This window comes from Catellatospora coxensis, from assembly GCF_016862635.1.
Lineage (GTDB): Bacteria > Actinomycetota > Actinomycetes > Mycobacteriales > Micromonosporaceae > Catellatospora > Catellatospora coxensis.
Window position 1 is genome coordinate 1 of sequence record NZ_BONI01000043.1, and the last position, 55,376, is coordinate 55,376.

A 55,376-nucleotide genomic window follows, 5' to 3' on the forward strand; every position below is an offset into this window, starting at 1 on the left:
CGGGCCGGGTGGGTGCCGCGGCTGCGGGAGCGATACGCCCGCCGCTACACCGACCCGGCGACGGTCGAGCGGGAGGTCGAGCGCTGTCTCGCCAACCAGCGCGACGACCCGGGCGGGCGGGTGTACGCGGTCGAGGCCGGCGGCGCGCCGGCCGGTTTCCTGGCCCTCGGCGGATCACGGCCGCGCCGCCCCGAGCAGCGCAGCCTGCACGACCTGTGGCTGGCGCCGGAGCACCGCGGCCGCGGCCTGGGCCGCGAGCTGGTCGCGTGGTCCCGCGAGCGGGCCGCGGCGGACGGGGGCAGCCGCCTGAGCGTGACGGTCGTGCCGGGTGACCCCGTCACCGACGCGCTCTTCGGCGCGTACCCCCTGCGGGCGCAGCAGATGGTCAAGACGGTGACCGCCCAGGTGTCCCTGCCGGACGGCCTCGCGGGCCGTGCGATGACGCCCGTCGACTTCGACCAGTGGCTGCAGGAGGCGATCCGGATGTACGCCGAGGAGATGACCGCCTCCGGCAGCCGCTCCCCCGCCGACGCCCTGGCCGCGTCCGTCGCCGAGCACGAGGAGTTGCTCCCGGAGGGCCTGCGCAGCCCAGGGCACGCCTTCTGGTGCGTGACCGCCGGCGACGAGGTCGTCGGCACGATCTGGCTGCGCCACGGCTTCCTGCCCGGCCTGAGCTTCGTGTTCGGCGTGGACGTGGACCCGGCGCACCGGGGTCGCGGGTACGGCCGCGCGGCGATGCTGGTCGGCGAGCAGGCGACCGCGGCGGCGGGCGACGCCCAGCTCGGGCTGAACGTCTTCGGCCACAACACGGTCGCCCGACGCCTCTATGACTCGCTCGGCTACCAGATCGTCGAGCAGTACCGCGCCGACGACCTGTAGCCGGCGGCATTCGCGCTCAGTCAGGTTCCGACACATTCATTGAGATCGTTAGATCCACATGTTTGCATGTATCGAGTTACCGTCCCGTCACGGAAAGGTATCGAACATGCCAAGACCGACTCGTGTGCTCTCCACCCTGGTGGGGATCGTCGCCATGCTCGGCACACTGCTGGTCGCCGGCACGCCCGCGCAGGCTGCCGTGCCGAACCGGTTCGGGTTCGTGCTGTGGAACGGCGCGGCCGTGGTGCCCGCGGGCACCACCCCGGCGGCCACCACCGTCGTGCCGCTGGCCGTCGGCCGCTACCAGGTCACGTTCCCAGGCCAGGCGGCCCCCGGGGGCGTCGTGCACGTCACCGCGATCTCCAACGGGCCGCGCTGGTGCCAGGCCGAGACCTGGTTCCCGTCCGGCGCCAACGAGATCGCCATCATCCGCTGCTACCGGGTCGGCGGGGTGCCCGACAACAGCGGCTTCAGCGCGTTCTTCACCATGGCCTCCGGCGTGGGGGCGTCCGGCCCGTACGGCTACGTGGACACCCAGCCCACCGGCGTGATCATCAGCCAGTACAACGCGGCCGGCGCGGCCAACCTGGTCACCCCGATGGGCGTGGGCCAGTGGAGCGTCAAGTTCCCGAACATCGGCTCCGGCGGGCCGATCGACGGCAGCGCGCAGGTGACCGCCGTCGGCACCGTGGGCACCCGTTGCAAGATCCGCAACTGGACCTCGATCCCGGCCCAGCAAGAGGTCATCGTGCTCTGCTTCAACTCGGCGGGCGCGCTGGTCAACAGCCGCTTCACGGTGACGTACCAGCAGAAGGCGTCGCTGTACGGCGCGGGCTTCCCGCCGCAGTACTTCGGCTACCTGTGGAACGCCCCGCCCGTGGGCCCGGCGTTCACCAACTTCAACTCGGTGCTCGGGTACGGCGCGAACACGCTGATCTCGGCGGGCCTCGGCCTGTCCCTGGTCACCTTCCGGCAGATCGGCTTCGCGCCGCTCACCGTGCAGGTCACCGCGGCCGGCTCGAACTCGAACTTCTGCGGCCTGAACTTCCCGTGGACGATCGCGGCCCCCGACCTGTACGTCCGTGACGTCAGCTGCTACACCAACGCCGGCGCCGCCGTGAACACCGGCTTCACCGTCAGCGCCAGCTCCCGCCTCTGACAGGCCCGCGGCCACGCCCGGCTCCCTACCGGGCGTGGCCGCTCCGTGTCCGCGGTCGGCCGCGGGCTGCGGTTTCGGGGAAACTGCGCCCATCCCGCACGGCATTCGCGCACTTTCCCCGAGACCGCAGGCCGTGAACGCGGGCGGGCCGCGGCGAGGAGGGTCAGGGGCGGGTGACGAGGCGGCGCAGGGCACGGCCCAGGAGGCGGGCGTACGTGTGCTGGAAGCCGACCGCCACCGGGCCGGCTGCCCGGGTGTACCAGCGGGCGGGGCGGCTGAACGCGATCACCGAGAACCACACCGCGCCGGCGGCCGACTCGACGAGGAAGGCCTCCTCGCCGGTTTCGGGGTGGCCGGCGAGTGTGCCGTACGCGAAGCCGGCCCGCTGGGGGCCGTCCTCGGCCCATACCACCTCGCAGGGGGCGGCGATGCGCAGCGGGCCGATGCCCAGGCCCGAGGTCACCGCGAGCCCTTCGACCGCGCGCGGACCGTCGGCGGTGATGCGCACCCCGATCGCGCGCTGCGGCGCGAACGTCAGCACCGCCTCCGCGGCTACCGCCATCACCGACGCGTCGCCGATGCGGGTGCGGTAGCGCAGGTGGTTGTAGCCGCGCGGCAGGACCTCGTCGCGCGTCGCACCGACCTCCGCGTAACTGAAGCGGCTCATCCCCGCACGTCCCCCATGGTTCAGCGTTAAGAAGGGCACCTTCCTCTACGGATAACGATAAGAAGGTGCCCTTCCTTCGCCTAGGGGCGGTAGACGGTGGTGGCGTCGGAGGTTACGCGGGTTTCGCGGAGGGGGCGGGTGGCGGGGCCGCCGGCGACGGAGCCGTCGGTGGCGCGGAAGCGGCTGCCGTGGCAGCCGCACTCGATGATGCCGTCGGCGACGCTGGTGACGGTGCAGCCCTGGTGGGTGCAGACGGCGGAGAACGCCTTGTAGACGCCCGCCTGCGGCTGGGTGACGACGAGGCGTTCGGCTTCGAGGATCACGCCGCCGCCGACCGGGACCTTGGCCGTTTCGACCAGCGGTTTACCCGCCGGTTTGGCGGGAGCGGTGCCGGGGGCCGACGCGGCTGGGTCGCCGGGGCCCGTCGTGCCCGGGGCGGGCTCGGCGGGGGCGGTCGTGGCGGGGGCGGCGTCGGCGGGCAGCGGCTCCGGGTCGGTGCTCTCGCCGTAGGCCTGGCAGCCCGCCAGCAGCGCGGCCGCCCCGGCCACGCCGGCCAGCACGGCCCGCCGCGAGGCGCAGCCGGCCGCGCAGCCGCTGCTGGTCGTGTGCTCGTGCGTCGCGGTCTCCCGGGTCATCAGAAACGCACCCCGATCGTGGTGAAGTACCAGAAGGACGAGGTCAGCCACAGTCCGATCAGGGCGGTGAAGACCGCCCCGCCCAGCAGCGGCAGGGTCCAGCCGGGCAGGCCGCGTTTGGGCAGGCTCAGCATCTTGACCGTGAACGCGCCGAAGAAGAAGCAGCCCAGCAGCGAGTGGGCCAGGGTACGGGTGTCGTAGGTGGCGAAACCCAGCGCGTACAGGCAGTGCACGGCCACCGGCACGGTCAGCAGGAACGCGAACCGTCCCGACCAGCGGTGCAGCGGCCCGATCCAGGACGGCGGGTTCGCCCCGAACCTGCCCCACATCGCGAACGCGCTGACCAGCTGCACCAGCGCGAGCAGCGCCGCCCCGCTGGCAAGCCACACCTTCACCGTCTGCGGGCCGGAGAACCCGGCCACGTTCACCGCGATGCCGGTCGGCGTGTGCACGCTGCCGTACACGCCCAGCGTCACCGTCACGATCGCGCCGAGCAGCAGCGGCACGTACAGCCCGGCCGCCGATGCCTTGACACGCCTGGTGCTCTGGTCGCTCATGCCTTCTCCTCGCTGCGCTCGTCGGCGGCTTGGCCAAGCCTGCCGATTCGCTCGCTGCGCTCGCTCATGACCTGTTCCTTCCTCTGCCAGACAACCGATTCATGGCGTGCCCTCAGTTCTCGGCGAGTACGCCGGTGACGGGCGCGGCGGTCAGCGCGGCGCCGTCGACGGTGACCGCGCCCGTGGCCGGGTCGATCGCGGGCGCGGGCTGCGGCACGTCGTCGACGGTGACGACGCCGACCTGGCTGCCGTCGGGCAGCACGATCCAGCCGCCGACGACCTTGGCATTGCGTACGGTCGCGGTGGCGCGGTACAGGCCGGACGGCTTGGCGACCGCCTTCACGGTGAAGGTCCACTTGCGGCCGTTCGCGGTGACCGTGCCGGTGGCCTTCCCGCCGCCGAAGGTCCCGGTGAGGGTCGCGCCCTTCTTGCCGGTCAGCGCCAGCTTGCCGTCCGCGGCGGTGCCCTGCAGCCACACCTCGGCCTTCTTCCCGTCACACAGGTACGCGACCGCGACGCCGTCGGTGACCGCGATCGCGATCGTCGCGCCGCCGCCGTCCACGGTGCCCGCCCAGGTGGCGTTCACCTTCTCGGCGGGCGCGTCGGGCGCGGCGGCGGAGGCGGAGGCGGCCACCGTCGGCGAGGGCGGCGTGGACGCCGCGGGCGCGGCCGAGGCCACCGCCGCGCCCAGCCCGGCCGGGTCCGGCTCGCCGCCGCCCTTGGTGAGCGACAGGTTCACCGTGATCAGCACGGCCGCGAGCGCGAGGCCGGCCAGCAACGTGATGATGGGCCCGTTGCGCTTCATCGTCAGCTCCTAACGCCGCCGGACACAGCACCGGCGACGAGTCCAGCCAACCCCTGACCCGGGCGGTGCGTCTGCGTACTAGTCCACACAGCGGATTCGCGACAGTGCTGCGGCGCCGCCGTGGGGCGTAAGGTGTCGGCGTGTCGCGCCCCTTCCTCCCGCCTGCCGTCCAGCCGGTGCGCGCCCTGGTCTGGCTGCTGCATCTGGCGCTGCCGATGGCGGGGCTGTGGCTGCTGCTGGCCGTGCCGGGCACGGACATCGCCTGGCACGACTCGCACAGCCACTTCTGGCTGGTGCTGGTGGTCGCCGCGGTGAACGTCGTGCTGGGCATCCGGATCTCGGCCGTGGCACGCAAGCGGGCCGACGCGCGGCTGCTGCTGGTGTCGCTGGCGTTCCTGGCCAGCGCCGGCTTCCTGCTGCTGCACGCGCTGGCCACACCCGGGGTGCTGGTGCACCACCCGTCCGTCGGTTTCGACCTGTCACAGCCGGTCGGGCTCGCCGTCGCGGCGGTGTTCGCGCTGGTCTCGTCACTGCCGCTGGAGGGCGCGCGGGGTGCGGCGGTGCTGCGGGCCCGGCCCTGGCTGCAGGGCGGGCTGTGGGCGCTGATCCTGGCCTGGGGCGTCGTCGAGCTGCTGGACCTGCCGCCGCTGAGCGCCCCGCCCGGCCCACGCGACGTGCAGGGCGCGATGGCCTGGGTCACCGCCGCCACGGTCGTGCTGTACCTGGTCGCCGCGCTGCGCTACTTCGCCATGCACCGGCGCAAGCCCGCCGCCATGCTGATCAGCATCGTCACCGCGTTCACGCTGCTGGCCGAGTCGAGCGTGGCGGTGCTGCTGGCCTACAAGTGGCAGCTGTCCTGGTGGGAGTGGCATCTGCTGCTGGCGTTCGCGTTCGGCTTCGTCGCGTACAGCGCCTACGTGCAGTACGGCCGCGAGGGCGGCAGCGCCGGCCTGTTCGACGCGATCACCCTGGACCAGACCGCCCGCGCGATCCGCGCCGAGTACGGCGCCGCGCTGGAGGAGCTGGTCACCGCGCTGCAGGAGCGCGAGCGCACCGGGGCCGCCACCGGGCCGGTCGCCGCCCGGCTGGCCGAGCGCTTCGGGCTCACCGAGGGCCAGACCGCGGTGCTCGACCGGGCCGCCGCGGCGCTGTCGGCCGAGCGGGAGCTGTCGCGCACGCTGGGCACCCTGTTCCGGCACTACCTGTCGCCGGACGTGGCCGCCGCGCTGCTGGCCGACCCCGACCAGGCCGCGCTCGGCGGCGAGGTGGTCGAGGTGACCGCGCTCTTCGCCGACCTGCGCGGCTTCACGACGTTCTCCGAGGGCGTCGAACCGGCCGAGATCGTGCGGATGCTCAACCGCTACCACGGCGTCGCCGTGCCGGCCATCCTCGACAACGGCGGCACCGTGGTGCAGTTCGTCGGCGACGCCCTGCTGGCCCTGTTCAACGCCCCGGCCCGGCAGCCCGACCACGCGCTGCGGGCGGTCCGCGCCGCGCTGGCGATGCAGCAGGGCGTCGACCGGATCGCCGCCGGGCACCCCGACTGGCCGCGGTTCCGGGTCGGCGCGAACACCGGCCCGGCGCTGGTCGGCAACATCGGCAGCGAGCAGCTGCGCGGCTTCAACGCGATGGGCGACGCGGTCAACGTCGCCGCCCGCCTGCAGACCCTCGCCGAGCCCGGCCAGGTCGTCATCGGCGAGGCGACCCGGCTGGCCGCCGGGGACGCGGTCACCGCCGCGCCGCTGGGCGATCTGCCGGTCAAGGGCCGGATCGCCACGGTACGCGCGTACGCCGTCACCGGGATGCGACCGTGAGCCAGCGAATCAGCGGGGATTTCTGGAGCCTGCTCACGCCTGCGGAGCAGGAGCAGTTCACCCGGCGCAGCGCCCTGCGGCGGTGGAGCCGCGGCGAGGTGCTGTGCCGGGAGGCCGACCGCTCGGACTGGGTCGCCATGCTGCGCGCGGGCCGGGTCAAGGCTTCCTCGCACACCGCCGCGGGCGGCGAGGTCGTGCTCGCGGTACGCGGACCCGGCGCGCTGCTCGGCGAGCTGTCCGCGGTGGACCGCGCGCCGCGTTCGGCGACGCTCACCGCGCTGGAGCCGGTGACGGCGCTGGTCATGCCACTGGCCGAGTTCGAGGCGTACCTGCAGGCGCACGGCCGGGTGGCGTTCCTGCTGATGCGGCTGCTCACCGAGCGGCTGCGCGACGCCGACCGCAAGCGCGTCGAGTTCGGCGCGCAGGACAGCACCGGCCGGGTCGCCGCGCGCCTGGTCGAGCTGGCCGAGCGCTTCGGCCGCCCGGACGGCGACGCCATCGCGATCGCGCTGCCGCTGTCCCAGGACGAGCTGGCGGGCTGGGTGGGCGCGTCCCGGGAGGCGGTCAGCAAGGCGCTGGGCGTGCTGCGCGGCGCGGGCTGGATCCGTACCAGCCGCATGTCCGTGACCGTGCTGGACCTCGCCTCTCTGCGGGCTCGCGCCGGCCTGCCCGGCTGAACCGGCCCGCCCTGGTCGGCCGACCCGGGTGCATAGACTGGCGCTCATGGCTGAAACCTCGCCGGCAGGCAACCGGTCCGCGATCCGGGCCGTCCCAGCACGTATGACCTTCCTGCGCACCATCGTCCGGCATGCCGCCGCCGTCGGGGCGCTCGCGCTGCTCATCGCGGCCTGCGCACCCGCGGACGGCGTCGACCCGGCAGGCTCGCCGAGCTCCGGCGGACGGGTCTCGCCGAGCCCCGGCGGATCGGTCTCGCCCCGGCCTGCCTCGGTCAGCGTGTACCGGACCGGCGGCTTCGCCGGTGTGAACGACCAGATAACGGTCGACCCGGCCGGAGCCTGGACCCTCACGGACCGTGCCGGAAACACCAAATCGGGCAAACTGACCACTTCGGAGCGCGCGGAGCTCCAGACGCTGGCCGCCGATCCGCGGCTGGACACCGAGGCCGCCCGCCCCACCGCCCCGACCACGTGCGCCGACGCCTTCCAGTACACCGTCTCCGTCTACCGGACGGGCGGCGCCGGAAAGGTCACCGTCATGTACACCGACTGCCCAAGTGACGAAAATCTGCCGGAGGCCGCCCGCGCGATAACGGCCCTGGTCGGCAACGCTACCCGGATCTGATCTTCATCCATACGCGTCTACGGATGGCATCCCGGTGACGTTTGTGTGTCGGCGGAACTGGTTAGAGTCGCGGCGATGATGTTCTTATTCCGCTCCCTGCGCCTGCGACGCGCCGCCCGTGACCACTTCGGCTGGAACCGGTTGCGGCCCGCGCAGCTGGACGCCATGCGCGCCCTGCTGCGCGGCCGCGACGCGATGGTGGTGCTGCCCACCGGTGGCGGAAAGTCGGCCGTCTACCAGGTCACCGCGTCCCTCCTGAAGGGACCGACGGTGGTGATCTCGCCGCTGCTGGCTTTGCAGCACGACCAGATCGCCAACCTCAACGACCGCGGCAACCCGGCCCTGCGGGCGGTGCGGATCAGCTCCGCGGAGACCCCGGCCAAGCAGGCCGCGGCGCTCAAGGAGCTGCGCGAGGGCACCGCGCGCTTCCTGTTCATCACGCCGGAGCAGCTCAGCTCGCCGGAGCGGATGGCCGAGGTGAAGGCGCTGCGCCCGGCGCTGGTCGCGGTGGACGAGGCGCACTGCATCTCGTCCTGGGGCCACGACTTCCGGCCCGACTACCTCACCATCGGGCACCTGATCCGGGGCCTGGGCCGCCCGCCGGTGGTGGCGCTGACGGCCACCGCGTCGCCGCCGATGCGCGAGGACATCATCGCCCGGCTCGGGCTGCGCAAGCCCAAGGTGGTGCAGACCGGGCTGGACCGGCCCAACCTGTTCCTGGAGGCCACCCACTGCCCCAGCGAGGACTACCGCTGGCGGCGGCTGCTCAAGCTGCTGGAGGAGGCCACCCCGCCGGGCATCGTGTACGTGGCGACCCGGCGCGCCGCCGAGGAGCTCGCCCAGCGGCTCAACGACGCCGGGCACGAGGCCACGGCATACCACGGGGGCATGGCGGCCGGGGTGCGCGCCCGCGCGCACGAGGCGTTCCTCGCCGACCGGGTGCCGATCATGGTCGCCACGTCGGCCTTCGGCATGGGCATCGACAAGCCGAACATCCGCTTCGTCGTGCACATGGCCCTGCCCGACTCCCCCGACAGCTACCTGCAGGAGATCGGCCGGGCCGGCCGCGACGGCGAGCCCGCGCACGCGCTGCTGCTGCACCGCGCCGAGGACGTGGCCCTGCAACGCTTCTTCAACGGCGGCGCGCCCGACCTGGCCGAGCTGCGCACCGTGGCGGCGGCTCTGCACAGCGGCCCGGTCACCAAGACCGCGCTGGCCAAGACCACCGGCTACAACGCCCGCAAGCTGGCCGCGCACCTGAGCCTGCTGGAGCAGGTCGGCGCGGTGGCGACCGGGACCAAGGGCGAGCTGAGCGTGCCGCGGTTCGCGCCGCTGCCCGACCAGGCGGCCCGGGACGCGCTCGCCGAGCACGGCCGATACCAGGCCGGCCAGCGCTCGCGCACCGACATGATGCGCCGCTTCGCCGAGATGCGCGGCTGCCGGGTGCAGGCGCTGCTGGGCTACTTCGGCGAGCAGCTCAACGACGTCTGCGGGCACTGCGACAGCTGCCACGAGGGCACCTCGGAGGTGATCGCCGACGACGTGCCGTACCCGCTGCACAGCACGGTGCGCCACGCCGACTGGGGCACCGGCATGGTGCTCGGCTACGAGAAGGACCGGATGACCGTGCTGTTCGACTCGGTCGGCTACAAGACCCTGGCGGTGGCCGTGGTCACCGCGCAGCAGCTGCTGGTGCTCGAACGCGGCTGACGCCGCCGGACCCGGCCGGGGAAGATCGGGGCCGGGCCCGGCGGCGTCAGGTCAGCAGAGGCCGCCGCATCCGCCGCCGGACGGCGGCACCGCGCCGTCCATGGGGTGGGGCAGCCCGTTGGCGAACTCCGGCTGGGCGTGCGTGGTCAGCCTCGGCTCGACCAGGACGAACTCGCCGACGTAGTCCGGGTCGATGTTGACGATCACGCTCGGGTCCGGGGTCTCCGGCTCGCCGTCACCGGGCGGCGTCCAGCCCTGGACGACGTTGATCGCCGCGCCGCGTACCCGGAGCACGCCCTGGACGACCTCCTCGGTGATGACGGCCGGCTGCTGGCTCTCGTCGAAGTAGCCGCCGGTGGAGGACACCTGCGTGCAGTTCTCGCCGTTCGCGTCGCAGCGGTAGGTGACCGATCCGCTGGTGGTGGTGCCGTTCGCCGGTTTCGACGACTCGCTGTGGGTGACCGTGGTGCCGGTGACGTTGCCGTCCTTGTCCCGCTTGTACGTGGTCTTGTCGGTCTGGCTCTCCGTGCTGCCGTCCTTGCCCGTGCGGGTGGTGGTGGTCGATTCCGACTGCACCCTGCCGCCCGCGTCCGTGACGGTCGTTGTCTCCGTCTCGACCCGCGTGTCGCCGTCGTAGCCGAAGTCCCGGTCGATGGTCACCATCGCGCTGTTGTCACCGTTCTCATCGGTGTACGCGATCTCGGTGCGGCCGGTTTCCCGGTCCACCCTGGTGTGCGCCGAGGAGCCGTCGTAGTACTCGGTGACGTCGCCGAACCCGTCCTCGTCGCGGGTGTTGCTCTTCACCCCGCCGCGGTCCGCCATGTACGAGGCGCCGCCCGCACTGATCAGCGAGGTGTCGAGGGTGCCCAGTTTGATCCCCGCGGGCAGCCCGTCGCCGCCGCTGCCGGGCAGGTCGAGACCCAGGGTCATGCCGTCGCTGCTCGGGTCGAGGCCGAACGCGTCGAGCAGCTTGCTGTCGATACCCATCCGGGTGAGCGCGTCCTTGCGGGCCGGCAGCGGGAACGTCTCCAGCCAGCCCCGGTCGACCTGCTCGCGCAGCTTGACCGTCTCCAGCGGGAGCAGCACGAAGACGCCCTGGCCGTACTCGAACGTCGGCAGCGCCCGCCCGATCACCAGCTCGGCGACCAGCTCCGGCGACGGGAAGCTGGCCCGGTCGAACGGGTCGGTGCCGGCGACCAGCTCGTCGGCGTCGCACCAGCCGTCGCCGTCGGAGTCGATGACCTTCCAGGCGATGTAGCACATGCTCAGATCGCAGATCTTGACCTGCTGGTACGGGCGGCGCGGCGGTTCCTTCTCCTCCGCCGCGACAGCGGGCGCGGAGAGGCCGACGGCGGCGAGCGTCAACGCGCCCGCCGCGCCGAGCAGTCTCCGGGCGAGGGTGTGGGTCGGTGGTGTCATGGCCCGGATGCTGTCAGCCGTCAAGCAGGACAACCGGCATTCTGCAAGGTCACCGACACTCCGTCCACCCCGGACCTAGGGATCCCACCAGGGTCCCCGGTCTAGATCGTCCGACTTGCCCGGCAGGCGTGCGTATCCGGCACGCCGACACGCCCACCTGCCGGGCAAATCCCATGATCTTGCGGCGGGTCAGTCCGAGGTGTGCGGGGACAGCGCGGCGGCGGCGTCGGCGTCGTAGCCGCGCCAGGCCCGGAGCACGATCAGGCTGCCCACCACCAGCGGCACGATGACCACCGCGTACGCCAGGCGCAGCGAACCGGTGGCGTCGGAGGCCTCGCCGATGAGCCAGGGGCCGAGCGCGCCGCCCAGGGTGATCACCGACTGGAGCACCGCGAAGCCCAGGCCGCGCCGCGACGCCTCGACCACGTCGGCGTTGGCCGCGGTCAGGTTCGCGATGGCTCCGGCGAAGCCGACGTTGGCGAGCCCGAAGCAGACGACCTGCGGCACGAACGGTCCCACCGCCACGGCCCCGGCCAGCGCGACGGTGCCGAACAGCAGCGACCAGCCGCCCAGCCGCACCCGCCAGCCGGGACGGCGGCCGTGGCCGCGATCGCCGAGCCAGCTGCCCAGGCCGATGCCGGCGAGGATGCCGACCAGGCCGGCACCGCCGCCGACCGCGGCCGAGGCGGCCTCGTCGAGCCCGAACTCGCGCTGGTAGAACGACGGCATCCAGAAGAACAGCCCGCCCAGCCCGAAGAACAGGATGCTCAGCCCGCTCACCACCGAGCGCAGCGTGCGGATCCGCCACAGCTCGCGCACCTGCGCGGCGAGGCCCGACAGGCCCGTCGCACCGGGCGCGCCGGCCGGGACCGCCTGGCGCGGCACGGTCGCGGAGCCGGCCGCCGGGGCCGGCTCGCCCGCGGCGGGCGCCGGCGTGGCCGGGTCGGCGTACCAGGAGCTGAGGCGGTCGCCGATGCCCCGGACCGGCTCGCGCACGGTGAGCATGAGCAGCGCGATGACCGCGCCGGGGATCGCGACGAGGAAGAAGCCGGTGCGCCAGTCGTACGCCTTGGCCAGCGCACCGCCCGCGATCACGCCGATCGGCAGGCCCGCGAAGTAGGCGGCGCGTTCGAGCCCGTAGGCGCGGGCCCGGCTGGGGCCCGGGTAGAGGTCGCCGAGCAGGCTGGACGCGGGCGGGTTGTAGAGCTGACCGGCCGCGCCGAGCAGCACCCGCACCCCGAACAGCATCGCGTAGGACCCGGCCAGGCCGGTGCCGAGGGTGAGCAGCGCCCACACGGCGACCACGGCGGCCACGGTCCAGGTGCGCCGTCCGGTGTCGGCCAGCCGCCCGGCGGGCAGCAGCAGGAGCACCGCGGCGATCGCCCCGGCGGTGGCGATGGCCCCGGCCGCGCCGTCGTCGAACCCGAACTCCCGCTGGATCGCCGGCAGCGCCCCGGCCAGCAGGTTGTACTCGATCCGGTCGATCAGCGCGACCAGCGCCACGCAGATCGCGGGCCACCAGCCGAACGGGGCGGCGCGCCCGCGCCTGACCCGCACCGGCGGCCGCCCGGGATACGCGGCGATCTCGCGGACCTGCTCGTCGACGGCGGGGACGGCCATGCGCCTACCTCCAGGGGCTCGACCGGGCGGCGGCCCGGCAGCTGTCCGTCGGGCCGTCGTGCCCCGGGACGTCCAGGCGTCCCGGGAGCGACGGGCACCTGTCCGGTGCCGAGCATCCTACGGAAGGGAAACGTCGTTTCGCCAGAGGAACCATGCCGCGCGGATCGACGCAGTCCACCGAAAACCGCTGCGCCGCAGGTGCGGCGGCCTAGCCTGAGGACATGGCGGAACACTGCGACGTGGCCGTCGTCGGCGCGGGCCTGGCCGGCCTGGTCGCCGCCCGGCGGATCACCGAGGCGGGGTTGCGGGTGACCGTGCTGGAGGCGTCCGACGACGTCGGCGGGCGGGTGCGCACCGACACCGTCGACGGCTTCCTGCTGGACCGCGGCTTCCAGACGCTCTGCCCGGCCTACCCCGCCCTGCAGGAGGAGTACGACCTCACCGACCTGCACCTGCGGCCGTTCACGCGCGGGGTGGCGGTGCACTGGGCCGGGCGCACCCATCACCTGCGGCCCGGCCCGACCGCGGCGCTCGCGCTGGCCTCCGGGCTGGTGCCGGCCGCCGACGGGCTGACGCTGGTCGAGCTGGCCGCCCGGGACACGCTCGGCTCCACCGCCGCGGTGCTGCGCCAGCCCGACGTGAGCACCCTCGACGAGCTGAAGGCCGCCGACCTCGCGCCGGCGACGGTGGACCGGGTGCTGCGCCCGTTCCTGGCCGGGGTGTTCCTGGAGGACCGGCTCGACACCTCGGGCCGCTTCTTCCATCTCATGTGGCGCATGTTCCTGCGCGGCGGCGCGGCCGTGCCCGCCCAGGGCATGCAGGCGCTGCCCCGGCTGCTCGCGGCACGGCTGCCCGCGGGCACGGTGCGCTGCGACGCGCGGGTCGAGCGGCTGACTCCGCACGGTGTGGCGGTGGCCGGCGGCGACGAGATCACCGCGCGGGCCGTCGTGGTGGCCACCGACGGCGGCACGGCGGCGGCGCTGCTGCCCGGCCTGCGCACACCCGCCTGGCACGGGGTCACCACGTTCTACCACGCCTGTTTCGGTGCGCCGTCGATGCACCCGATGCTCACCGTGGACCCCGGGGGCGGCGGCCTGGTGACCAACACGGTGGTGCTCACCGCCGCCGCGGCCGGGTACGCCACCGACGGCCGGTCGCTGATCGCGACGTCCACCCTGGACACGAGCAGCCCGATCGACGCGCTGGAGCGTTCGGTCCGCGCCCGGCTGGCCGTGCTGTACGACGTGCCGACCGCCGGCTGGCAGTTCCTGGACGCGTACCGCATCCCGCATGCGCTGCCCGCGATGCCCGCCCCGCACCGGATGCGCCGCCCCGTACGCCACGGCTACGGCCGCTACGTCTGCGGCGACCACCGCGACACCAGCTCGATCCAGGGCGCCCTGGTCTCCGGCCGCCGCGCGGCGAACGCGGTGCTGGCCGACCTCGGCGCCCGCGTCTACGCGGCGGGCCGGGTCTGACCCACGGTCGTGCCGGGTGCGTGCCGCGATCGGCGGACGCACCCGGCCCGTGCTCGGTCAGGCGACGCCCTCGAAGGCGACCTGTGGGTCGCTCGTCGCGCCGGAACCCCAGACGGCGTTGTAGGCCGTGGTGTCCCCCGCCAGGTAGTAGCGGAACCAGTCGGTCAGCACCCGGCGCGTGATCTGCAGCTGCGTAGCCCGGGTGATGGTGCCGCTGTCGCAGAAGGCCGACGACGTGTCGATGAAGCCGCAGTGGAAGCCGCCGACGATGGTGCGCAGCTGCTTGGGCGCGGGCTTGCCGTGGTAGATCGGGCGCTGGTGGCTCGCGATCGGCGCGGTGCCGTCCTTCTCCCCCGCGACCAGCATCATCGGCACCCGCACCGAGGCCGCGGCGGTGGCCGCCGACGGGTTGGTCTCCGCGGCGGCGAGGTTGGCCACGGTGGTGACCGCGGGGTTGCGGGCCGCGGCCAGCACGCTCGCGCCGCCGCCCATGGAGTGGCCGGACAGCCCCAGCTTCGTGGTGACGACGTGCGCGTTGAACCGCGAGCCCGCCGTGGTGTCCTGCGCCACCAACCAGGTGAGCTGGGCGTTGAGGTCGTCGGCGAAGGCGCTGTGGCTCGGGAACAGGCTGCCCTGCGAGGTCGGCGCGGCCACCACGAAGCCCCACGAGGCCAGGTGCTGCATGGTGCTGTAGTACTTGCTGACGCTCTGCAGGAAGCCGTGCCCGAAGGCGATGGCCGGGAAGCGGCCGGCGGCCACGGCCGCGTTCTGCCCCGCGGTCGCCGCCGGGTAGTAGATCCGGGCGCTGAAGGAGCGGCCGGAGGCGCTGACCGAGGCGTCGACATAACCGACGGCGTACGCGCCGGGGGTGGAGCTGTCGGCGGCGGCGGGCGAACCCACACCCGCCACCGCGGCGGTGATCATGGCCAGCACGAGGATCGCTCGTCTGATCATCACTGTTCCTCTCGTCGAGGGAATCTGGTTCGCACAGTGGAACACCGTTTCCACCAACGAGACAAGCGATGATTTATGCCAACATATCGATGCGCAGCTCACTCCGCCCAGGAGGGCTTTCGCCGCTGCAGGAACGCCGTCATGCCCTCGACCGCCTCGTCCGTGGCGAACAGCCGCGCCGACTCCTCGGCCAGCCGCACCCCGTGCTCGTCCAGCTCCCGGCGTACCGCAGCCGTGGTGAGCAGCTTGGACGCGGCCAGGCCCTGCGGCGAGGCGGCGCGCAGCCCGGCCAGCACGCCGGTCAGCAGCGCGTCCACATCGTCCCCGGCCTGGGTGACCAGACCGCAGGCGACGGCGGCCGCCGCGTCGAACACCTCGCCGGTCAGGAAGTAGCGCGCGGCGGCGCGCTCCGGCATCCGGGTGAGCGTGGTCAGCGAGATCACCGCCGGGGCGACGCCGAGCCTGGCCTCGGTGAACGCGAAGCCGGACGCGGGCCCGGCCAGCGCGATGTCGCATGCGCCGAGCAGCCCCAGGCCGCCCGCGCGCACCTGGCCGTCCACCCGCGCCACCACCGGTTTCGGCAGCTCGACGATGCTCCGCAGCAGCCCCAGCAGGCGCGCGGTGCCCTCGGCGATCCCGCCCCCGGCGGCCTCGGTCAGGTCCGCGCCCGCGCAGAAGACGCGGCCGGTGTGGGTCAGCACCACGGCGCGCACGCCGGGATCGGCCGCCGCGGCGGCCAGCGCCTCCCCGAGCTGCGCGACGAGCGCCGCGGACAGCGCGTTGCGGTTGTGCGGGGAGTCCAGCGTCAGCGTCGCGACGCCGCGCTCCACGGTCGAGCTCACGAGGTTCGGCACGGCGTCAACCCTCATCAGCCCGGCAATAAAAGTCAAGCGCGCTTGATTTATACCGCGCTGACCTGCATTGATACGACAGCCTCTTGCGTTTGCGGCACGAAGGGCTACCGTGCACGCATGGGCACCCCTCAGTCCCGTGGGGCCGACGCCACCCCGCTGGCGCCGCTCACCGGCGAGCCCCTCCCACCCGTGCGGCAGTCCACTGCCGACGATGTCGCGCTGGCCTACGCCCGGGCCCGCGCGGCCCAGTCGGGCTGGGCCGCCCTGCCCGCACGCGAGCGGGCCCGGCCGGTGCGGCGCTTCGCGTCGCTGCTGCTGCGCCGCCAGGACGAGATCCTCGACCTGGTGCAGCGCGAGACCGGCAAGGCCCGGCTGCACGCGCACGAGGAGGTGCTGGACGCCGCGTTGGTCAGCACGTACTACGCCCGCCGCGCGCCGCGCCTGCTGCGGCCGCGCCGCCGGGCAGGCGCGCTGCCGCTGCTGACGTACGCGGTGGAGGTGCGCCATCCGCTCGGCGTGGTCGGGGTGATCACGCCGTGGAACTATCCGCTGGCGCTGGCCGTCACCGACATCGTGCCCGCGCTGCTGGCCGGGAACGCGGTCGTGCACAAGCCGGACACCCAGACCGCGCGGACCGCCGCCTGGGCGCGGGACCTGATGGCCGAGGCCGGGCTGCCCGACGGGGTGTGGCAGCAGGTCACCGGCGAACCGGCCGACATCGGCGACGCGCTGCTCGACGGCGCGGACCACCTGTGCCTGACCGGTTCCACGGCCGCGGGCCGGGCTGTCGCCATGGGGGCCGGGCGGCGGCTGATCGGCTGCTCGCTGGAGCTCGGCGGCAAGAACTCCCTGCTGGTACGCGCCGACGCGGACCTCGACCAGGCCGCCCAGGCCGCCGTACGGGCCTGCTTCGCCAGCGCCGGGCAGCTGTGCCTGTCCGCCGAGCGCATCATCGTGCACGAGCGCGTGCACGAGGCGTTCCTGGAGCGCTTCCTGCCCCTGGTGCGCGGGCTGCGGCTGGCCGGCGGCCTCGACTACGGCCCGCAGATGGGCTCGCTGAGCCTGCCCCGGGTGCTGGCCACCGTGCGCCGGCACCTCGAGGACGCGACCGCGCGCGGGGCCGTGGTGCTGGCCGGTGGCGCGGCCCGGCCCGACCTCGGTCCGCTGTTCCACGAGCCGACCGTGCTCGGCGGGGTGACGCCGGACATGGCCGTGTACCGCGAGGAGACGTTCGGGCCTGTGGTGGCCGTGTTCGCGGTGCCCGGCGACGACGCCGCCGTCGAGCTGGCCAACGACACCGAGTACGGCCTCAACGCGGCCGTGTTCAGCCGGGACACCGGTGCGGCGCGGGCGCTGGCCCGGCGGCTGCGGGCCGGGACCGTGAACATCAACGAGGGCTACGCGGCCGCGTACGCCTCGCATGACGCGCCCATGGGCGGCATGAAGTCGTCCGGGCTCGGCCGCCGCCACGGCACCGCCGGGCTGCTCGCCTACACGGCCCCGCAGACCATCGCCCACCAGCGCCTGAACCTCACCCCGCCGGCCGGCCCCGGGCAGGCCCGCTACGCGCGCGCGCTGACCGCCGCCGTGCGCGCCATGCAACTGCTGCACCTGCGATGACCCGTTCCGGAGAGGACCCGATGCCCCCCGCGACCCTGTGCGCCGCGTTCCAGGCCACCGCCGCCGTCGCACCCGACACCATCGCGCTCGGCGCGTTCGGATCCGACGTCGAGCTGACGTGGCGCGAGTACGCCGAGCGGGTGCGCGCCATCGCGGCAGGCCTGGCCGGGGCGGGCGTGCGACGCGGCCAGACCGTCGCGCTGATGCTGGCCAACCGGCCGGAGTTCCACCTGGCCGACACCGCGGCGATCCACCTGGGCGCGGTGCCGTTCTCGGTCTACAACACCTCGTCGCCGGCGCAGATCGCGTACGTGCTCGACAACGCGCGGGCCCGGGTCGTCATCTGCGAGCAGCAGTACGCGGCGCGCATCGCCGCCAGCGGGGCGGCTTACGAGCACCTGGTGTGCGTGGACGGGCGGCCCGACGGCACGATCACCCTGGACGAGCTGTGCGCGCTCGCCGAGCCGGGCTTCGACTTCGACGCCGCGTGGCGCGCCGTGCAGCCCGACGACCTGCTCACCCTCATCTACACCTCGGGCACCACCGGCCCGCCCAAGGGCGTCGAGCTGACCCACGCCAACCTGCTGGCCGAGGCCGACGCGGTGACGGCGCTGTTCCCGCTGGAGCGCGCCGACCACGGGCTGTCCTACCTGCCCGCCGCGCACGTCGCCGACCGCCTGGCCAGCCACTACCTGCAGCTGCTGTACGGCGCGCGGATCACCTGCCTGGCCGACCTGACCCAGCTCGGCCCGGCCCTGGCCCAGGTGCGCCCGACGTACTGGGCGGCGGTGCCGCGGGTGTTCGAGAAGATGCGCGCGCGCATCGAGGACGCGCTGCTCGACGCGCCCGCGCCGCGCCGGTGGGCGTTCCGGCTGGCGCTGCGGTGGGGCCGGGGCAGGCGGGGCGGACCGGCGGCGCGGGCGCTGGCCCGGATCGCGGACCGGCTGGTGCTCGGCCAGGTGCTGGCCCGGCTGGGCATGGACCGGATGCGCTGGGCGATGTGCGGTGCGGCGGCGCTGCCGGTGCCGGTGCTGGAGTTCTTCCTCGATCTCGGGCTGCCGGTGTGCGAGATCTGGGGCATGTCGGAGACCTGCGGGGCGAGCACGCTCAACCCGCCGGAGGCGATCCGCCCCGGCACGGTCGGCATCCCCGCGCCGGGGGTGCGGGTGCGCCTGGCCGACGACGGCGAGCTGCTGATCCGCGGGCCGCTGGTGACCCGCGGCTACCACCGCGACCCGGCACGCACCGCCGAGGCGTTCGACGCCGACGGCTGGCTGCGCACCGGGGACGTGGCCACGATCGACGGCGACGGGTACGTGTCCATCGTGGACCGCAAGAAGGAACTGATCATCAACGCGGCGGGCAAGAACATGTCCCCGGCGAACATCGAGGGCGTGGTCAAGTCGGCGTGCCCGCTGATCGGCGCGCTGGTCGTGGTCGGTGACGGGCGGCCGTACAACGTGGCTCTGATCGTGGCCGACCCGGAGGCGGTGGCGTCGTTCACCGCGCGGCACGGGGCGGCGGCGGTGCCGGACGCGATCGCGGCCGGGGTCGCCGCGGGCAACGCCGAGCTGTCCCGGGTGGAGCAGATCAAGCGGTACGAGGTGCTCGACGCGGTGTGGGCCCCGGGCGGGGACGAGCTGACGCCGACGCTGAAACTGCGCCGCGCGGCGATCGTGCGCAAGTACGCCTCGGTGATCGACGGGCTCTACGCCGCACCCGAAAGATATTCCCAAAGCGCTTAGAAAGAAGAAATCCAAAAAATCCGGCCATCCGACCAAACCGTGCCAAGCTCGGCGGCGAATCCCTCCTGATGTCTCACCGGAGGAAGGACACCGACATGCTCGGCAAGAGGAGGCTGACCGCGCTCGCGGCAGCCGGCACGTTCGCGTTCTCGCTGGCCCTGACGGCCTGCGGCACCGACACCATGGCCACCCAGACCACGGGCCCGAACACCGCGACGACCGCGGAGGAGTTCGGGCCCGGTTGCGCGGCCGTACCGAAGGACCCGAACAACCCGGGCAGCTTCGACGCGATGGCCCAGCAGCCCGTGGCGACCGCGGCGTCGGGCAACCCGCTGCTGTCCACGCTGGTCACCGCGGTGAAGCAGGCCGGCCTGGTCGACACGCTCAACAACGCCGAGGCGGTCACCGTCTTCGCGCCGACCAACGACGCCTTCGCGAAGATCCCGAAGGCCGACCTGGACAAGGTGCTGGCCGACAAGGAGCTGCTCACGAAGATCCTGACCTACCACGTGGTGGCCGGGAAGACCGCGCCCGAGCAGCTCGCGGGCACCCACAAGACCCTGGAAGGGCAGGACCTGACCGTGTCCGGTGGCGGCACGGACTTCAAGGTCAACGACAGCGCGAAGGTGGTCTGCGGCAACGTGCAGACCAGCAACGGCACGGTGTACATCGTCGACTCCGTGCTGATGCCGCCGTCCTGACCGGACCGGACCGCTCCCCGGCCCGCGTTCCGGGCCGGGGAGTACCCGTGTTCAGGTGAGCCGGGTCAGCGCCTCGGCCAGGCTCACCACGTCGGCGTACTTGGCGTCGAGGTCGAACAGGTTGGCCTCGTGCGGGCCGGGGTCGCGGTCGGCGCAGGCCTCGCGCACCACCATGGGCCGGAAGCCGTGCTGCAGCGCGTCCACGGCCGAGGCGCGTACACAGCCGCTGGTCGAGAAGCCACCGATGACCAGCGTGTCCACCCGGTGCGCGGTCAGCCACGCGGGCAGCGACGTGCCCGCGAACGCGCTCGCGTAGTGCTTGAGCACGACGTGCTCCCCAGGTGCGGGGGTGACCTCGGCCGGGAACTCGCCCAGCGGGCTGCCCGCGGCGAACGCCGCCAGCGCGGGCACCTTCGCGGCGAACAGCGGGGCCTCGGCACAACTGGCGTCGGCGTACCGCACGCCGGTCAGCACCACCGGCAGCCCGGCCGCCCGCGCGGCCGCCAGCAGCGCGGCCATCGCCTCCAGCGCCGCCTGCCCGGTGTCGAGCCGCAGCGGCGAGCCCGGCACCGTGTACGCGGCCACCGGGTCGACCAGCAGCACCGCGGGGCGCTCGCCCCAGCCGAGCCGCCGGGCGAACCCGGCCTGCGCGTAGTCGGCGTCCAGCGTCATCAGATGACGCCCCGCTCCCGCAGCTCGGCCCGCTCGGTCTCGGACAGGCCCAGCAGGGTGCCGTACACCTCGTCGTTGTGCTGGCCCAGTGTCGGTCCCGCCCAGCGCACCGAGCCGGGGTCGGCCGACAGGCGCGGGGCGACGTTCTGCATGGGCAGCTCGCCGAAGTCGGGGTGTGGCACGCGCACGACCGCCTCCCGCGCGGCGACGTGCGGGTCGGCCAGGATGTCCTTGGCCGTGTACACGCCGCCGGCCGGCACGCCCGCCTCGTGCAGCGCGGCGAGCAGCTTGTCCGGTTGCTGGGTCCGGGTCCAGGCGGCGATCAGGTCGTCGAGTTCGGCCTGGTGCGCGCCACGGGCGCCGTGGGTGGCGTAGCGAGGGTCGTCGGCCAGCTCCGGGGCGCCCATGACCTCGCACAGCCGCCGGAAGACGGTGTCCTGGTTGGCCCCGATCAGCACCTCGGTGCCGTCCGCGGTCGGGTAGGCGTTGCTCGGGGCGACGTTGGGCAGCACCGCGCCGGTGCGCTCGCGCTGGTAGCCGGCCACCGCCCACTCGGGCAGCAGCGACTCCATCATCGCCAGCACGGCCTCGTAGATCGCCGAGTCGACGACCTGGCCGCGGCCGGTGCGCTCGCGGGCGTGCAGCGCGGCCAGCGTGCCGTACGCGGCGTAGGTGGCGGCCAGCGAGTCGCCGAGCGAGATGCCCGAACGCGACGGGGGCCGGTCGGCCTCGCCGGTGACGTACCGGATGCCGCCCATGGCCTCGCCGATCGAGCCGAACCCGGCGCGCGGCGCGTACGGGCCGGTCTGGCCGTAGCCGGTGACCCGGACCAGGATCAGCCGCGGGTTGATCGCCGACAGCTCGTCCCAGCCGAGCCCCCAGCGCTCCAGGGTGCCGGGGCGGAAGTTCTCCAGCAGCACGTCCGCGTCGGCGACCAGGCGGCGGACCAGGTCCTGGCCTTCCTTGACGCGCAGGTTGCAGGTCACGGACTTCTTGTTGCGGGCGACCACCGGCCACCACAGCGACTGCCCGTGCGGCTTCTCCCGGCCCCACTGGCGCATCGGGTCGCCCTTGCCCGGGTCCTCGAGTTTGATGACCTCGGCGCCGAAATCGCCGAGTAGCTGGCCGCAGAACGGGCCGGCCAGCAGCGTGCCCGTTTCGATGACCCTGATGTCGGATAGTGCGCCTGTCACGGCGGCATCCTATGCTTTGGAAACGCTGTTTCGCTAGAGGAACCGAGGGTGTCGTGGAGATCGTCGAAGTCGGCCCGCGTGACGGGCTGCAGAACGAGAAGACGCTGCTGTCCACCGAGGTGAAGGTCGAGTACATCACGCGGGCGATCGCCGCGGGGGTGCGCCGCATCGAGGCGGTCGCGTTCGCGCACCCGGCGCGGGTGCCGCAGATGGCCGACGCCGAGGCGGTGCTCGCCGCCGTCCCCCGCCTTCCGGACGTGTCCTACATCGGCCTGGTGCTCAACCGGCGCGGCCTGGACCGCGCGCTCGCCTCGGCGGGCGTGGACGAGGTCAACTACGTGCTGGTCGCCACGGACGAGTTCTCCCAGCGCAACCAGGGCATGAGCACCGCCGCGTCGCTCGCCCAGTGGGACGAGGTCGCCGCCGGGGCCCGCGCCGCCGGGCTGCGCGCCACGCTGACCGTCGCCGCCGCGTTCGGCTGCCCGTTCACCGGCGAGGTCACCGCTCAGCACGTCGCCGGGCTGGTCGCCGCCGCGCAGACCCGGCCCGACGAGATCTGCCTCGCCGACACCATCGGCGTCGGCGTGCCACGCCAGGTCGCCGAGCTGGTCACCGAGGTGCGCGCGGTCGCACCCGGCGTCGCGCTGCGCGCGCACTTCCACAACACCCGCAACACGGGGTACGCCAACGCGCTGGCCGCGCTGGAGTACGGCGTGCTCGCGCTGGACGCCAGCACCGGCGGCATCGGCGGCTGCCCGTTCGCCCCGGCCGCCACGGGCAACATCGCCACCGAGGACCTCGCCCACCTGCTGCACCGCTCCGGAACGGACACCGGCACGCGGCTCGCCGAGCTGGCCGAGACCGGAACCTGGATCGCGGACCAGCTGGGCATCACGGCGCCCGCCATGCTCGGCCGCGCCGGAGCCTTCCCCCCACCGGCCACCGCTTGACCGGCCCGTCGCGCAAGCGGTCACCCGCGCCGGTCAGGCGGCGCAGATCGCCAGCGCCGACGCCTGCCAGGGCGTGCTCGTGCCGTACGCCATCTGCGAAGCGGTGACCGAGACCGAGTCGCTCGTGGTCCACGGCATCATCGCCTCGAACTTCGCCCCGTTGTCCGCGCCCACGAGCGCACCGCCGACGCCGTGCACGACGGTCCCCGCCGGGCAGTAGGCCACGACGGATCTGTCCGCCGTGTCGAACGGGCTCGACGCGTACGCGCGCTGCTGGCCGGGCACCGGGGCGACGCAGATCGCCCACACGTCGCCGTACCCGGTGACGTCGGCGTAGTCGCCGGGCACCGCCTCGCGGGCCCGGTTCCACTGCACGGTCACCATGCCCAGGTCGGCGTCCACGACCAGGTCGTCCAGGATGAACGGCGACTTGTGCGCGCTCCCGCCGAGCCCGATCGCCTTGCGCCCCTTCGGGCAGTACGCCTTGGCGGTGCCGGTGGTCTGGCCCGGCATGGTCGTGTACTCGGTGTGCACGATGCTGTGGCCGGTGACCCCGGTGCCGCAGATCGCCCAGGACCGCACCGCCCACGGGGTGGCCGTGATCAGCACGCCGTCGCGGTAGGCGGCGTGCGCGTACGCCATGGCCCACCAGGCCCGGCCGTCGGCGCGCGGGCCGGAGTGGCTGAGCTGCACCACGCCGTTGCCGCCGATGACCCGGCCACCGCCGCCGAGCAGCAGCGTGCCGGCCGGGCAGGACGCCTCGGCGATCTTGAAGGTGAGATTGCTCGGCGTGGTCGCGGACACCACGACCCGGCCGGCCACGGCGGCCGCCGGAGCGGCCGGAACGAGGGCGGCGACCACGGCCAGTACGGCCGGTACGGCGAGGCGACGGATCATGACAGTCCTCACTGATCGGCGGGCGACTGCCTCGATCGTGCCGACTCGCCCCTCCACACGCGAGCCCCTCGCCGCCAACCCGACAGCACCGCGCCACTCCGGCATACAGTTTCGGGGAAAGTGGCGGAATCGAGGTTCGGATTCGTGCACTTTCCCCGAAACTGCGGCCCTAGCGGGCGACGAAGCGGCCCGACGGGGCGCCGACGACGACTCCGTCACGGTAGGCGAGGCGGCCGCCGACGACGGTGGCGACCGGCCAGCCCTTGACCTTGTGGCCCTCGAAGGGGCAGTGGTCCTGGCCGGACAGCAGGAGGTCGGTGGTGACCTCCTGCTCCAGGTCGGGGTCCACGATGGTCAGGTCGGCGTCCATGCCGACCATCAGGCTGCCCTTGCGCCCGGCCAGGCCGTACGCGCGGGCGGGGTTGCCGGCGGCGAGTTCGGCGACGCGCTGGGCGGACAGGCCGCGCTTGTGCATGCCCTCGCTGAGCAGGATCGGGTACAGCAGCGCGGTGCCGCCGAAGCCGGGCAGCGCGGGCCACAGCGCGTCGCCCTTGTTCTCCTCCAGGCAGCAGGCGTGGTCGGAGGCGACCCAGTCCACGGTGCCGTCCAGTACCGCGGCCCACAGCGCCTCGGTGTCGGACACGGCGCGGATCGGCGGGTTGACCTTCGCGCCGAGGCCGCCCTTGCGGTCCAGGCTCTCGTGGTCCAGGCACAGGTGGTGCAGGGTGACCTCGCAGCGCAGGTCGAGGCGCTTGGTGGCCTTGGCGGCGGCCGCCGCGGCGATCGCCTCGGCCGACGACAGGTGCAGCAGGTTCACGGGGCAGCCGGTCGCGCCGGCCAGGGTCGTCGCCTCGCCGATGGCGACCTGCTCGGTCAGCGGCGGGCGGGCGTCGGAGTACGCCTTCAGGGTCTGCGGGTCGCCCGCGGCCCGGACCCGGTCGATGAACAGCCGCATCAGCTCGGCCTGCTCGCAGTGCAGCGACAGCGAGACCCGGCGGCCGTCGCGCTGGTTGGCGGCGACCGCCTCCATGATCTGGTACAGGTGGCCGAGGTCGTACTCGTCGCTCATGGTGAACGACTTGGCGTCGCGGGAGTCGGCGGACAGGTTGAAGCCCTTGTAGAACATGTAGTACTTGAACGAGCTGACGCCGTGCTCGTCGATCAGCGCGGGGACCTCGCCGACCTGGGCGGTGTCCATCGGCGCGAGGTGGAAGCCGTAGTCGGTCCAGGCGTGCCCGGCGACCGCGTCGAGCACCTGCGGGAAGATCTCGCCGTACGGGCCGGTGCGGTTGAGGTAGTGCTGGCCGGTGCGGAAGTAGGACAGCACCGTGGTCACGCCGCCGACCAGCGAGGAGCGGGTCTCCTCGGCGGCGTCGAGCGCCAGGTCGCGGTAGATGCCCAGGTGGTAGTGGGCGTCGACGGCCCCGGGGAAGACCAGCCGGCCCTGCGCCGACAGCACCTCGTCGGCCGCGGCCGGGTCGAGGTCGTCGCCGATCGACACGATCTTCCCATCGCGTACGGCGAGATCTGCGCGTACCGTGCCGACATACGGCAGCACCAGCGTGCCGTCCTTGACCAGCAGATCGTATCGTGCCATGGCGATCCTCCCAGGGGTGCGTTTCGCACACTGTAACGAGGTTTCCTTTTTGAGGGTAGGGCGTGTACGGTTCCCCCATGCCGCCCGCCGCCCTGTCCGGCGTCACCGTCGTCGACGCCGCGACCCTCTTCGCCGGCCCCCTGGCCGCCACGATCCTCGGTGACTACGGCGCGGACGTGATCAAGATCGAGCACCCGGCGAAGGGCGACCCGTCCCGCGGCCACGGCCCGTCCCGCGACGGGGTGCCGCTGTGGTGGACCATGCTGGGCCGCAACAAGCAGACCGTCACCCTCGACCTCGGCCGCGCCGAGGGAGCCGAGCTGGCCAAGCGGCTGCTCGCCGACGCCGACGTGCTCATCGAGAACTTCCGGCCCGGCACCCTGGAGCGCTGGGGCCTGTCCCCCGAGGCGCTGCACGAGGTCAACCCGCGCCTGATCATCGCCCGGGTCACCGCGTTCGGCCAGCACGGCCCGTACGCGCACCGGCCCGGGTTCGGCACGCTCGCCGAGGCGATGAGCGGCTTCGCTGCGATCACGGGCGCACCCGACGGGCCGCCGACGTTGCCGCCGTTCGGGCTGGCGGATGGCATCTCCGCGCTGACCTGCGCACAGGCGGTGCTGACCGCGCTCTACCACCGCGACGCGCGCGGCGGGACCGGGCAGGTCATCGACCTGGCCATCGTCGAGCCGATGCTCACCGTGCTGGGCATGCAGGCCATGGCGTACGACCAGCTCGGGCTCGTGCAGCAGCGCACCGGCAACCGGTCGGTCAACAACGCGCCGCGCAACACCTACCGCACCCGCGACGGCCGCTGGGTGGCCGTGTCCACCAGCGCCCAGGCCATCGCCGAACGGGTCATGCACCTGGTCGGGCACCCCGAGGTGATCGCCGAACCGTGGTTCGCGACCGGCGCGGGCCGCGCCGCGCACGCCGACGAGCTGGACGCCCACGTCGGCGGCTGGATCGCCGACCGCGACCTGGCCGAGGTGACCGACGCGTTCGACGAGGCGCAGGCCGCGGTCGCCCCGATCTACGACATCACCGACGTCTTCGCCGACCCGCAGTTCGCCGCCCTGGACTCGATCACCACGGTCGAGGACCCGATGCTCGGGCCGCTGCGTATGCCCAACGTGCTCTACCGCATGTCGCAGACCCCCGGCCGGATCGGCTGGACGGGGCGGCCGCGGGGAGCCGACAACGACACCGTCTACCGCGAGCGGCTCGGCCTGACCGAGGACGAGCTGACCGCGCTGCGCGACACGGGAGTGATCTGATGCAGGGCCTCGACCAGGACCGGCACGCACTGCTGCCCGCCCCGAGCGGCCGACCCGCCCTGAACGGCGCGATCAAGCCATGGGAGGCGGTACGCGGGCGGCAGGTGATCGACCTGGCGCAGCCGATGCGGCGCGGCATGCCGCAGTCGCCGAACCACCCGCCGTTCCGGATGGCTCTCGAACGCCGGCACGGCGACATGATGCGCCCCGACGGCGGCTCGGCCGCCAACGAGCTGATCGTCACCGGCGGCCACGTCGGCACGCATGTCGACGCGCTGTCGCACGTGTCGCAGGACGGCCTGCTGCACGGCGGCCGCCCCGCCGGACCGCTGCAGTCCCACCAGGGCTTCAGCGACCTCGGCATCGACACGTTCCCGCCGTACCTGGGCCGGGCCGTGGTGCTCGACGTGGCCCGCGCGCACGGCGTGGACGTGCTGCCCGCCGGGTACGCGATCACGCCCGAGGACCTCGACCGCGCCGCCGCCGGCCTGACCCTGGCCCCCGGCGAGGTGATCCTCATCGGCACCGGCTGGTCGCGGCGCTGGTCCGAACACGACGCCTTCATCGGCTCCCGCGACGGCACCCCCGGCCCGGACGAGGCGGCCGCCCGCTGGCTGGCCGCCCACTCCCCCGCCGCCGTCGGCGCGGAGACCATCGCCTTCGAGCACATCCCCGCCGGGCGCGGCCACGCCGTGCTGCCCGCGCACCGGGTGCTGCTGGTCGAGCACGGCGTGCACATCATCGAGACGATGAACCTGGACCCGCTGCTGGCCACCGGCGCCCGCGAGATCCTGCTCGTGCTCAACCCGCTCCCGCTGGTCGGCGCGACCGGCGCCCCGGTCCGCCCGCTGGCCGTGCTCGCATGACCGCCGTTCCGACCGCCACCGGGGCGGATGACGCCGCCGCCCGCTCCAGCGCCACCGGATCCGCCGGAACCGGCCGGCGCGGCGACGCCACGGGCGGGGTGGCGCCCGTCTCCGCCGACCGGGCTGTGGCACAGCTCGCCGAGTTCGCCGTGGGCTGCCGCGGCGGTGCGATCCCGGACGGGGTGCCGGAGCGCATCCTGGACATCCTCGGGCTGGCGCTGGCGGCGCAGGACGATCCCGCGGTGCGGGCCGTGCTCGCGTCGGTGCGCCGCTGGGGCGGCACACCCGAGGCGACCGTGATCGGCGCGGGCGACCGGCTGCCCGCGCCCGCCGCCGCGCTGGTCAACGGGGTCATGGCGCACGCGCTCGACTTCGACGACACGCACCTGCCGTCGGTGCTGCACCCCAGCGCGGGTATCGTGCCCGCCGCGCTGGCCGCCGCCGAGGCCACCGGCGCGGACGGCCCGTCACTGGTCCGCGCCGTCGCCGCCGGGATCGAGATCTGCAACCGGCTCGGCATGGCCGCGTACGACCGGGAGCTGCGCAACTCCGTGTTCTTCGAGCGCGGCCTGCACGCCACGTCGATCTGCGGCACGATCGGCGGGGCCGCCGCGGCGGGGCTGCTGTACGGGTTGGACGCGGCCGGGATCGCGCACGCGATGGGCATCGCCGCGTCCATGGGCGCGGGGCTGATCGAGGCCAACCGCACCGGCGGCACGGTCAAGAAGACGCACTGCGGCTGGGCGGCGCACGCCGGGGTCAGCGCGGCCGTGTTCGCCGCCGACGGGCTCACCGGCCCGCCGACGGTGCTGGAGGGGCGCTTCGGCTTCTTCGCCGCGTACACCTCGGGGGTCTTCGACGCCGACGCCCTGCTCGGCGGCCTCGGTGAGCGCTGGGAGCTGTCGCGGACCGTCTACAAGCCCTACCCGACCAACCACTTCACGCACCCCGGCATCGACTGCGCGCTCGCGCTGCGGGCCGCCGGGCTGCGCGCCGCCGACGTCGCCTCGATCGAGCTGGGCGTGGCCGCCCCCGTGCTGCGCACCATCGCCGAGCCCGCCGCCGACAAGGCCCGGCCGCAGACGGCGTACCACGGCAAGTTCTCGGGCCCCTACACCGTCGCGACGGCGCTGCTCGGCGGCGGCGGGCTCGGCGTGGGCACGGCCGACTTCGAACGGCTGGACGACGAAGTGCTCGCTCTCGCGGCCCGGGTGACCTGCGTGCCCGACGAACGCGCCACCGAGATCTTCCCGAACGCGTTCGCCGCCGTGCTGCGCGTGCGCACCGTGGACGGCCGCGTGCTGGAGCACCGGGTCGACGCCTCGCGCGGCAGCGCGGCCCACCCGCTGCACGCCGACGACCTCGACCTCAAGTTCCGGCTGAACGCCGCCGGCCTGTCCGCCGAGCAGGCCGCAGCGGTGTCGGCGGCCGCCCGCTCGCTGCGCCCGGCCGCCGAACTGGTGGCGCTGACACGCTGCCGCTGACCGGGCCGGTCACGGCCAGACGTCGGTGGGCAGCGGCCGGGGCAGGTGCGGGTTGCCGGTGGCGGTGAAGGCCGGTTCGCGGCCGGCGCGAGCGGCGGACTCGAAGTCGGCGAGCGTGCCGAACGCCCACCTGCCGAGCAGCAGGATCGCGGTCAGGTTCACCAGCGCCATCAGCGCCATCGCGACGTCGGCGAGCGCCCAGACCGGCTCCAGGGCCACCGCCGAGCCGATGGCGACCGCCGCCAGCGCCACGATCCGGAACGATTGTCAGCCCCTCGGACCAGCCAAAACCCCCAAACCACGAAGGAAGGGCACCTTCTTATCGTTCTCCGTTGTAGAAGGTGCCCTTCTTATCAGGATCTGCGGCCTGACCTGGGGATCAGCGCCAGAACCAGACCTGGTTGGCCTGCGGCCCCGGCCCGCAGGCCCACAGAATGGTGGTGGTGCCGTTGGCCGTGCCCCACGCGTCGGCGTCGAGGCACTTGCCCGACGCCGGGTTGACCATGTTGCCGTTCGGCTGCATGATCCACTGCTGCGCCGAGTTGTTCAGGCAGGTCCACAGCCGCACCACGGCCCCGTCGGCGGTGCTCGCGCCCGCCACGTCCAGGCACTTGCCCGAGTTCGGGTTGACCAGCGTGTTGCCGACCTGCCGCCACTGCTGCGCCGGGTTGTTCAGGCAGTCCCACAGCTGCGTCTTGGTGCCGTCCTCGGTACGCCCGCCGGACACGTCCAGGCAGCGGCCCGACACCGGGTTCACGATCGACCGCGCGGGCGCGCCCCCGCCGCGGATCAGGAACAGGTTGTCCGCGACGTTGAAGTTGTTCGCCAGGTACGACCCGGTCGCCGGGTTGGTGCTGTAGTAGTCGTCGTGCCGGCAGTCCAGCCGCTGGTCGTGGGCCCGGTCGCCGCAGACGAACCGCATCGGCGGGTGGTTCGGCTCGTCCGAGTAGCACATGACGTCCCACTCGTCGGTGCAGTGCGCGCCGCCGGACGCGTTGGGGGCGTTGTTGTTCACCGCGCCGAGGTTGTGCCCCAGCTCGTGGCTGGCCACCGCGGCCGTCCAGCAGCCGTTGTCGGAGCGGCCGTACTCCGGCCCGAAGTTGGACCGGTTGTCGTCGGTCTTGCGGGTGTCCCCGGCGAAGCCGCCGATGCCGCAGTACACGTTCGCCTCGACCAGCATCACGTACTTGCGGTCGGTGCGGTTGTAGCCCGCCGCCCGCACCGCGTTGACGCTGGCCCCGAACTCGTTCAGGGCCGACTGGGCGACCTGCACGCGGCGCACCACGGGACGGCACGCGCCGTTGACGTTCTCGGTGACGAAGCGGATGTGCCGCTCGCCGCCGGTCTCCCGGGCGCTCTCGTTGTAGATGACGTCCATACCCTCGGCGAGGGTGCGGAACGTCTCCTTGTACTGGTCGTACCGGTTGGTGGTGCCGTGCACGTAGAGCACCTCGACGCGGCGGCCGGACACCCCGTCGCCCTCGCAGACGGCCAGCGCCGCGGGCGCGGACAGGGCCTGGGTGGCGGGGATGCGCCGGTTCACGGCCAGGCCCGCGGGAGGCGCGTCCGGGCCGTGGGTGCACATCAGCGGGGTGACCGCGACGACGCGCATGCCGCCGACGCAGGGGCCGCTCGTGTCCGCCGCGAGTCCCTTGTAGACGAGGCCGCGGTCGGGCTCGTCGGCGGGCAGGACGATCGGCTTGGCGTCCGCGCCGAACGCCCGGAACTCCGGGGCGGGGTCGGCGGGGCGGGCGGTGGCCGAGCCGGTCAGCACGCCTGCCAGCAGGAGCAGGGTCGCGCCGGCGATGGACATGGCACGACCGCCGGGATGGGACAGAGCCATGGGCGTGGCTCCTCTCGGGAGTGGATGGAGCCCGCAAGCTATCCACCACCCGGGTATGGAGTCGACAGTTTTCGATACTCGTAGGCGGTGCTGGACCGGACCGGCCGGACGGGCGAGGATGTGCGGCAGCGCCCCACGAGGAGGACCACCGATGGCACGACTGCACCTGACCGGAAGCACCCACGAGTACGGCGACGTGTTCACGTACCGCTTCCGCCCGCAGGGCACGCTGTCCTTCCAGCCCGGCGAGTACGGGCACCTGTTCTTCCCGCAGCTGCTGCGCCGGTTCGCCAAGCCGGTGCGGGAGATCTCGTTCGCCTCCGCGCCCGGCGACGACGAGGTGTGGTTCACCCTCGACCACAGCTCCGGGTCACCGTTCCAGGAGCACTTCCGCTCGCTGGCCCCCGGTGCGGCGATGCAGGTCTTCGGCATCGGCGGCCACCTGAAGCTGCCCGAGGACCCGGCCCGGCCGCTGGTGCTCGTCGGCGGCGGCATCGGGGTGACGCCGTTCCGCTCGATCCTGCGGCACCTGCGGGTGCACCAGCCGCAGACCCCGGTCGCGCTGGTCCACGCGGCACGCGGCGACTACCTGTACGGCGACGAGTTCGCGGCCATGCCGATCGCGTACCACCGGATCGGCCGGGCCGAGCTGGCCGACACCCTGGCCGCCGTCGGCGACGTGGAACCGCCCGCGGAATACCTGGTGGCGGGCTCGGACGCGTTCATCTCCGGCGCGGTCGAGCACCTGCGGAACGCGGGCGTGCCGAACGACACCATCCAGACCGACACCTTCAAGGGCCTGCACGACGACGCCACCACGGCTGTCGCCCCCTGACCACCCGGCCGGTCAGTCCTGGGTGAGGAGGCGGCGGGCGGAGCGGACGACGGCCTCGTCGACCAGGCGGCCGTGGGCGTCGAGGCATACGCCGGAGCCGTCGCGCAGGGCCTGCTCGTGCCGGGCCACCAGGTCGCGGGCGGCGGCCAGTTCCGGCTCCGCCGGTGTGAAGACCTCGTGCACGACCGGGAGCTGTGCCGGGTGGATGCAGGCCCGGCCGCGGAAGCCGAGGCGTTTCAGGGCCAGGGTCGAGGTGCGCAGGGCGTCGGGGTCGCGGAAGTTCACCGACACCGGCGCGACGGGCGGGGCGATGCCCGCCGCGGCGCAGGCCAGCACGGCCTGCGAGCGTACCCAGAGCAGTTCGCGCTCGTCCGGCCCGAGGGTGACGCCCAGGTCGGCGGCCAGATCGGCCTCGCCGAGCTGCAACCGGGCGACCCGCGGCCCACGGGCGATCGCCGGCGCGGCCAGCACCGCCGCCGCCGACTCCAGCAGCGGCACGACCTTCGTCGCGCCCACCGCCAGTCCCGCCGCCCGTTCCAGCCCGGCCAGCACCTCGTCCAGCGCGGACAGCTGCTGCACCGTCTCGGTCTTGGCCACGCACAGCCCGGCCAGCCCCGGCCCGACCACGGCGGCCGCGTCGACGTGCCCCAGCTCCCCGGGGTTCACCCGTACCCACACCCGGGGCCGTTCCCTGCCCGCGTCCGCACGGCCGGTCGCGGCGGAGATCGCTGTTTCAGGTCCGAAGCCGGGGTCCGGCCGCAGATTCTGACCGGAAGCAGCGATCATGTCTGCCGCCCCGGTCAGGAACGCGGCCACGGCGGCCCGCGCGGCGTCCTTGCCGGCCGGGGGCACGGCGTCCTCGAGGTCGACGATGAGGGCGTCCGCGCCGACGGTCAGCGCCTTGGCCAGCTTCGCCGGGCTGTCGCCGGGCACGTACAGGTAGGACCTCATCCGGTCACCTGCTTGACGCCGCCCACGGCGGTGCCCGCAGAATCATTGCCGACCATGGGGCGACGCTAGCCATGCGTTGACCAGCCCGTCAAGGGGCTTGTTTCTCACAGCGGATCAGTGTTTCCATAGCGCGGTGGGACCGCATACGCACGGCTGGTGGATTCTGCTCCACATCATCCTCTTCGTCTTCTGGCTCGGCGGCGACCTGGGCGTGTTCTGGTCGAGCCGGTTCGTCCTCCGGCCCGACCTCACCCCCGCCGCCCGCGCGACCGCCCTGAAGATCATGGGCGGACTCGACCTGGGCCCGAAGATCTGCCTCGTCCTGTTCCTGCCCAGCGGCGTCACGCTGATGGCACTGGAGCCGCACGGCGCGCAGGTGTTCGGGGTCAACCCGTTCGGCTGGCCGGTGGTCGTGGCGGTGTGGCTGTTCGCCGCCGCCTGGCTGGCCGCGACCATCACCGACCACCACCATCCGGGCCGGCGGCCCTGGGTGCGCCGCGCCGACTGGACGATCCGGCTGACCCTGATCACGGCCCTCGGCCTCACGGCGGTGTACACCCTGGTAGCGGACCAGCCCTTCGGCGTCGACACGAATCCGCGCTGGCTGGGCGCGAAGCTGCTGCTCTACACCGTGGCCATCGGCTGCGGGCTGGGCATCCGGCTGACCCTGCGCCCGTTCGGCCCGGCCTTCGGCGCGCTGATGACCACCGGCTCGACGCCCGAGGTCGAGAGCACCCTGAAGCGCTCCATCGACGGCTGCCTGCCGTACGTGTGGGGCATCTGGGGCAGCGTGCTGGCCGCCGCCGCGCTCGGCGTGCTGAAGCCGTTCGCCGAGCTGTAGCCGCCGGACCGGGTTCGTTCCACGCGGCTCCCGGCACCGGTCACCGGGCCGCCCTCGGTGAGAGGGCGGCCCTTTTCACGGGTCAGCGCCAGTTCTGGTTGGACTGGACCGGGTTGCCGCAGGTCCAGATGATCATCTGGGTGCCGTTGGCGGTGCCCCAGCCGTCGGCGTCGAGGCACTTGCCGGACGCCGGGTTGACGATGGTGCCGTCGGCGTTGACGGTCCAGCGCTGCGCGCCGTTGCCCAGGCAGGTCCAGAGCTGCACGATCGCCCCGTTGGCGGTCGAGCCGCCGGCCACGTCCAGGCACTTGCCCGAGTTCGGGTTGACCAGCGAGCCGTTGGCCTCCACCCGCCACTTCTGCGCCGGGTTGTTCAGGCAGTCCCACAGCTGCACCTTCGTGCCGTCGGCGGTACGGCCGCCGGACACGTCCAGGCAGCGGTTGCTGCCCACGTTGACGAACGTGCGCTCGGCGGCGCCCCCGCCGCAGGTCGTGGTGAAGGCCCGGTCGACCAGCCCGGCGCAGAAGGCGTTCTTCGCGCCGGTGTATCGCGACAGCCGCCCGTCCACGAACCAGGTCGAGTTCACCGGGAAGTCGAAGCTGCCGTCGTTGACGCCGTCCCAGCCGTACCGGAAGTCCAGGTCGATGTAGGTCGCCGCTTTGATCACGTTGCTCAGGTCGTACGTGCCCGAGGTGTTCGGCAGCGGGCCGACGTAGTTCATCAGGCCGAACAGCCGCCGCACCCAGGTCTCGCCGCGGGCGGCCTCCAGCCCCGCGGTGTCGCCGCCGCTGTCGGTGAAGTTCATCATCCCGGACTCCGACACGATCATCGGCTTGTTGCGGTCCTTGGCGAACTTCATCATCTTCAGCACGTTGCCGTCGTGGTCCCAGTTCTTCCAGACGGCGGTGTCGTTGCCGTTGGCGTCCTTGCCGAGGTACGCGTTGCGGCACTGCAGGGCGGCGGTGTCGTAGTTCTGCGGCGGGGTGCCGTTGTAGAGGTAACCGTTGTCGTAGATCGGCAGGCACAGCTCGTGCGCGAACACCGAGACGCCGACCCAGTCGGTGACCGCGTCGCCCGGGTAGAGCTTCTCGTACTCGCCGCGTACCGGGTGGAAGACGTAGGTGACGTTGTCGGGCACGGTGCCCTGGTCGATCAGCGAGCGCAGCCGGGCGAAGGCGTTGCGGTAGGAGGAGCAGCTCGCCTCGGTGCAGTGGTAGAAGCTGGACACCTCGTAGTCCAGGCGCAGGAAGAACTTCGCCTGGGGGTACGCGTTCATGAAGTCGATCAGGTTGGTGAACTGGCTCGCGTGCTGCCCGTTCGCGATCTCCTGGGTGACCGCGCGGGAGCGGGCCGCCTTGGCGTTCTCGTCGCCGCCGGGGAAGCCGGGCGGGTTGTCCTTCCAGCTCACTCCGACCTGGATCATCTTGCCCTGCTGGGCGAGCCAGGTGGCGTGGTCGCGGTGGCCGTTGTTGACCCAGGTGCCCGACGTGACCTCGTAGTAGACCGAGCCGCCGGCGGGCGGCTGCGCGAACGAGGTGTAGTCGTTCCAGGAGGCCTGGGTGGACTGGCCGATGAACAGCAGCCGCCCGTTGGCGGGGGCGAACGTGGCGGCGGTCGCCGGGGCGGCGACGGCGGTGAGGGCGGCCGCGGCGAGCAGGGCGCAGGCCAGGCCGGTGGCTAGACGTCTCACGGTGGTGGACCTTCCGTGTGGGCGGTGTCCCGGGGAGCGGGGATGGCGCCGCCAGGCTATGGACGGGAAGTGCCGAACACCGATGGTTTTCGATACCCGAGTCAGTTGATCACGCGATGTGATCAACTGACTGCGCACAGAAGCGTCGCGTGCAAGGTGGATACCTCCAAAGTAGACCTTCGGTTGTTGTCCGTTTCGCAGACTGGAACGCAATGGCTGCACACGGTTACGCTCGCGCGCATGTCCATGAATGCGTTGACGATCCTGGCCGTGGCGGCCGAGGAGCAGCCGCCCGCGCTCAGCGTGGCGCTCGCGGTGGAGGACTTCGCCCCCACCCTGCTGGCGTTCGCCGGGTTCCTGCTGCTGGCCCCGTCGGCGCTGGGCAGGATCGGCGCCGTGCTCATGGGCGCGGGCGGCGCGTCGAAGTCCACCTGGAAGCTGCTGCACGCCGCCTGGTCGATCGAGGTCGACTGGCTGGACGACCTGCTGTTCCCGCTGCTGGCCGCGGGCGGGCTGCTGCTGGCGCTGTCGCTGCACCAGTCGCTGCGCTGGTGGCGCTGGCCGCTGCTGCTGATCGGCGCGGGCGTCGCGACCCTGGCGGTGCAGGCCCGGTCGGTGCAGCCGGCGTTCATCTTCGCCACGGTCATCGTGATCTGGATCAGCGTGCTCGGCACGATCCGCGCGTGGAAGCACGGCAACGCGCTGGCCGCCGGCCTCTTCCCGGTCAGCGTGCTGGCTGTGATCGTGCTGGTGCCGCTGCGCGGCCACGCGGCCAGCGACGCCCTGGCCTTCCAGTGGGTGCAGCAGGGCATGAACACCATGGCCCAGGGCATCTTCTTCGTCGCCGCGCTGCTGACCTACCGCGCCGTGAAGGGCAAGGGCCAGGACTTCTCCGACGCCGACACGGTCACCACCGACGCCGGGCAGCAGTGGCCGTCCGGCGAGTACTCGACGTACGACGGCAGCCGCCGCTGGGACCCGTCGCGCGGCGGCGAGCGCTACGAGTCGCAGGGCGGCCGCCGCAGGCGGCTCTGAATCGCCGCAGGCGGTTGTCAGGCCGCCCAGGGCATACATGTCTCGGTATGGCCACATCAAAGATGATGTGGCCACATCTTTTTCGATGTAGCCGCACGGCGCGCCACCTGCCGGAGGCGCCGCGCCGCCGTCCGGGGTCAGGCCACGTAGCCGAGCTGCTCCGAGATCCTGGCCGCCGCGGCCACCAGCTCCTGGGCGTTGCCCGAGCCCTCCGGCTTGAAACGTGCGGCCGGGCCCGCGACGCTGAGCACGGCGACCACGTGGCCGTCGTGGTCGAACACCGGCGCGGCGATCGACGCGGCCCCGGCCTGGCGCTCGCCGAGCGAGGTCGCGTACCCGCGCTTGCGGATCGCGGCCAGCTCCTTGCGCAGCTTCGCCGGGTCGGTGACGGTCTTGTCGGTCAGCGGCTGCAGCGGGTGCCGGTCGAGGTAGGCGTCGACCTCGCTGTCGGGCAGGAAGGCCAGGAACGCCTTCGACGAGCCGCCGGCGTGCAGCGGGTACGGGATGCCGAGCGTGACCTCCATGCGCAGCTCCTGGTCGGGCACGACCTGGTCGACGTAGAGGCGGGTGTCGCCGCGGCGCAGCGACAGCGTCGCCGTCTCGCCGGTGCGCTCGGCGAGCAGGCGCAGCTCGGGCGCGGCCATCGCGCGCAGGTCGGTGCGGGCCAGGTAGGCCCGGCCCAGCGACACCGCGGCGTGGCCGAGGGCGTACCGCCGGGTCACCGGGTCGACCGTGATCAGGTCGCGGCTGCGCAGCGCGGTGAGAATGCGGTGCACCGCGGCCTTGGTCAGGCCGAGCGCGGTCGCGATCTCGGTGACGCCGAGGTCGGGGTGCCCGCTGCGCCCGAAGTAGAGCAGCACGTCCATGGCCCGCTCGACGGCGGCGATGGAGCGGGACTGGCTGTCGTCGTCAGCGGTGACGGTCGACTTCGCAGCGGCAGTGGGCACGGGTCCTCCTGTGAGCGCGGACGGTCGCCAGTGTAGATCCAGCCGCGCCCGGCGCGCAGAGGCCGCACGGGCGTTGACAGGTGCGCGACCAAGTCGTTACCTTCTCGGCAACAGCGTTTCCTAATGCGAAACGGAGGGCGGTGGCGGTGGACGGCACGTTGCTGCGTTCGGTGCTGAGCCAGTGGCCCAGCGGGGTCGCCGTGGTCACCACCATGGTGACCGAGCCGGACGGCGCCCGCCGCCCCCACGGCATGACCGCCAGCTCATTCTCCTCCGTCAGCCTTGATCCGCCACTGGTCTCCGTCTGCTTGGGCAATCATCTGCCCACCCGGCTGATGATCGAACAGGCGGGGGTGTTCGCGCTGAGCTTCCTCGGCAAGGACCAGGCCGAGATCGGCCGCCGCTTCGCGGGCGCGCGACCGGGCGAGGACCGCTTCGCGGGGCTCGACTGGCTCACCGGCGAGACCGGCTGCCCGATGCTGGCCGAGGCGACCGGCCGGCTGGACTGCACCGTCGAGCACGCCTACCCCGGTGGCGACCACACCATCTTCGTCGGCCGGGTGGTCGGCGCCGCGGTGCCGCGCATCACCGCGCCGCTGCTGTTCCACTCGCGCGCGTGGGGCCAGCTGGCCGACCCGCTGCCTGAGGAGATCACCATGACAGTGCTCGACGGTCCCGTCACTCAACAGGCGCACACGCTGCTCGTCCGCGACCCGGGCGACGTCGCGCAGGTGGCGGCGGCCGCCGCGCACGCGCCCGTGCTGGCGTACGTCGCCGACGCCTTCTCCCCCACCCGCGAGGCCGACGTGCTCGCGGCGATCGACGCCCTGGCCGGGCTGCCCGGCGTGACCCTGGGCTGCGCCGAGAGCAGCCCGGCGTCCCCGCTGCAGGTGCGCCGGGTGCTGCAGGACGCCGTGGTGCGCGCCCGCCCCGCGCCGGTGCACGTACGGCTGCTCGCCCACCACGGCCTCGGCCTGGTCAACGCCCTCGTCGCGATGAAGAGCGGCGTACACCGCTTCGACACCGTGCTCGACCCCGGCTCCGGCGGCCTGCCCGCGCAGGACCTGCTGCTACTGGCCCGCCAGCTGGGGGTGGCGTGCGCGCCGCTGCCCGGCCTCGGTTCCCTCACCTGACCATCCACAAGGGAGTGCACGAAATGGCAGACCGGCTCATCGGCCAGCGCCTCGTCGACGACATGACCGCCGCCGAACTCGACCGCGCGGCACGCGTGGAGGCGGTGCTGCCCGCGCTGCGCGCCGCCGCCGAGCAGGCCGACGCGGCCGGGGAGTTCCCCGCGGGCCACGTCGCCCTGCTGCGCGACGCCGGGCTGCTCGGCCTGGTCGTGCCCGAGGAGTACGGCGGCCTCGGCGGCGGCCTGCGCGACCTGGCCGCCGCGACGTTCGCGATGGGCAGCGCCTGCCCGTCGACGGCGCTGGCCTTCTTCTTCCACAACACCAGCGCCTCGCGCGGGCTGCTGCCGCTGGAGGCGATCGACGCCGGGCTGTTCGACGACGCCGACGTGCCCGTCGTCCGGGCCTTCGCCGAGCAGGTGCTGCGCCGCATGGCCGGCGGCACCTGGCTGGCCAACTTCGCCAGCGAGTCGGTCAAGAGCGCCGGCGCCAACATCGCCATCTCCACCACCGCCCGCCCCGCGACCCGCGACGGCGTCGACGGCTGGCTGATCACCGGCGAGAAGTCGTTCGGCTGCGCCACCGGCGTCGCCGACACCTACCTGGTCACCGCCCGCCTCGACGGCACCGACACCGCCGCCGGCCTGGCCCTGTTCCTGGTCCCGCGCGAAGCCGAGGGCGTCGCCTCCCGCCCGGCCTGGGACGGCCTCGGCATGCGCGGCTCGGCCAACCACGGCATCACCCTGCGCGACGTGTGGGTGCCCGCGACCGAGGCGCTGACCGTGCCGGGCGCGTTCGTGAAGATGCTGCAGTGCAGCCGGGGCAGCTTCGTCGGCAACCAGCTCGCCATCACCGCCGTGTACGTCGGCTGCGCCCAGGGCGTGTACGACGAGACGCTGCAGCGCCTGACCAGCAAGACGTTCGCCGACACCGGGCGGCCGATTGCGGAGTCCCCCATGCACCAGGTGATCATCGGGGACATGACCGAGAACCTGGAGACGGCGTACCTGTGGCTGCGCCGCCAGCTGCTGCTGGAGACGTCCGAGCCGCCCATCGCGCCGAAGAACGAGGTCTACCGGCAGTGGCGGCTGGCCAAGGGCTCCATCTGCGAGAACGCGTTCGCGGTCGCGGTCGGGGCGTTCAAGGCATCCGGCACCTCCGGCGCGACCCTGCACGGCACCATGGGCCGCGCCCTGCGCGACCTGTCGATGGGCCTGGTCATGACGTTCCCGCCGGAGCGCGGGCGGCTGGAGGCGGCCGGCATGGTCACCGCCGACCGGGCCAACGACCTGTTCGCGAGCGTGCCCAAGTGAGCGCCCGGCCCGAGGCGGTCGCCGACCTCGTCGACGGCGCGTGGGCGGCCTGCGCCGCCCCGCTCGGCTTCACCCTGCAGGACCCGGCCACCGGCGAGCCCGTCGGCGCGGCCGTCGGCAGCGACCCCGCGCGGGTCGAGGCCGCCGTCGCCGCGGCGACCGCGGTGCACGACTCCGGTGCCTGGTCGGGCCTGCCCGCCGCCGAACGCGCCGACGTGCTCGACGCGGTCGCGGCCCGGGTCGAGGCCGTCGGCGGCGACATCGCGGCCGTCGAGTCCTTCGCGACCGGGGTGCCGATCTCGCAGACCATGCCGCTGTCGGTCATCCTCGGCGGCGCGTTCCGGCTGGCCGCGATGCAGCTGCGCGAGGGCTGGCTGAGCAGCGCGATGCCGCGCGAGGACGGGCGGCTCGCCCACGTCGACCGGCTGCCCTGGGGACCGGCGGCCTGCCTGGTGCCGTGGAACGCGCCCGCGCCGATGGCCGCGCACAAGGCCGCCAACGCGCTCGCGGCCGGCTGCCCCACGATCGTCAAACCCAGCGAGTACGCCCCGTACGGCACGCAGCTGCTGGCGCGGGCGGTGCACGAGGCGCTGGCCGGGGCAGGCCTGCCCGGCGGGCTGTTCCAGCTCGCGCACGGCGCCGCGGGCACCGGGGCGCTGCTGGTCGGCGACCCGCGGGTGCGGGCCGTGTCGTTCACCGGCGGGCTGGCCGGGGGCCGGGCCGTCGCGGCGGCGTGCGCGTACGACATCAAGCCTGTGCAGCTCGAACTCGGCGGCAACAACCCGCTGGTCGTGCTGCCCGACGCGGACACCGCCACGGTCGCCCGCGCCGCCGCCGACCTGCTGACCACCCTCAACGGGCAGTGGTGCCGGGCGCTTGGCCGGCTGATCCTGCCCGCCGGGCGGGCCGCGGAGATCCTCGACGCGACCCTGGAGCGGCTGGCCGCGCTGCGGGTCGGCGCACCCCTCGACCCGGACACCGACTTCGGGCCGCTGGTCCACTCCGGACACCGGGACCAGATCATCGCCGCCCGCGACGCGCTCGTCGGGCACGGCGGCACCGCGCACGCGCCGCTGACCGTGCCGGAACAGGGCAACTACCTCAGCCCGACGCTGGTCACCGGTGTCGACCCGGCGCACACCACGCACGAGATCTTCGGGCCGGTCGCGGCGGTGCACACCTACACGAGCATCGACGAGGCGGTGGCGCTGGCCAACGGGACGCCGTACGGGCTGGAGGCGTACGTGACCGGCCCGGACGAGGAGGCCGCGCTGGCCGTCGCGCGGCGGCTCCGCGCGGGCGAGGTGAAGGTCAACGGGTCCAGCGTGATGAGCCTGCACCTGTTCACCCCGCGCCCGGCCTGGGGGCTGTCCGGGTACTCGGAGGAGGGCACGGCCGAGACGCTGCGCTTCTTCACCAACCCGCGGGTCGTCGGCGTCGAGGGCGGCTTCGCGCTGCACGGCCGCCCGTGACCGCCCCGGCGCTGCGGGCCCTGCTCGCCTCGAACCGCGTCACCCACCTGCCCGGCGTGTACGACCCGCCCACCGCGGCACTGGCCGTACGCGCCGGGCACCGCGCGGCACACCTGTCCGGGGCCGCCTGCGCCGCTCTCGACCTGGGCCTGCCCGACCTGGGGTACGTGCACGGCACGCACATCGCCGAGCGCGCCGCCCGGATCGTGCCCGCGCTGGGCGGCGTTCCGCTGCTGGCCGACGCGGACACCGGCTACGGCGACGCGCTGCAGGCGGTGTGGACGGCCCGGCGCTACGCGGCGGCGGGCGTGTCCGGCCTGCACCTGGAGGACCAGGTGATGCCGAAGCGCTGCGGCCACCTCGCGGGCAAGGAACTGGTCGACGCCGACACGGCCGCCCGCAAGATCCGGGCGATCGTCGCCGACGGCACGGGGATCGTCGTCGTGGCGCGCACGGACGCGTACACGGTGACCGGGCTGGACGACGCGATCGCCCGGGGCCGGGCCTACGCGGCGGCCGGGGCGGACGCCGTCTTCCTGGAGGGTGTGTCCGACCTGGACGAACTCGCCCGCGCGCACGCGGCGCTTCCCGGAGTCCCGCTGGTGCTCAACCGCTCCGAGGCCGGCGGGCATGCCGCCGCCACGAGCGACGCCGACCTCGCCGCCGCCGGGGTCCGCCTGGTGCTGCACCCGGTCGCGCCGCTACTGGCCGCGCTGCACGCCGCCGACCGCGCCTATCGCGAGATCGCCGCCGCGGGCCGCGCGACCGTGGACCGCCTGGCCTGGTCGGAGTTCACCGACCTCGTCGGCCAGAACGAAGCCCTCGCCCTGGACACGAAGCACCACTGATGACGCGACTGACGCGATCACCCCGCACCGCCCCCACCCGGCCCGTCATCGACGTTGGCCTATCACATCGAATCCGGCTCACGGATTTTCCACGTAATAGGCCAACGTCGATGAAAGACGTGGCGGGGCGGGGGCGGCGGCGGCACCTGGAGCGGCTCGCCGAAGGCGGGCGGCGCGGCATGACCGGACAGAGGCAGGAGAGGGTATGAGCAGGATCGTCGTGGCCGGGGCGGGGCCGGTCGGGTTGACCGCCGCGCTGGCGCTGGCACGGCAGGGCGTCGCGGTGACCGTGCTGGAGGCCGGTGACGAGCTGGCCGCCGAGTCGCGGGCGTCGACGTTCCACCCGCCGACCCTGGAGATGCTGGCCGAGCTGGGCGTCGTGGACGCGCTGCTGGCCCGGGGCCTGGTCGCGCCGACGTTCGCCTACCGCGACCGCGCGCATGGCCACGTCGCCACGCTCGACCTGGGCGTGCTCGCCCGGGACACGCCGTACCCGTACCGGGTGCAGTGCGAGCAGTCGAAGCTCACCCCGATCCTGCGGGCCGAGGTCGAGGCCGCCGGTGGCGTGATCCGGTTCGGGTGGCCGGTCGCCGGCGTCGACCAGGTCGCCGACGGCGTCGTGGTACGCGCCGCCGACGGCCGGACCGAACGCGGCGACTGGCTGATCGCCGCCGACGGCGCGCACTCCGCGGTACGCCGGTCGCTGGGCGTCGAGTTCGCGGGCATCACCTACCCGGAGCGTTTCCTGGTCGCGTCCACCGACGAGGACCTGCCCGGACTGCTCGACGACCTGGCCGAGGTCAACTACGTCTTCGACCCGGTCGACTGGTCGGTGCTGCTGCACACCCCGGACCACTGGCGGGTGCTGCTGCCGACGCCCGACGGCACGCCCGACGGCGACGAGCTGGACCGGCTCGACGGGCGGCTGCGGCAGGTCGCCGACCCGGGCCGGCCGTGGCAGGTCGCGCACGCCAGCATCTACCGCGTACACCAGCGGGTGGCCGAGACGTTCCAGGTCGGACGGGCGCTGCTCGCCGGGGACGCGGCGCACGTCAACAACCCGCTCGGCGGGCTGGGCATGAACTCGGGCATCCACGACGCGGTGGCGTACGCCCGCGCGCTGGTCACCGGCGACGGCGCGGTCCGGCTGGCCGCGGCCCAGCGGCGGCGCATCGCCCTGGAGTACGTGCAGACCGTCTCCCACCAGAACTACCAGCGCCTCACCGCCACCGACCCGGCGGCCCGCGCGGCGTACCTGGCCGAGATCCGCGCCACCGCGGCCGACCCGGTCCGCGCCCGCGCCCACCTCCTGCGCGCCTGCATGATCTCGTCCCTGCGCCCGGTGCCCGCATGAGCAGGCGCAGCGGCCCCGCCGGGAAGCCCGCGAAGCGTCGCAGGGAGAGGGCATGAGCGAGCGGATCACGCGGTACAACCCGGCGCGGGTGTACGAGCTGGTCGGCACCGTGCCCGCTGCGGACCCCGGCCGGGTCGACGCGGTGGTGCGGGCCGCCGGCGCGGCGCAGCGGGACTGGGCACGGGTCGAGGTCGCCGACCGGGTGGCCGCGCTGCGGGCCGCCGCCGACGCGGTCGAGCCGCACCTGCCGACGCTGGCCGAGCTGCTGGCCCGGGAGTCGGGCAAGGTGCTGGCCGACTGCCGGGGTGAGCTCGGGTTCGCGCTGACCTTCCTGCGCTGGGTGGCCGAGCACGCCCCGCGGGTGCTCGCGGACACGGCGCTGGACGACGCGGCGGGCCGGCTGCTGCTGCGCCGCCGCCCGTACGGCGTGGTCGCGGCGATCACCCCGTGGAACGCGCCGATCATCCTGTCCTTCCTGAAGATCGCCCCGGCGCTGGCCGCGGGCAACACGGTGGTGGTGAAGCCGTCGCCGCTGGCCCCGCTGGCGATCGACCGTACGGTGCGGCTGCTGGCGTCGGCGCTGCCCGCGGCGGTGCTGCAGGTGCTGCACGGCGACGCGGCGGCGGGCGCGGCCCTGGTCGGGCACCCGCTGGTCGGCAAGGTCGCGTTCACCGGCGGCGCGGCGACGGCCCGGGTGGTCGCCGCGGCGGCCGCGGCGCAGACCACGCCGACCGTGCTGGAGCTGGGCGGCAACGATCCGGTGCTGCTGCTCGGCGACGCCGACCTGTCCCCGGAGCCGATGCGACGGCTGGTCATGGCCTCGTTCGCGACCAGCGGGCAGGTGTGCATGGCCGCGAAACGGCTGTACGTGCCCGAGACCCGCCACGACGAGTTCGTCGCCGCGTACCGGGCGGCCGCCGCCGACGTGCTGTGCCTGGGCGACCCGCTCGCCGCCGGGGTCAGCATGGGCCCGGTGGTGACCGCCGAGGCCGCGACCCGGATCACGGGGCTGGTCGAGGACGCGGTGGCGCGCGGCGGGCGGGCGCTGCCGGTGGGCCGCGTCGACCCGGCCGCCGACCTGCGGGCCGGGCACTTCGTCACGCCGACGCTGGTGACCGGCGTGCCCGAGGACGCGCCGCTGGTCGCCGAGGAGCAGTTCGGGCCGACCGTGCCGGTGCTGCCCTACCGCGACGAGGCCGGCCTGGTGGCCCGCGCCAACGCCGGTGAGCTGGGATTGGGCGCGTCGGTGTGGTCGGCCGACGAGGAGCGGGCGTTCGCGGTGGCGCGGCGGCTGGAGGCCGGCTTCGTCTTCGTCAACACGCACAACCGCACCGGCATGTCGCTGCGCGCCCCGTTCGGCGGCGTGAAGCGCTCCGGGTACGGCCGCGAGTACGGCGAGGAGGGCATCGCCGAGTACGCGCAGACGTGTGTGGTGCACGCGCCGGCCGCGTTCCGGGCGGGCGGCGCGGGCGCGGCGGCGAACGCGTACCCGGCGTCGTGACCCGCGGCGGCCGGTGCGCGACCCGCGCCGGTGAGCCGGTCTGAGCGCCGCCTACGCTGCCGGTGTGACGAGCGTGTTGATCCTTCCCGGCTTCGAGAACTCCGGCCCGGCGCACTGGCAGACCCGGTGGGAGCAGGAGCTGGGGTTCCAGCGGGTCGAGCAGGCCGACTGGTTCCACCCGCTGGTCGGCGACTGGGTCGAGGCGCTGGCCGCCGCGGTGGCCGCCGCACCGGCCCCGGTGACGCTGGTGGCGCACAGCCTGGGCTGCGTGACGGTCGCGCATTGGGTCGCCCGCGGCGGCGACACCGCCAAGGTGCGCGGCGCGCTGCTGGTCGCGCCCGCCGATGTCGACACCGCCGAGGTGCCCGAGCTGGTGAACTTCCGCCCGGTGCCGCTCGGGCCGCTGCCGTTCCCGAGCATCGTCGTGGCCGGTGACGACGACCCGTGGGCGGCCCTGCCGCGCAGCGAGGCCTTCGCCGCGGCGTGGGGCTCCCGCCTGGTCGTGGTCCCCGGCGGCGGCCACCTCAACGCCGACTCCGGCCTCGGCTCCTGGCCCCAGGGCCAGTCCCTGCTCGCCGAACTCCGCTGACCCGCGCGGCCGCACGCCGCCGGGCACCGCACGCCGAGCGCCGATGATCGTCCGATTTGCCTGGCAGTCGTGCGAATCTTGCGGGCGCATACGCACGGGTGCCAGGCAGGTTGGATGACCGTGGGGGGTGGGCGGACCCGGTCAGGGGGTGCGCCAGCGCCAGTTCAGTTCGGCGGGGGTGGGTGGCGGGCCGGGGAGGTCGGTGCGGTCACGGTCGGCGGCGAGGCCGTCGAGCAGCAGGGCCAGGTGGCGGGCGCGTAGTTCGCGGGTGCGCGCGGGGTCGGGTACGCGTACCGCGGCGCAGCTCTCCAGCAGCAGTGTGACGTCGGCGAGCACGGCGTCGGGGCGCAGGCTGCCGTCGTCGAGCGCCCGCTGCACGAGTCGCGCCGCGAGCTCACCGGCCTGGCGTGCGGTCGCGCCCATCTCGGGCGTCGGGGTGAACGTCCCAGCCAGGTGGACGGTCAGCGAGTGCACGTCGGCGTCGACGACCGCACGCAGGAAGCCGGTCAGGCCGCGCCACGGGTCCGGTTCGGCCAGCGCCGCCTGGGCCTGGGCGGTGAACAGCAGCAGCCCGTCGTGGCACAGCCGGCGCAGCAGCTCCTCCTTGCCGCTGTACCGGCGGTAGAGCGCGCTGATGCCGACACCCGCCCGCTCGGCCACGGCGGCGATGGGCGCCTTGGGATCGGCGAGGAACACCTCCCGGGCGGCGTCCAGGATCACCGCGTCGTTGCGCGCCGCCTGCTGTTTGCGGCCCGACATGGGGACCGCGCTCGTCTCCGTCACGAGTTCAGGTTAGCAGTGGAACGGATCGTTCCGCTCTGCTAAGCTGAAACGGAACGAGGCATTCCGTTCCGGAAATGCCGAGACGAAGGGCGGAGCCATGACCACGATCACCGGCACTGACGCGATCACCCTGCTCGACGCGGCGCACACCGCGCTGCGTACGGCGGTGGCGGGCATCCCGGCCGACGGCTGGGACCTGCCGACGCCCTGCGAGCACTGGACCGTCACCCAGGTGCTGCAGCACGCCACCGGCGACCAGATCGGGTTCGCCGCGGCCATCACCGGCGGGCCGTGGCCGAGCGAGGATCCGTTCCAGCCCTCCGGCCGCCTCGACGGCGACGCGTCCGCCCTGCTGGAGCAGGCGCTGAAGGCGTCCGCGACCGCCTTCGCGACCGTGGACGCCGACGCGGAGCAGGTGCCCGTGCCGCTGCCGCAGGGCCCGCTGCCGCTGTGGGTCGCCGCCGGGGCCGCCGCGCTCGACGCGGCCGTGCACGCCTGGGACATCGCCGTCGCCACCGGCCGCCCCTCGCCGCTGACCGCACAGGACTCCCGGCAGCTGCTCACGGTGGCCCGGCAGATCGTGGAGCCGCTGCGGGCCTACGGGGCGTACGCCGCCGAGCTGACCGTCGCCGAGGACGCCGACCCGACCGCGGAACTGCTGGGCTACCTGGGCCGCCACCCCGCCTGGACGCCGCGGTCCTGACCACCCCTCACCTCGCGTCTCTTGAGGACTGCGGCCTGTGCCAATGGCGAGGACCGCAGTCCCCGGGACTCGCCACGGGGCGGGCCACCCGCTCCCGGGCACCCGCGCCCACCAGGCGGGACGGCCCACCCCAAGATCGTCGGACTTGCCTGGCAACCGGGCGAATGCGGCCTCAAGATACGCACAGGTGCCAGGCAGGTCGAACGACCTTGGTGAGGGACGGGGCCGCACCGAACCCTCAGGCGCGCCCGGGGCCGAGGGGTTGGTCAGTTGAGGTGCCAGATGGTGAAGTTGAGGGCGCCGGCGAAGGTGACCCAGAGCCAGTAGGGCACCAGCAGCCAGGCCGCGAGCGCGGAGATCCGGCGGAAGAGCAGCACGGTCGCGGCGATGGCCAGCCACAGCGCGACGATGTCGGCGAACGCCAGGCCGCGCTGGCCCGCGCCGAAGAACAGCGGCGTCCAGATCGCGTTGAGGACCAGCTGCAGGGTGTACGCCCACATGGCCGGTCCCCAGCCGGCCCGCCGCCAGACCAGCCAGCCCGCGACCGCGATCATCGCGTACAGCACCGTCCAGACCGGCCCGAACAGCCAGGACGGCGGCGCCCAGCCGGGGCGGGCCAGGGCCGCGTAGTCGTCGGCGGGCCGCGCCACGGCCAGCGAGCCGACCAGCGCCACCGCGATCACCGCCGCGAAGAAGCCGGCCAGCGCCCACCACTGGGCCGCAGGACGCCGTGCCAGGTGAACCGTCATGACTCCGCTATAACCGAACCGGCCGGAGGGAAACGCCGTTTCGCCCCGTTGCGTCGTTTCGCGGCTCGTTCGCCCCGGCGTCACGCCGGCCCGGCGGCCGGGAACGGACCACTGACGCGGCGAACGGGCCGAAGCCGGGCCTGTCAGGATGGGCGGATGGCCCACGTCCTGCTGTTCCACTCCGTCATCGGGCTGCGCCCGGCCGTGCTGAGCGCCGCCGAGCGCCTGCGGGCGGCCGGGCACACGGTGCTGACGCCAGACCTGTACGACGGGGTGGTGGTGGACACCGTGGACGAGGGCTTCGAGCTGCTCCGCGAGATCGGCCCGGAGGTGGTGCAGCAGCGCGCCCGGCAGGCGGCGGCGCACCTGCCCGGGGGCGGGGTGCTGGCCGGGCTGTCGATGGGCGCGAGTTTCGCCCAGGCCATCGCCGAGCACGAGCCGCGGGTGGGCGGCCTGCTCCTGCTGCACGGCACCGCGGGCGCGCCGCGCCGGATGCCGTCGGGCCTGGACGCCCAGCTGCACATCGCCGAGCACGACCAGTACGAGTCGGCCGACGAGATCATGGCATGGGAGCTGGCGATGGCCCGGCTGGGGGCGTTTCCGGAAGTGTTCACGTACGCGGGCGGGCATCTGTTCACCGATGACGCCTCGCCCGACTACGACGTCGCGTCCAGCGAGCTGGCCTGGGGACGCTGCCTGCGGTTCCTGGCCGCGCTGAGCTGAGCCGGGTCAGCTGCTGAAGTCGACGACGACCCGGGCGGCCAGCCGCGGGCGCAGCCACCGCGCGAGCTCCAGGTGCGCCGGGTGCTCCTGGTATCCGCGCAGGTCGTCCGCGTCCAGGTGGGTCGTGACCAGGCACAGGTGCGCCGAGACCGGGGTGTGCAGCTCGTCCAGGTTCACCTGGAGCGTCCGGACCTGCGGAACGGCCCCGACCAGCCCTTCCAAAAGATCCTTCGCCTTGGCAGCATCGTCTGCGTCGGTGAACGTCATCAGCACTACGTGAGAAAGCATCACGACCTCCGGTCAACCACTGTTGCAAACGCCCCCGCGAGTGTAGTTTCGGGAAACAGCGTTTCGCTAGGGGAACCGGAGACACCACATGGCTCCAACACGGGTTGCCGCGGTGCAGCTCGCGGCGTCGCAGGACGTCGAGGCCAACCTCGCCGCCTGCCTGCGCCTGATCGACGAGGCCGCGGCCCAGGGCGCGCAGCTGATCGTCCTGCCCGAGTTCTGCAACCACCTGTCCTACTACACCGACCGGGCCGAGGCGCACCGCATCGCCACCCGGCCCGGTGACCCGTTCCTGACCGCGGTCGCCGAGCGCGCCCGCAAGCACCGGGCGTACGTGAAGATCAACGTCACGCACGCGCACCCGGACGGGCGCACCGGCGGCACCAACTTCATGTTCGGGCCGGACGGCACGGTGCTCGGCCAGTGCGACAAGCAGACCCTGATGGGCGCGGAGAACGACCACCTCGACCCGGCTGGCGAGGTCGGCCCGGTGCTCGACACCCCGCTCGGCCGGCTCGGCATGTACGCCTGCATGGAGGGCGTCATCAACGAGGTGGCCCGCGGGCTGGCCCTGCGCGGCGCGCAGGTGCTGCTCAACAGCCTCAACTCGTTCGCCACCGACGAGGCGAGCCTGCACATCCCGGTCCGCGCGGCCGAGAACAAGGTATGGGTCGTCGCCGCGAACAAGGTCGGCCCGCTGCTGCCCGAGGAGCACCTGCCGCGGCTGAGCGCCGCGCTCGGCGTACCCGCCGAATGGCTGCACGGAGCCGGGGAGAGCCAGATCGTCGCCCCCGACGGCACCGTGGTCGCCAAGGGCCCCCGCACCGGCGAGGCCGTCGTGATCGCCGACATCGACCCGTCCCTGGCCGACGACAAGCGCCGCCCCGACGGCACCGACATCTTCGCCGCCCGCCGCCCGGAGCTGTACTCCCCGATCGCCGCCCCACCCCACGGCCGCCGCCACGCCCCCGGCGCGGCCACGCTGCCCGTGGCGATCGTCCGCGGCGACACCGCCACCGTGGTACGCGAGACCGCCCGCGCCGCCGCCGCCGGCGCCCGCCTCATCGTCACCACCGAAACCGACCCGGCCCTGCTCGCCGCCGCCCTCGACGGCACCGGCGCCCACGCCGTCACCGCAACCCCGACTGGCCCGGTCCTCGTCGACGCCAACGGCCAGCTCGCCCACCAACCCGTCCTCCACCCCCAAGATCCCGACGATCTTGCGCGAACTGTTGCCGATTCGCCGGATTCACCCGTGTCATCCCCACAGTCCACGCAAGATCGTCGCGGTGAGGGGGCGGCGGTGCGGGTGGTGGAGATGGCTTGGGGGCGGTTGGTGATGGTGGCGGGGGAGGATTCGATCTTTCCGGAGGTGTTCCGGTTGGCGGCGCTTGCCGACGCTGATGTGGTGGCGGTGCCGTTCTCGGCGGTGGAGCAGTGGGAGTTGGGTCTCGGGCTGCCTGAGCGGGCGGCGGAGAACCGGCTCAACGTGATTGCCGCTGCGCCGGTTGAGCAGGACAGTGCGGTGTTCGCGCTGTCGTCGGACTTCACGTTGTGGACCGCTTGGCAGGGCCCGTTCACGGGGCGGATCAGCCATCCGGTGATCACCACTGTGCCCGCCGGACAGGTGTCCGGGCGGGCTGACGTCGCTCCGGCACAGGCCGCCAACCGGCAGGTGTCGCGGCAGACGGACCTCGTCGACGGCCGCCCCTGGCGGCTCGTGCAAGCCCTCACAGAAAGGTAGACCGACCGTGGCCGAGACCCTGCGGCACGTCGAGGACATGGTGGACAACTCCCCCGTCGTCGACGTGCACGAGACCTTCCACCTGTACCAGCAACTGCTCGCCGAGCTGAAGGCGAAGATCGACGCCCGGTTCGAGCTGCACCGGGACGAGTCCACGCTGGAGCTGGAGACGTACGGGCAGTACCCGGACGGCCCGGGCGGCTCGCTGGCCGCGTACAGCGGGCCGGAGGTCGACTGGATGGTGCACTCCTGGCTGGGCAACCCGTCGGCGAGCTTCGCCAACCTGCACCTGACCGTGTGGCTCGGCCCGCAGGTCAAGGTGCCGCACCTGGGCCTGGCCCTGCTGGTGTGGCCGGAGGGCTGGTTCTACCTCGACTCCGTGCCCCGGGTGAACATGGTCGAGGACGGCGAGTACTACGACAGCTACTACGCCCCGCTCGACGCCGACTGGCTGGCCCACCGCGCCGACCCCGAGTTCGAGTACTTCGTCAGCCGGGCCGGCTTCATCCGGGCCAGCCTGAGCCCGACGGCGTACTGCTACTCGTTCGGCCGCAGCGAGCGCAACATCGACATCGTCCGCAAGCTGACCCACGAGCACGTGGACCGGTGGCTGCGCTGGGTCGACGAGGCTCCGCCGGTGCCGGAGGAGGAGCGGGCCGCGCTCGCTGAGACCGACCTGCGGATCCGGCGCAACATCGCCGAGCGCGACCCGGCCAACGTGATGGGTGTGCGCTTCTTCGGCCAGGAGACCACGGACAAGCTGGTCCGCGGCCTGTGGGGCGGCGACCGGAAGTCGGCCCGGCCGTGACGACGGTGATCCGCTCCGTCTGGTGGGCGGCGACGATCCCGGGCCACGAGGCCCCGTTCGACACCGCCCACCTGCGCGTCTACTACCCGGCCCGGCCGGACGGCTCGGACCGCGAGCGCCTGTCGGGCGTGATGGCCGCCGACGCGGACGGCGCGCCGTACCCGGTGGCGGTGATCGTTTCCGGGGTGAACGTGGGCCAGGAGGCGTACCGGTGGCTGGCCGAGCGGCTGGCCGCGCAGGGTGTCGTCGCGGTGACCTATGACTGGGTGGGCACGCTGTTCGGGGGCCTGCACGGCATCACGCCGGGCGTGGACCTCGACGCGGCCCGGCCCGACGGTTACGGCAAGCGCCCGACGACGCCGTCGCTGCGGCCGGTGCTCGACGCCCTCGCCGCGATGACCGGGCCGGTCGCCGGGCTGCTCGACCTGAACAAGGTCGCCCTGATCGGGCACTCGGCGGGCGGCACCGTGGCGCTCCAGTCGGCGAGCTTCGTGCCCGAGGTGAAGGCCGTCGCGACGTACGGCGCGCACACCATGGTCGCGACGATGCTGGGCTGGCCGGCGGGGACCGTGCTGCCGGCCCAGGCCGACTGCCCGGTGCTGCTGGTCGCGGGCACCAACGACGGGGTCATCAACGGCTCGGCGGACCGCTACGGCGAGGACGCGGCCACCCGCCGCGACCCGATCAGCCGCACCTTCGACGAGGCGCTGCCCGACCGGGGCGGCGACAACGCGCTGGTCCGGCTCGCCGGGGCGAACCACTTCGCGATCGTGCACCCGGTCGACCACACCGCCGCGCGGGCGTTCCTCGACCAGCCCGCCGACGGCGACCCCGCCGCGCACCGGGAACTGCTGGCCGACCTGCTCGGCACGTTCTGCCGGATGCACCTGACCGGCGACCAGGCGTCGTATACCGAATGGGACAAACTCGCCGGTCACGACGGCGTCGCGTCCATCCAGCGGAGGTAAGCCATGTTGAAGAACTTCTGGTACGCGGTCGAGTTCTCCGACCGGGTCACCACCAAGCCGGCCCGGATCACCGTGCTCGGCCAGCACCTGGCCCTCTACCGCACGCCGAAGGGCCGCCCCGTCGCGCTGAGCGACCTGTGCGTGCACCGGGGCGCGGCGCTGTCGGGCGGCTGGACCAAGGACGGCTGCCTCGTCTGCCCGTACCACGGCTGGGAGTACGACGCCGACGGCCAGGTCACGAAGATCCCGGCGAACCTGCCCGGCCGGGGCATCCCGAAGAAGGCCCGCGTCGACTCGTACCCGGTGCAGGAGAAGTACGGCTTCGTCTGGGTGTTCATGGGCGACCTGCCCGAGTCCGAACGCCCGCCGATCCCGGTGTGGCCGGAGTTCGACGACCTGAAGGAGAACGGCGGCCGCTTCCGGGCGGTGACCGGCGAGTTCCTGTGGAAGGCGAACTACGAGCGCATCCTGGAGAACGGCTGCGACATCGCGCACGCGCCGTTCGTGCACGCGGGCGCGTTCGGCAACCCGGAGCGCCCGGAGGTCGCCGAGTACGAGCTGGAGACCCCCGACGAGTGGTCGGCGTTCGCCACGGTGGACCTGTACCCGCCGCGGCCGAAGGGCATCTGGGCGGCTCTCAACCGCAACAAGGGCGACCTGAGCAACCGCCCGCCGGTGCGCACCTCGGCCGGCTGGATGCTGCCCAACATGATCAAGCTGCACGTGCGGCTGCCGATCGGCGAGCTGATCATCTACGACACCAACATCCCGATCGACGAGACGACCACGCTGGTCAAGTGGGTCGCGCTGCGCACCTTCTTCACCGGCAAGTGGGCCGACAAGAACGCGATCAACCGCACCTTGAAGATCTTCTACGAGGACGCGGAGGTCGTGAACAAGGTCCGGCCCGAGCTGCTGCCCTTCGACCTGGGCGCGGAGCTGCACATCAAGAGCGACCTGATCGCGGTCCACTACCGCCGCCGCCGCCAGGAGCTGGCCGAGAAGGGCTGGCTGCTGTCCGAGGAGGACAGCATCACCGGCGACGTGCCGCGCCGCACCGCGACCGTGATCGCCTCCCCGGCCCGCCGGGAGAACCCCGAGCTGGCCCGCGCCTGGGTGCACAAGGCCCGGGGCGAGCACCCGACCGTCCAGGCCGCATGGGACGCGGCCGCCGCGGCCGAGTCCGAATCCACCCCTGAGGAGTGACCGTGAGCCTGCCCGCCGACCTGTGCGAGCGCACCCTGCAACGAATCCTCGCCCGGCACCCCGACCTGGTCGCGCAGGACACCCCGCTGGCCGAGCTGACCAGCCCGATGTCGCCCGCCCCGGTCGGCTCGGTGCGCGTCTTCCGCGGCGAGGCGGTGGCCAAGGTCGTGTACGTCGGCCTGGTCGTCCCGATGATCCACCTGGACAGCCACATGATCTTCGCGTTCACACCCGAGGACTCGGCCGTCCCGCACTTCACCCTGGACTCGGTGTACGGCGGCTCCTACCACGCCTTCCACCTGGACCTGATCCCGCGCGCCGACCTGGCCGCGAACCTGCCCTACCTGGACGCGGCGTTCCACCCGCTGACCCCGGTCTTCGAGGCGGCCTCGGCGACCGAGGGCCTGTCCCCGGCGGCGATCGGCCCGCGCCAGCGCGCCATCATGTCGCCGTGGATGCTGGTCAACCGGGCCACCGAGGACGCCTTCGCGAGTATCGACACCTACGTGAACGCCTACGCCGACCACTGGTCGACGCTGGTGGAGAAGGGTCTGTCCGCCCCGGACGGCGCCGACCTGGCCGCCCGGGACGCGGCGGTGCGCGCGAACATCTTCAGCCGTGACGTCGACCCGGTCTGGGCGCAGGTGTCCCGGCTGCTCGGCGACGGGACCACCGACGCGATCCGCGCCGAGCTGGTGGCCAATGGCTGAGCCCAGCGAGTGGCAGAAGCGCATCACGGGTGAGTGGCACGGCCGGCCGTCGCTGTTCGACGCCACCGGCACCTGGTGCGGGTACGAGGACATCCGGCGCTCGTCGGTGTTCGAGAACGGCGTGACGACGTACTACATGGACGGCGGGCTCACCGGGGGCGGGCCGCTGGCCGGGCAGTTCCGGCTGGGCGCGCCGTTCGCGTTCGGGGTCGAGGACGCCGACGACGACCGGGTGTACACCGGGCCGGACTTCTACGGCACCGGCCAGCCCTACGGCTCGTTCGTCGACTCGCACTACTACGGCCCCGGCTGGCAGGTCGACCTGAACACCTGGAACCAGATCCTGCCCGACGGGCAGACCCAGGTGTACTCGTCCGTGCTCTACCAGGGCTGGTCGGTCGTCGGCTGCTTCAACGGCGTCTACACCCGCAGCACCGACCACGACGACAACCCCGCCACCCAGGCCCGGGTCACCGAGTTCCTGGCCGCCGAGACGCGGCGCGGCCCGGTCCCGCACATCATGCCCACCAAACGATCCGGGGCGTACGCGGGCAGCTGCGAACTCTGGGGCGCCGACCAGAAGCCGCGCGGCACGGTCGACGTGCGCATCGCTCTGGAGCCGGTCGACCTGCTGCACACCCGCCGCACCCTGACCTGGTCCGGGGCCCTGAACCGCAGCGCCACGGCCTCGGCCCGGCGCGACGGCAACCGGCTGTTCCACGAGGGCCCCGACGCCTGGGGCAACGCGGTCGCCTTCGGCCGCGCCGCCTTCGGCTCCCTGCACTTCACCGACGTCACCAAGGTGAAGTACCGCGAATTCATGATCGACGCCGAGCCCGGCATGTCCGCGGGCAAGCGCCTCGCCGTCGTCTACGAGATCTTCCAGGGCAACGTGCTCGACAGCGTCCTGCACGGCCTCCTGGAGTGGGAGGACGCCGCATGAACGAGCGCAGCGAGCGAATCATGAGGCCTGCCGAAGTCATGCCGACGCCGCAGGCGGCGGCATGACCGCCAAGGTTGTCGTGGTAACCGGCGGGACCAGGGGCATCGGGCTCGGCCTGGTGCGGGAGCTGGCCGCACGGGGCGCGCAGGTCGTCTACTGCGGACGGTCCGTCGACTCGGTGAAGCGGGCCGGCGAGCAGGTCCCGGCCGCGTACGGCGTGGTCGCCGACGTCACCGACCGCGAAGCGGTGCAGCACCTGTGGGACGCGGCCGTCGAGCGGCACGGGCGGGTCGACATCTGGATCAACAACGCGGGCATGTCCCCGGCCCGGCACAAGCTGTGGGAGCTGGACCCCGAGGCGCTCGACGCCACGGTGGACCTGAACCTGCGCGGCGTGCTGCACGCCAGTGCCGTGGTGCTGGCCGGGATGCAGGCCCAGGGCGCCGGCGCGCTGTGGAACATGGAGGGCTTCGGGTCCAACGGCATGCGCCGCCCCGGGCTGACCGTGTACGGCGCGACCAAGCGGGCCGTCACGTACACCACGGACAGC

52 protein-coding genes and 1 pseudogene (1 of these 53 running past the window's edge) are annotated in these 55,376 nt (G+C 73.4%); 33 read left to right on the forward strand and 20 right to left on the reverse strand.

The window, feature by feature from the left end; all coding sequences use genetic code 11:
• Positions 1 to 879 (forward strand): GNAT family N-acetyltransferase (locus tag Cco03nite_RS23925; protein ID WP_203694432.1); only part of this gene is annotated, 879 nt, incomplete at its 5' end.
• Between the two features lie 106 nt (positions 880 to 985).
• Complete coding sequence (locus tag Cco03nite_RS23930) at positions 986 to 2,038, forward strand: hypothetical protein (RefSeq protein ID WP_203694433.1); 1,053 nt, start codon at positions 986 to 988, stop codon at positions 2,036 to 2,038.
• A gap of 163 nt (positions 2,039 to 2,201) precedes the next feature.
• Here the strand turns inward: Cco03nite_RS23930 and Cco03nite_RS23935 are convergent, their stop codons facing one another.
• The 4 genes from Cco03nite_RS23935 to Cco03nite_RS23950 form a co-directional block, all read right to left on the reverse strand.
• Positions 2,202 to 2,705, reverse strand: coding sequence for a DUF1990 domain-containing protein (locus tag Cco03nite_RS23935; protein WP_203694434.1), 504 nt, complete (start codon positions 2,703 to 2,705; stop codon positions 2,202 to 2,204).
• Positions 2,706 to 2,785: 80 nt separating this feature from the next.
• On the reverse strand, positions 2,786 to 3,340 hold the full coding sequence (locus tag Cco03nite_RS23940) for a Rieske (2Fe-2S) protein (RefSeq protein ID WP_203694435.1): 555 nt from the start codon (positions 3,338 to 3,340) through the stop codon (positions 2,786 to 2,788).
• Complete coding sequence (locus tag Cco03nite_RS23945; protein WP_203694436.1) at positions 3,340 to 3,897, reverse strand: DUF6529 family protein; 558 nt, start codon at positions 3,895 to 3,897, stop codon at positions 3,340 to 3,342. The genes Cco03nite_RS23940 and Cco03nite_RS23945 overlap by 1 nt, the downstream gene beginning before the upstream one ends.
• Before the next feature lie 112 nt (positions 3,898 to 4,009).
• The gene (locus Cco03nite_RS23950; protein WP_203694437.1) at positions 4,010 to 4,702 is read right to left on the reverse strand and encodes a hypothetical protein; all 693 of its coding nucleotides are present in this window, start codon (positions 4,700 to 4,702) and stop codon (positions 4,010 to 4,012) included.
• A gap of 215 nt (positions 4,703 to 4,917) precedes the next feature.
• Between Cco03nite_RS23950 and Cco03nite_RS23955 the strand changes: the two genes are divergently transcribed.
• The 4 genes from Cco03nite_RS23955 (at position 4,918) to Cco03nite_RS23970 (ending at position 9,528) form a co-directional block, all read left to right on the forward strand.
• Positions 4,918 to 6,516 carry an adenylate/guanylate cyclase domain-containing protein gene (locus tag Cco03nite_RS23955; protein ID WP_203694500.1) on the forward strand — a complete coding sequence of 533 codons (1,599 nt, stop codon included), beginning with the start codon at positions 4,918 to 4,920 and terminating at the stop codon, positions 6,514 to 6,516.
• Complete coding sequence (locus Cco03nite_RS23960; RefSeq protein ID WP_239167608.1) at positions 6,513 to 7,193, forward strand: Crp/Fnr family transcriptional regulator; 681 nt, start codon at positions 6,513 to 6,515, stop codon at positions 7,191 to 7,193. The genes Cco03nite_RS23955 and Cco03nite_RS23960 overlap by 4 nt, the downstream gene beginning before the upstream one ends.
• Before the next feature lie 46 nt (positions 7,194 to 7,239).
• On the forward strand, positions 7,240 to 7,818 hold the full coding sequence (locus tag Cco03nite_RS23965) for a protealysin inhibitor emfourin (protein ID WP_203694438.1): 579 nt from the start codon (positions 7,240 to 7,242) through the stop codon (positions 7,816 to 7,818).
• Positions 7,819 to 7,893: 75 nt separating this feature from the next.
• Entirely contained in the window at positions 7,894 to 9,528 is a 1,635-nt protein-coding gene (locus tag Cco03nite_RS23970; protein WP_203694439.1) for a RecQ family ATP-dependent DNA helicase, read from the forward strand.
• Positions 9,529 to 9,579: 51 nt separating this feature from the next.
• Here Cco03nite_RS23970 and Cco03nite_RS23975 read toward each other — a convergent pair whose 3' ends face one another.
• Positions 9,580 to 10,947, reverse strand: coding sequence for a thrombospondin type 3 repeat-containing protein (locus tag Cco03nite_RS23975; protein ID WP_203694440.1), 1,368 nt, complete (start codon positions 10,945 to 10,947; stop codon positions 9,580 to 9,582).
• A 189-nt stretch (positions 10,948 to 11,136) separates the two neighbouring features.
• The gene (locus Cco03nite_RS23980) at positions 11,137 to 12,567 is read right to left on the reverse strand and encodes an MFS transporter (protein ID WP_203694441.1); all 1,431 of its coding nucleotides are present in this window, start codon (positions 12,565 to 12,567) and stop codon (positions 11,137 to 11,139) included.
• Positions 12,568 to 12,788: 221 nt separating this feature from the next.
• Between Cco03nite_RS23980 and Cco03nite_RS23985 the strand changes: the two genes are divergently transcribed.
• Positions 12,789 to 14,045 (forward strand): NAD(P)/FAD-dependent oxidoreductase, encoded by a 1,257-nt coding sequence (locus Cco03nite_RS23985; protein WP_203694442.1) that lies wholly within the window; start codon positions 12,789 to 12,791, stop codon positions 14,043 to 14,045.
• 57 nt (positions 14,046 to 14,102) lie between these two features.
• Here Cco03nite_RS23985 and Cco03nite_RS23990 read toward each other — a convergent pair whose 3' ends face one another.
• Both Cco03nite_RS23990 and Cco03nite_RS23995 read right to left on the reverse strand, forming a co-directional pair.
• A complete protein-coding gene (locus tag Cco03nite_RS23990; RefSeq protein WP_203694443.1) occupies positions 14,103 to 14,999 on the reverse strand; it encodes an alpha/beta hydrolase family protein in 897 nt (298 codons plus the stop codon).
• A gap of 98 nt (positions 15,000 to 15,097) precedes the next feature.
• On the reverse strand, positions 15,098 to 15,853 hold the full coding sequence (locus Cco03nite_RS23995; protein WP_239167609.1) for an enoyl-CoA hydratase family protein: 756 nt from the start codon (positions 15,851 to 15,853) through the stop codon (positions 15,098 to 15,100).
• Between the two features lie 117 nt (positions 15,854 to 15,970).
• On the opposite strand from Cco03nite_RS23995, the gene Cco03nite_RS24000 reads away from it, so the two are divergent.
• The 3 genes from Cco03nite_RS24000 to Cco03nite_RS24010 all read left to right on the forward strand — a co-directional run bounded on the left by Cco03nite_RS24000 (position 15,971) and on the right by Cco03nite_RS24010 (position 19,919).
• Positions 15,971 to 17,473 carry a succinic semialdehyde dehydrogenase gene (locus Cco03nite_RS24000; RefSeq protein WP_203694445.1) on the forward strand — a complete coding sequence of 501 codons (1,503 nt, stop codon included), beginning with the start codon at positions 15,971 to 15,973 and terminating at the stop codon, positions 17,471 to 17,473.
• A 20-nt stretch (positions 17,474 to 17,493) separates the two neighbouring features.
• The gene (locus Cco03nite_RS24005; RefSeq protein ID WP_203694446.1) at positions 17,494 to 19,218 is read left to right on the forward strand and encodes an AMP-binding protein; all 1,725 of its coding nucleotides are present in this window, start codon (positions 17,494 to 17,496) and stop codon (positions 19,216 to 19,218) included.
• 95 nt (positions 19,219 to 19,313) lie between these two features.
• Positions 19,314 to 19,919, forward strand: a complete 606-nt coding sequence (locus tag Cco03nite_RS24010) for a fasciclin domain-containing protein (protein ID WP_203694447.1) — start codon at positions 19,314 to 19,316, stop codon at positions 19,917 to 19,919.
• A 51-nt stretch (positions 19,920 to 19,970) separates the two neighbouring features.
• Here the strand turns inward: Cco03nite_RS24010 and Cco03nite_RS24015 are convergent, their stop codons facing one another.
• Together Cco03nite_RS24015 and Cco03nite_RS24020 are read right to left on the reverse strand one after the other, a co-directional pair.
• Positions 19,971 to 20,591, reverse strand: a complete 621-nt coding sequence (locus Cco03nite_RS24015) for an isochorismatase family protein (protein ID WP_239167610.1) — start codon at positions 20,589 to 20,591, stop codon at positions 19,971 to 19,973.
• Entirely contained in the window at positions 20,591 to 21,784 is a 1,194-nt protein-coding gene (locus Cco03nite_RS24020; protein ID WP_203694448.1) for a CaiB/BaiF CoA transferase family protein, read from the reverse strand. Before Cco03nite_RS24020 ends, Cco03nite_RS24015 begins: the two co-directional genes overlap by 1 nt.
• Before the next feature lie 53 nt (positions 21,785 to 21,837).
• Here Cco03nite_RS24020 and Cco03nite_RS24025 point away from each other — a divergent pair, with 53 nt between their 5' ends.
• Entirely contained in the window at positions 21,838 to 22,734 is an 897-nt protein-coding gene (locus Cco03nite_RS24025; RefSeq protein WP_203694449.1) for a hydroxymethylglutaryl-CoA lyase, read from the forward strand.
• Positions 22,735 to 22,767: 33 nt separating this feature from the next.
• Here Cco03nite_RS24025 and Cco03nite_RS24030 read toward each other — a convergent pair whose 3' ends face one another.
• Both Cco03nite_RS24030 and Cco03nite_RS24035 read right to left on the reverse strand, forming a co-directional pair.
• The gene (locus Cco03nite_RS24030) at positions 22,768 to 23,631 is read right to left on the reverse strand and encodes a hypothetical protein (protein ID WP_203694450.1); all 864 of its coding nucleotides are present in this window, start codon (positions 23,629 to 23,631) and stop codon (positions 22,768 to 22,770) included.
• A 169-nt stretch (positions 23,632 to 23,800) separates the two neighbouring features.
• Positions 23,801 to 25,228, reverse strand: coding sequence for a dihydroorotase (locus Cco03nite_RS24035; RefSeq protein WP_203694451.1), 1,428 nt, complete (start codon positions 25,226 to 25,228; stop codon positions 23,801 to 23,803).
• Between the two features lie 77 nt (positions 25,229 to 25,305).
• Here Cco03nite_RS24035 and Cco03nite_RS24040 point away from each other — a divergent pair, with 77 nt between their 5' ends.
• From Cco03nite_RS24040 to Cco03nite_RS24050, 3 genes are read left to right on the forward strand one after another with little or no spacing between them, the layout of a single operon-like run.
• On the forward strand, positions 25,306 to 26,502 hold the full coding sequence (locus Cco03nite_RS24040; RefSeq protein WP_203694452.1) for a CaiB/BaiF CoA transferase family protein: 1,197 nt from the start codon (positions 25,306 to 25,308) through the stop codon (positions 26,500 to 26,502).
• Positions 26,502 to 27,368, forward strand: coding sequence for a cyclase family protein (locus tag Cco03nite_RS24045; protein ID WP_203694453.1), 867 nt, complete (start codon positions 26,502 to 26,504; stop codon positions 27,366 to 27,368). Before Cco03nite_RS24040 ends, Cco03nite_RS24045 begins: the two co-directional genes overlap by 1 nt.
• A complete protein-coding gene (locus Cco03nite_RS24050) occupies positions 27,365 to 28,852 on the forward strand; it encodes an MmgE/PrpD family protein (RefSeq protein WP_203694454.1) in 1,488 nt (495 codons plus the stop codon). Before Cco03nite_RS24045 ends, Cco03nite_RS24050 begins: the two co-directional genes overlap by 4 nt.
• Before the next feature lie 9 nt (positions 28,853 to 28,861).
• On the opposite strand, the gene Cco03nite_RS24055 is transcribed toward Cco03nite_RS24050, so the two are convergent.
• Positions 28,862 to 29,104 (reverse strand): alanine:cation symporter family protein, encoded by a 243-nt coding sequence (locus Cco03nite_RS24055; RefSeq protein ID WP_203694455.1) that lies wholly within the window; start codon positions 29,102 to 29,104, stop codon positions 28,862 to 28,864.
• Positions 29,105 to 29,231: 127 nt separating this feature from the next.
• Positions 29,232 to 30,695: an RICIN domain-containing protein gene (locus tag Cco03nite_RS24060; protein ID WP_203694456.1), complete on the reverse strand. Its 1,464-nt coding sequence runs from the start codon at positions 30,693 to 30,695 to the stop codon at positions 29,232 to 29,234.
• 151 nt (positions 30,696 to 30,846) lie between these two features.
• Between Cco03nite_RS24060 and Cco03nite_RS24065 the strand changes: the two genes are divergently transcribed.
• On the forward strand, positions 30,847 to 31,530 hold the full coding sequence (locus tag Cco03nite_RS24065) for an FAD-dependent oxidoreductase (protein ID WP_203694457.1): 684 nt from the start codon (positions 30,847 to 30,849) through the stop codon (positions 31,528 to 31,530).
• Positions 31,531 to 31,542: 12 nt separating this feature from the next.
• Here Cco03nite_RS24065 and Cco03nite_RS24070 read toward each other — a convergent pair whose 3' ends face one another.
• On the reverse strand, positions 31,543 to 32,481 hold the full coding sequence (locus Cco03nite_RS24070) for an HpcH/HpaI aldolase/citrate lyase family protein (protein WP_203694458.1): 939 nt from the start codon (positions 32,479 to 32,481) through the stop codon (positions 31,543 to 31,545).
• A 133-nt stretch (positions 32,482 to 32,614) separates the two neighbouring features.
• Here Cco03nite_RS24070 and Cco03nite_RS24075 point away from each other — a divergent pair, with 133 nt between their 5' ends.
• Positions 32,615 to 33,322, forward strand: a complete 708-nt coding sequence (locus tag Cco03nite_RS24075; protein WP_203694459.1) for a hypothetical protein — start codon at positions 32,615 to 32,617, stop codon at positions 33,320 to 33,322.
• 82 nt (positions 33,323 to 33,404) lie between these two features.
• On the opposite strand, the gene Cco03nite_RS42505 is transcribed toward Cco03nite_RS24075, so the two are convergent.
• Positions 33,405 to 35,012, reverse strand: coding sequence for an RICIN domain-containing protein (locus Cco03nite_RS42505; RefSeq protein WP_239167611.1), 1,608 nt, complete (start codon positions 35,010 to 35,012; stop codon positions 33,405 to 33,407).
• Positions 35,013 to 35,252: 240 nt separating this feature from the next.
• On the opposite strand from Cco03nite_RS42505, the gene Cco03nite_RS24085 reads away from it, so the two are divergent.
• Complete coding sequence (locus Cco03nite_RS24085; RefSeq protein WP_203694460.1) at positions 35,253 to 36,047, forward strand: hypothetical protein; 795 nt, start codon at positions 35,253 to 35,255, stop codon at positions 36,045 to 36,047.
• Between the two features lie 137 nt (positions 36,048 to 36,184).
• On the opposite strand, the gene Cco03nite_RS24090 is transcribed toward Cco03nite_RS24085, so the two are convergent.
• Entirely contained in the window at positions 36,185 to 36,994 is an 810-nt protein-coding gene (locus tag Cco03nite_RS24090; RefSeq protein ID WP_239167612.1) for an IclR family transcriptional regulator, read from the reverse strand.
• Between the two features lie 146 nt (positions 36,995 to 37,140).
• On the opposite strand from Cco03nite_RS24090, the gene Cco03nite_RS24095 reads away from it, so the two are divergent.
• From Cco03nite_RS24095 to Cco03nite_RS24125, 7 genes and pseudogenes are all read left to right on the forward strand, one after another.
• Positions 37,141 to 38,127: a flavin reductase gene (locus Cco03nite_RS24095; RefSeq protein ID WP_203694461.1), complete on the forward strand. Its 987-nt coding sequence runs from the start codon at positions 37,141 to 37,143 to the stop codon at positions 38,125 to 38,127.
• A gap of 23 nt (positions 38,128 to 38,150) precedes the next feature.
• Entirely contained in the window at positions 38,151 to 39,437 is a 1,287-nt protein-coding gene (locus Cco03nite_RS24100; RefSeq protein ID WP_203694462.1) for an acyl-CoA dehydrogenase family protein, read from the forward strand.
• Positions 39,434 to 40,909, forward strand: a complete 1,476-nt coding sequence (locus Cco03nite_RS24105; RefSeq protein ID WP_203694463.1) for an aldehyde dehydrogenase family protein — start codon at positions 39,434 to 39,436, stop codon at positions 40,907 to 40,909. Before Cco03nite_RS24100 ends, Cco03nite_RS24105 begins: the two co-directional genes overlap by 4 nt.
• Positions 40,906 to 41,757 carry an isocitrate lyase/PEP mutase family protein gene (locus Cco03nite_RS24110; protein ID WP_203694464.1) on the forward strand — a complete coding sequence of 284 codons (852 nt, stop codon included), beginning with the start codon at positions 40,906 to 40,908 and terminating at the stop codon, positions 41,755 to 41,757. Before Cco03nite_RS24105 ends, Cco03nite_RS24110 begins: the two co-directional genes overlap by 4 nt.
• A gap of 181 nt (positions 41,758 to 41,938) precedes the next feature.
• Positions 41,939 to 43,111 (forward strand): annotated as a pseudogene (locus tag Cco03nite_RS24115) (FAD-dependent oxidoreductase); the annotation flags it as partial.
• 52 nt (positions 43,112 to 43,163) lie between these two features.
• On the forward strand, positions 43,164 to 44,612 hold the full coding sequence (locus tag Cco03nite_RS24120) for an aldehyde dehydrogenase family protein (RefSeq protein ID WP_203694466.1): 1,449 nt from the start codon (positions 43,164 to 43,166) through the stop codon (positions 44,610 to 44,612).
• Positions 44,613 to 44,676: 64 nt separating this feature from the next.
• Positions 44,677 to 45,201 carry an RBBP9/YdeN family alpha/beta hydrolase gene (locus tag Cco03nite_RS24125; protein WP_203694467.1) on the forward strand — a complete coding sequence of 175 codons (525 nt, stop codon included), beginning with the start codon at positions 44,677 to 44,679 and terminating at the stop codon, positions 45,199 to 45,201.
• Positions 45,202 to 45,342: 141 nt separating this feature from the next.
• On the opposite strand, the gene Cco03nite_RS24130 is transcribed toward Cco03nite_RS24125, so the two are convergent.
• Positions 45,343 to 45,984, reverse strand: a complete 642-nt coding sequence (locus Cco03nite_RS24130) for a TetR/AcrR family transcriptional regulator (protein ID WP_239167613.1) — start codon at positions 45,982 to 45,984, stop codon at positions 45,343 to 45,345.
• Positions 45,985 to 46,081: 97 nt separating this feature from the next.
• Between Cco03nite_RS24130 and Cco03nite_RS24135 the strand changes: the two genes are divergently transcribed.
• Positions 46,082 to 46,687 (forward strand): TIGR03086 family metal-binding protein, encoded by a 606-nt coding sequence (locus Cco03nite_RS24135; RefSeq protein WP_203694468.1) that lies wholly within the window; start codon positions 46,082 to 46,084, stop codon positions 46,685 to 46,687.
• Positions 46,688 to 46,953: 266 nt separating this feature from the next.
• On the opposite strand, the gene Cco03nite_RS24140 is transcribed toward Cco03nite_RS24135, so the two are convergent.
• Positions 46,954 to 47,436 carry a TspO/MBR family protein gene (locus tag Cco03nite_RS24140; protein ID WP_203694469.1) on the reverse strand — a complete coding sequence of 161 codons (483 nt, stop codon included), beginning with the start codon at positions 47,434 to 47,436 and terminating at the stop codon, positions 46,954 to 46,956.
• A gap of 156 nt (positions 47,437 to 47,592) precedes the next feature.
• Between Cco03nite_RS24140 and Cco03nite_RS24145 the strand changes: the two genes are divergently transcribed.
• Complete coding sequence (locus tag Cco03nite_RS24145) at positions 47,593 to 48,159, forward strand: dienelactone hydrolase family protein (protein ID WP_203694470.1); 567 nt, start codon at positions 47,593 to 47,595, stop codon at positions 48,157 to 48,159.
• Between the two features lie 6 nt (positions 48,160 to 48,165).
• Here Cco03nite_RS24145 and Cco03nite_RS24150 read toward each other — a convergent pair whose 3' ends face one another.
• A complete protein-coding gene (locus tag Cco03nite_RS24150; protein ID WP_203694471.1) occupies positions 48,166 to 48,447 on the reverse strand; it encodes a Dabb family protein in 282 nt (93 codons plus the stop codon).
• Positions 48,448 to 48,535: 88 nt separating this feature from the next.
• Between Cco03nite_RS24150 and Cco03nite_RS24155 the strand changes: the two genes are divergently transcribed.
• From Cco03nite_RS24155 to Cco03nite_RS24185, 7 genes are all read left to right on the forward strand, one after another.
• Positions 48,536 to 50,191, forward strand: a complete 1,656-nt coding sequence (locus tag Cco03nite_RS24155; RefSeq protein ID WP_203694472.1) for a carbon-nitrogen hydrolase family protein — start codon at positions 48,536 to 48,538, stop codon at positions 50,189 to 50,191.
• Between the two features lie 7 nt (positions 50,192 to 50,198).
• The gene (locus Cco03nite_RS24160; RefSeq protein ID WP_203694473.1) at positions 50,199 to 50,999 is read left to right on the forward strand and encodes an oxidoreductase; all 801 of its coding nucleotides are present in this window, start codon (positions 50,199 to 50,201) and stop codon (positions 50,997 to 50,999) included.
• The gene (locus Cco03nite_RS24165; RefSeq protein ID WP_239167614.1) at positions 50,996 to 51,967 is read left to right on the forward strand and encodes an alpha/beta hydrolase family protein; all 972 of its coding nucleotides are present in this window, start codon (positions 50,996 to 50,998) and stop codon (positions 51,965 to 51,967) included. Before Cco03nite_RS24160 ends, Cco03nite_RS24165 begins: the two co-directional genes overlap by 4 nt.
• 3 nt (positions 51,968 to 51,970) lie before the next feature.
• A complete protein-coding gene (locus Cco03nite_RS24170; RefSeq protein WP_203694474.1) occupies positions 51,971 to 53,173 on the forward strand; it encodes an aromatic ring-hydroxylating dioxygenase subunit alpha in 1,203 nt (400 codons plus the stop codon).
• A gap of 2 nt (positions 53,174 to 53,175) precedes the next feature.
• A complete protein-coding gene (locus Cco03nite_RS24175; RefSeq protein ID WP_203694475.1) occupies positions 53,176 to 53,883 on the forward strand; it encodes a hypothetical protein in 708 nt (235 codons plus the stop codon).
• Positions 53,876 to 54,826: a hypothetical protein gene (locus Cco03nite_RS24180; RefSeq protein ID WP_203694476.1), complete on the forward strand. Its 951-nt coding sequence runs from the start codon at positions 53,876 to 53,878 to the stop codon at positions 54,824 to 54,826. Before Cco03nite_RS24175 ends, Cco03nite_RS24180 begins: the two co-directional genes overlap by 8 nt.
• A 61-nt stretch (positions 54,827 to 54,887) precedes the next feature.
• Positions 54,888 to 55,376 carry the 5' portion of an SDR family oxidoreductase gene (locus Cco03nite_RS24185; RefSeq protein ID WP_203694477.1) on the forward strand. It continues 288 nt past the right edge of the window, so only the first 489 of its 777 coding nucleotides appear in the window; the start codon lies at positions 54,888 to 54,890; its stop codon lies off the right edge, out of view.

What these genes read in the sequence shown, in the direction of transcription:
- Cco03nite_RS23940 (WP_203694435.1), bottom strand. Translation starts at nt 3,340, where the DNA reads ATGACCCGGGAGACCGCGACGCACGAGCACACGACCAGCAGCGGCTGC.
- Cco03nite_RS24140 (WP_203694469.1), bottom strand. Translation starts at nt 47,436, where the DNA reads ATGACGGTTCACCTGGCACGGCGTCCTGCGGCCCAGTGGTGGGCGCTG.
- Cco03nite_RS23990 (WP_203694443.1), bottom strand. Translation starts at nt 14,999, where the DNA reads ATGATCAGACGAGCGATCCTCGTGCTGGCCATGATCACCGCCGCGGTG.
- Cco03nite_RS24040 (WP_203694452.1), top strand. Translation starts at nt 25,306, where the DNA reads ATGCCGCCCGCCGCCCTGTCCGGCGTCACCGTCGTCGACGCCGCGACC.
- Cco03nite_RS23970 (WP_203694439.1), top strand. Translation starts at nt 7,894, where the DNA reads ATGATGTTCTTATTCCGCTCCCTGCGCCTGCGACGCGCCGCCCGTGAC.
- Cco03nite_RS24060 (WP_203694456.1), bottom strand. Translation starts at nt 30,695, where the DNA reads ATGGCTCTGTCCCATCCCGGCGGTCGTGCCATGTCCATCGCCGGCGCG.
- Cco03nite_RS23985 (WP_203694442.1), top strand. Translation starts at nt 12,789, where the DNA reads ATGGCGGAACACTGCGACGTGGCCGTCGTCGGCGCGGGCCTGGCCGGC.
- Cco03nite_RS24150 (WP_203694471.1), bottom strand. Translation starts at nt 48,447, where the DNA reads ATGCTTTCTCACGTAGTGCTGATGACGTTCACCGACGCAGACGATGCT.
- Cco03nite_RS23950 (WP_203694437.1), bottom strand. Translation starts at nt 4,702, where the DNA reads ATGAAGCGCAACGGGCCCATCATCACGTTGCTGGCCGGCCTCGCGCTC.
- Cco03nite_RS24005 (WP_203694446.1), top strand. Translation starts at nt 17,494, where the DNA reads ATGCCCCCCGCGACCCTGTGCGCCGCGTTCCAGGCCACCGCCGCCGTC.
- Cco03nite_RS24085 (WP_203694460.1), top strand. Translation starts at nt 35,253, where the DNA reads ATGTCCATGAATGCGTTGACGATCCTGGCCGTGGCGGCCGAGGAGCAG.
- Cco03nite_RS24045 (WP_203694453.1), top strand. Translation starts at nt 26,502, where the DNA reads ATGCAGGGCCTCGACCAGGACCGGCACGCACTGCTGCCCGCCCCGAGC.
- Cco03nite_RS23965 (WP_203694438.1), top strand. Translation starts at nt 7,240, where the DNA reads ATGGCTGAAACCTCGCCGGCAGGCAACCGGTCCGCGATCCGGGCCGTC.
- Cco03nite_RS23935 (WP_203694434.1), bottom strand. Translation starts at nt 2,705, where the DNA reads ATGAGCCGCTTCAGTTACGCGGAGGTCGGTGCGACGCGCGACGAGGTC.
- Cco03nite_RS23930 (WP_203694433.1), top strand. Translation starts at nt 986, where the DNA reads ATGCCAAGACCGACTCGTGTGCTCTCCACCCTGGTGGGGATCGTCGCC.
- Cco03nite_RS24035 (WP_203694451.1), bottom strand. Translation starts at nt 25,228, where the DNA reads ATGGCACGATACGATCTGCTGGTCAAGGACGGCACGCTGGTGCTGCCG.
- Cco03nite_RS24015 (WP_239167610.1), bottom strand. Translation starts at nt 20,591, where the DNA reads ATGACGCTGGACGCCGACTACGCGCAGGCCGGGTTCGCCCGGCGGCTC.
- Cco03nite_RS23975 (WP_203694440.1), bottom strand. Translation starts at nt 10,947, where the DNA reads ATGACACCACCGACCCACACCCTCGCCCGGAGACTGCTCGGCGCGGCG.
- Cco03nite_RS24120 (WP_203694466.1), top strand. Translation starts at nt 43,164, where the DNA reads ATGAGCGAGCGGATCACGCGGTACAACCCGGCGCGGGTGTACGAGCTG.
- Cco03nite_RS24155 (WP_203694472.1), top strand. Translation starts at nt 48,536, where the DNA reads ATGGCTCCAACACGGGTTGCCGCGGTGCAGCTCGCGGCGTCGCAGGAC.
- Cco03nite_RS24070 (WP_203694458.1), bottom strand. Translation starts at nt 32,481, where the DNA reads ATGAGGTCCTACCTGTACGTGCCCGGCGACAGCCCGGCGAAGCTGGCC.
- Cco03nite_RS23980 (WP_203694441.1), bottom strand. Translation starts at nt 12,567, where the DNA reads ATGGCCGTCCCCGCCGTCGACGAGCAGGTCCGCGAGATCGCCGCGTAT.
- Cco03nite_RS24145 (WP_203694470.1), top strand. Translation starts at nt 47,593, where the DNA reads ATGGCCCACGTCCTGCTGTTCCACTCCGTCATCGGGCTGCGCCCGGCC.
- Cco03nite_RS23945 (WP_203694436.1), bottom strand. Translation starts at nt 3,897, where the DNA reads ATGAGCGACCAGAGCACCAGGCGTGTCAAGGCATCGGCGGCCGGGCTG.
- Cco03nite_RS23955 (WP_203694500.1), top strand. Translation starts at nt 4,918, where the DNA reads ATGGCGGGGCTGTGGCTGCTGCTGGCCGTGCCGGGCACGGACATCGCC.
- Cco03nite_RS24010 (WP_203694447.1), top strand. Translation starts at nt 19,314, where the DNA reads ATGCTCGGCAAGAGGAGGCTGACCGCGCTCGCGGCAGCCGGCACGTTC.
- Cco03nite_RS24050 (WP_203694454.1), top strand. Translation starts at nt 27,365, where the DNA reads ATGACCGCCGTTCCGACCGCCACCGGGGCGGATGACGCCGCCGCCCGC.
- Cco03nite_RS24135 (WP_203694468.1), top strand. Translation starts at nt 46,082, where the DNA reads ATGACCACGATCACCGGCACTGACGCGATCACCCTGCTCGACGCGGCG.
- Cco03nite_RS24065 (WP_203694457.1), top strand. Translation starts at nt 30,847, where the DNA reads ATGGCACGACTGCACCTGACCGGAAGCACCCACGAGTACGGCGACGTG.
- Cco03nite_RS24030 (WP_203694450.1), bottom strand. Translation starts at nt 23,631, where the DNA reads ATGATCCGTCGCCTCGCCGTACCGGCCGTACTGGCCGTGGTCGCCGCC.
- Cco03nite_RS24170 (WP_203694474.1), top strand. Translation starts at nt 51,971, where the DNA reads ATGTTGAAGAACTTCTGGTACGCGGTCGAGTTCTCCGACCGGGTCACC.
- Cco03nite_RS24000 (WP_203694445.1), top strand. Translation starts at nt 15,971, where the DNA reads ATGGGCACCCCTCAGTCCCGTGGGGCCGACGCCACCCCGCTGGCGCCG.
- Cco03nite_RS24100 (WP_203694462.1), top strand. Translation starts at nt 38,151, where the DNA reads ATGGCAGACCGGCTCATCGGCCAGCGCCTCGTCGACGACATGACCGCC.
- Cco03nite_RS24180 (WP_203694476.1), top strand. Translation starts at nt 53,876, where the DNA reads ATGGCTGAGCCCAGCGAGTGGCAGAAGCGCATCACGGGTGAGTGGCAC.